Annotated in this window: 41 protein-coding genes, 1 tRNA gene and 2 other RNA genes; 16 read left to right on the top strand and 28 right to left on the bottom strand. The window is 68.2% G+C overall.

From position 1 onward, the window contains the following. Nucleotides 1-941 (bottom strand): TRAP transporter substrate-binding protein (locus PLC66_RS15355; protein WP_324541932.1); only part of this gene is annotated, 941 nt, incomplete at its 3' end. 183 nt (nt 942-1,124) lie between these two features. Here PLC66_RS15355 and PLC66_RS15350 point away from each other — a divergent pair. The 4 genes from PLC66_RS15350 to PLC66_RS15335 all read left to right on the top strand — a co-directional run bounded on the left by PLC66_RS15350 (nt 1,125) and on the right by PLC66_RS15335 (nt 4,367). Then, nucleotides 1,125-1,634: a winged helix DNA-binding protein gene (locus PLC66_RS15350; protein ID WP_324541930.1), complete on the top strand. Its 510-nt coding sequence runs from the start codon at nt 1,125-1,127 to the stop codon at nt 1,632-1,634. A gap of 22 nt (nt 1,635-1,656) precedes the next feature. Then, complete coding sequence (gene pxpB, locus PLC66_RS15345; protein WP_324541929.1) at nt 1,657-2,418, top strand: 5-oxoprolinase subunit PxpB; 762 nt, start codon at nt 1,657-1,659, stop codon at nt 2,416-2,418. Then, nucleotides 2,415-3,470 carry a 5-oxoprolinase subunit C family protein gene (locus tag PLC66_RS15340; RefSeq protein ID WP_324541927.1) on the top strand — a complete coding sequence of 352 codons (1,056 nt, stop codon included), beginning with the start codon at nt 2,415-2,417 and terminating at the stop codon, nt 3,468-3,470. The genes pxpB and PLC66_RS15340 overlap by 4 nt, the downstream gene beginning before the upstream one ends. Before the next feature lie 120 nt (nt 3,471-3,590). Beyond that, a complete protein-coding gene (locus tag PLC66_RS15335; protein ID WP_324541925.1) occupies nt 3,591-4,367 on the top strand; it encodes a LamB/YcsF family protein in 777 nt (258 codons plus the stop codon). A 51-nt stretch (nt 4,368-4,418) separates the two neighbouring features. Here the strand turns inward: PLC66_RS15335 and PLC66_RS15330 are convergent, their stop codons facing one another. Genes PLC66_RS15330 through PLC66_RS15310 form a run of 5 tightly spaced genes read right to left on the bottom strand, consistent with a single transcriptional unit; the run spans nt 4,419 to nt 11,051 of the window. After that, nucleotides 4,419-5,309, bottom strand: coding sequence for an ADP-polyphosphate phosphotransferase (locus PLC66_RS15330; RefSeq protein ID WP_324541923.1), 891 nt, complete (start codon nt 5,307-5,309; stop codon nt 4,419-4,421). 52 nt (nt 5,310-5,361) lie between these two features. Next, the gene (gene mgtE / locus PLC66_RS15325) at nt 5,362-7,029 is read right to left on the bottom strand and encodes a magnesium transporter (RefSeq protein ID WP_324541921.1); all 1,668 of its coding nucleotides are present in this window, start codon (nt 7,027-7,029) and stop codon (nt 5,362-5,364) included. Then, nucleotides 7,026-7,835 (bottom strand): mechanosensitive ion channel family protein, encoded by an 810-nt coding sequence (locus PLC66_RS15320; protein WP_324541920.1) that lies wholly within the window; start codon nt 7,833-7,835, stop codon nt 7,026-7,028. The genes mgtE and PLC66_RS15320 overlap by 4 nt, the downstream gene beginning before the upstream one ends. 2 nt (nt 7,836-7,837) lie before the next feature. Next, nucleotides 7,838-9,100, bottom strand: a complete 1,263-nt coding sequence (locus PLC66_RS15315) for a hypothetical protein (protein ID WP_324541919.1) — start codon at nt 9,098-9,100, stop codon at nt 7,838-7,840. Between the two features lie 16 nt (nt 9,101-9,116). Further along, entirely contained in the window at nt 9,117-11,051 is a 1,935-nt protein-coding gene (locus PLC66_RS15310) for an SLC13 family permease (protein ID WP_324541918.1), read from the bottom strand. Between the two features lie 164 nt (nt 11,052-11,215). Between PLC66_RS15310 and PLC66_RS15305 the strand changes: the two genes are divergently transcribed. After that, nucleotides 11,216-12,529, top strand: a complete 1,314-nt coding sequence (locus PLC66_RS15305) for an MFS transporter (protein WP_324541916.1) — start codon at nt 11,216-11,218, stop codon at nt 12,527-12,529. Nucleotides 12,530-12,556: 27 nt separating this feature from the next. Here the strand turns inward: PLC66_RS15305 and PLC66_RS15300 are convergent, their stop codons facing one another. The 5 genes from PLC66_RS15300 to PLC66_RS15280 form a co-directional block, all read right to left on the bottom strand. Continuing rightward, entirely contained in the window at nt 12,557-15,265 is a 2,709-nt protein-coding gene (locus PLC66_RS15300; RefSeq protein ID WP_503012220.1) for a cation-transporting P-type ATPase, read from the bottom strand. Between the two features lie 75 nt (nt 15,266-15,340). After that, nucleotides 15,341-16,801: a GntP family permease gene (locus tag PLC66_RS15295; protein ID WP_324541912.1), complete on the bottom strand. Its 1,461-nt coding sequence runs from the start codon at nt 16,799-16,801 to the stop codon at nt 15,341-15,343. Continuing rightward, on the bottom strand, nt 16,798-17,883 hold the full coding sequence (locus PLC66_RS15290) for a patatin-like phospholipase family protein (RefSeq protein ID WP_324541911.1): 1,086 nt from the start codon (nt 17,881-17,883) through the stop codon (nt 16,798-16,800). The genes PLC66_RS15295 and PLC66_RS15290 overlap by 4 nt, the downstream gene beginning before the upstream one ends. A gap of 183 nt (nt 17,884-18,066) precedes the next feature. Further along, complete coding sequence (locus PLC66_RS15285) at nt 18,067-19,482, bottom strand: TonB-dependent receptor (protein WP_324541910.1); 1,416 nt, start codon at nt 19,480-19,482, stop codon at nt 18,067-18,069. A 29-nt stretch (nt 19,483-19,511) separates the two neighbouring features. Beyond that, a complete protein-coding gene (locus PLC66_RS15280) occupies nt 19,512-20,333 on the bottom strand; it encodes a nitroreductase family protein (protein ID WP_324541907.1) in 822 nt (273 codons plus the stop codon). A gap of 299 nt (nt 20,334-20,632) precedes the next feature. On the opposite strand from PLC66_RS15280, the gene PLC66_RS15275 reads away from it, so the two are divergent. Further along, on the top strand, nt 20,633-22,324 hold the full coding sequence (locus PLC66_RS15275) for an AMP-binding protein (protein WP_324541905.1): 1,692 nt from the start codon (nt 20,633-20,635) through the stop codon (nt 22,322-22,324). A gap of 64 nt (nt 22,325-22,388) precedes the next feature. Then, nucleotides 22,389-22,487, top strand: an RNA gene (gene ffs, locus PLC66_RS15270) — signal recognition particle sRNA small type. A gap of 85 nt (nt 22,488-22,572) precedes the next feature. Here ffs and PLC66_RS15265 read toward each other — a convergent pair. Further along, complete coding sequence (locus tag PLC66_RS15265; protein WP_324541903.1) at nt 22,573-23,475, bottom strand: ZIP family metal transporter; 903 nt, start codon at nt 23,473-23,475, stop codon at nt 22,573-22,575. Between the two features lie 204 nt (nt 23,476-23,679). Here PLC66_RS15265 and argB point away from each other — a divergent pair, with 204 nt between their 5' ends. Beyond that, a complete protein-coding gene (gene argB / locus PLC66_RS15260) occupies nt 23,680-24,582 on the top strand; it encodes an acetylglutamate kinase (protein ID WP_324541901.1) in 903 nt (300 codons plus the stop codon). Between the two features lie 65 nt (nt 24,583-24,647). Here the strand turns inward: argB and PLC66_RS15255 are convergent, their stop codons facing one another. Beyond that, nucleotides 24,648-25,085 (bottom strand): Hsp20/alpha crystallin family protein, encoded by a 438-nt coding sequence (locus PLC66_RS15255; RefSeq protein WP_324541899.1) that lies wholly within the window; start codon nt 25,083-25,085, stop codon nt 24,648-24,650. Between the two features lie 123 nt (nt 25,086-25,208). On the opposite strand from PLC66_RS15255, the gene PLC66_RS15250 reads away from it, so the two are divergent. Further along, nucleotides 25,209-25,439 (top strand): cysteine-rich CWC family protein, encoded by a 231-nt coding sequence (locus tag PLC66_RS15250; RefSeq protein WP_324541897.1) that lies wholly within the window; start codon nt 25,209-25,211, stop codon nt 25,437-25,439. Here PLC66_RS15250 and PLC66_RS15245 read toward each other — a convergent pair. From PLC66_RS15245 to PLC66_RS15195, 11 genes are all read right to left on the bottom strand, one after another. Then, nucleotides 25,393-25,764, bottom strand: a complete 372-nt coding sequence (locus PLC66_RS15245) for a barstar family protein (protein ID WP_324541895.1) — start codon at nt 25,762-25,764, stop codon at nt 25,393-25,395. The genes PLC66_RS15250 and PLC66_RS15245 overlap by 47 nt on opposite strands. Before the next feature lie 7 nt (nt 25,765-25,771). Further along, nucleotides 25,772-26,143 (bottom strand): guanyl-specific ribonuclease, encoded by a 372-nt coding sequence (locus PLC66_RS15240; protein WP_324541934.1) that lies wholly within the window; start codon nt 26,141-26,143, stop codon nt 25,772-25,774. Nucleotides 26,144-26,151: 8 nt separating this feature from the next. Further along, nucleotides 26,152-27,798, bottom strand: a complete 1,647-nt coding sequence (locus PLC66_RS15235) for a response regulator (RefSeq protein ID WP_324541893.1) — start codon at nt 27,796-27,798, stop codon at nt 26,152-26,154. Between the two features lie 161 nt (nt 27,799-27,959). Continuing rightward, on the bottom strand, nt 27,960-29,759 hold the full coding sequence (gene aspS, locus PLC66_RS15230) for an aspartate--tRNA ligase (RefSeq protein WP_324541891.1): 1,800 nt from the start codon (nt 29,757-29,759) through the stop codon (nt 27,960-27,962). A gap of 84 nt (nt 29,760-29,843) precedes the next feature. Continuing rightward, nucleotides 29,844-30,470, bottom strand: a complete 627-nt coding sequence (locus PLC66_RS15225) for a DUF502 domain-containing protein (protein WP_324541889.1) — start codon at nt 30,468-30,470, stop codon at nt 29,844-29,846. Nucleotides 30,471-30,510: 40 nt separating this feature from the next. Next, entirely contained in the window at nt 30,511-30,777 is a 267-nt protein-coding gene (locus PLC66_RS15220) for an FmdB family zinc ribbon protein (RefSeq protein ID WP_324541887.1), read from the bottom strand. A gap of 142 nt (nt 30,778-30,919) precedes the next feature. Next, nucleotides 30,920-31,771, bottom strand: a complete 852-nt coding sequence (locus PLC66_RS15215; RefSeq protein ID WP_324541885.1) for a prepilin peptidase — start codon at nt 31,769-31,771, stop codon at nt 30,920-30,922. Between the two features lie 3 nt (nt 31,772-31,774). Beyond that, complete coding sequence (locus tag PLC66_RS15210; protein ID WP_324541883.1) at nt 31,775-33,004, bottom strand: type II secretion system F family protein; 1,230 nt, start codon at nt 33,002-33,004, stop codon at nt 31,775-31,777. 20 nt (nt 33,005-33,024) lie between these two features. Continuing rightward, the gene (gene pilB, locus PLC66_RS15205; protein ID WP_324541881.1) at nt 33,025-34,740 is read right to left on the bottom strand and encodes a type IV-A pilus assembly ATPase PilB; all 1,716 of its coding nucleotides are present in this window, start codon (nt 34,738-34,740) and stop codon (nt 33,025-33,027) included. Nucleotides 34,741-34,828: 88 nt separating this feature from the next. Then, the gene (locus tag PLC66_RS15200; protein WP_324541879.1) at nt 34,829-36,109 is read right to left on the bottom strand and encodes an HlyC/CorC family transporter; all 1,281 of its coding nucleotides are present in this window, start codon (nt 36,107-36,109) and stop codon (nt 34,829-34,831) included. 73 nt (nt 36,110-36,182) lie between these two features. Beyond that, entirely contained in the window at nt 36,183-37,016 is an 834-nt protein-coding gene (locus PLC66_RS15195) for a cytochrome C assembly family protein (protein WP_324541877.1), read from the bottom strand. A gap of 48 nt (nt 37,017-37,064) precedes the next feature. Between PLC66_RS15195 and ffh the strand changes: the two genes are divergently transcribed. From ffh to gloA, 5 genes are read left to right on the top strand one after another with little or no spacing between them, the layout of a single operon-like run. Next, on the top strand, nt 37,065-38,435 hold the full coding sequence (gene ffh, locus PLC66_RS15190) for a signal recognition particle protein (RefSeq protein WP_324541875.1): 1,371 nt from the start codon (nt 37,065-37,067) through the stop codon (nt 38,433-38,435). Between the two features lie 16 nt (nt 38,436-38,451). Continuing rightward, complete coding sequence (locus PLC66_RS15185) at nt 38,452-39,228, top strand: EI24 domain-containing protein (RefSeq protein ID WP_324541873.1); 777 nt, start codon at nt 38,452-38,454, stop codon at nt 39,226-39,228. Next, on the top strand, nt 39,225-39,974 hold the full coding sequence (locus tag PLC66_RS15180; RefSeq protein ID WP_324541871.1) for a competence/damage-inducible protein A: 750 nt from the start codon (nt 39,225-39,227) through the stop codon (nt 39,972-39,974). The genes PLC66_RS15185 and PLC66_RS15180 overlap by 4 nt, the downstream gene beginning before the upstream one ends. Further along, on the top strand, nt 39,974-40,756 hold the full coding sequence (locus PLC66_RS15175) for a M48 family metallopeptidase (protein WP_324541869.1): 783 nt from the start codon (nt 39,974-39,976) through the stop codon (nt 40,754-40,756). Before PLC66_RS15180 ends, PLC66_RS15175 begins: the two co-directional genes overlap by 1 nt. Before the next feature lie 31 nt (nt 40,757-40,787). Then, nucleotides 40,788-41,174: a lactoylglutathione lyase gene (gene gloA / locus PLC66_RS15170; protein ID WP_324541867.1), complete on the top strand. Its 387-nt coding sequence runs from the start codon at nt 40,788-40,790 to the stop codon at nt 41,172-41,174. A 31-nt stretch (nt 41,175-41,205) separates the two neighbouring features. On the opposite strand, the gene PLC66_RS15165 is transcribed toward gloA, so the two are convergent. Then, nucleotides 41,206-42,285: an HD domain-containing phosphohydrolase gene (locus PLC66_RS15165; protein ID WP_324541865.1), complete on the bottom strand. Its 1,080-nt coding sequence runs from the start codon at nt 42,283-42,285 to the stop codon at nt 41,206-41,208. Between the two features lie 89 nt (nt 42,286-42,374). Next, complete coding sequence (locus PLC66_RS15160; RefSeq protein WP_324541863.1) at nt 42,375-43,619, bottom strand: nitronate monooxygenase; 1,245 nt, start codon at nt 43,617-43,619, stop codon at nt 42,375-42,377. A 134-nt stretch (nt 43,620-43,753) separates the two neighbouring features. Here PLC66_RS15160 and PLC66_RS15155 point away from each other — a divergent pair, with 134 nt between their 5' ends. Together PLC66_RS15155 and ssrA are read left to right on the top strand one after the other, a co-directional pair. Further along, nucleotides 43,754-44,332: a peroxidase-related enzyme gene (locus PLC66_RS15155; protein ID WP_324541862.1), complete on the top strand. Its 579-nt coding sequence runs from the start codon at nt 43,754-43,756 to the stop codon at nt 44,330-44,332. Between the two features lie 47 nt (nt 44,333-44,379). Then, nucleotides 44,380-44,707, top strand: a transfer-messenger RNA (tmRNA) gene (gene ssrA / locus PLC66_RS15150). 163 nt (nt 44,708-44,870) lie between these two features. Here the strand turns inward: ssrA and PLC66_RS15145 are convergent. After that, nucleotides 44,871-44,949: transfer RNA gene (locus PLC66_RS15145), tRNA-Ile, on the bottom strand. A gap of 17 nt (nt 44,950-44,966) precedes the next feature. Next, nucleotides 44,967-45,334, bottom strand: a 368-nt coding sequence (locus PLC66_RS15140; RefSeq protein WP_324541861.1) for a sigma-70 family RNA polymerase sigma factor, incomplete at its 5' end; no start/stop codon positions are given.

The raw sequence follows: 45,334 nt of genomic DNA, 5'->3' as shown, positions 1-45,334 counted from the left end.
GCCTTCTCGACCCACTCGGCGGTCATCTTCTCGCCGACCTTGAGCAGCTCGGCCTGCAGCGCCTCGGGCGCCGGCTGGACCTTCATCTTGTTGGCCTTGAGCTGGTCGATGTACCAGGCGGTCTTCTCTTCCGAGACTTTCCAGCCACGCTCCTCGGCGGCCGCGGCAGCCTTCAGAAGCGCGTCGCGCGACGGCTGGTCGAGCGCGTCAAAGGCCTTCTTCGACACGAACACGATGTTCTTCGGCAGCCAGGCCTGGAGGTCGTAGTAGTGGCTGAGCTGCTCCCAGCTCTTGGTGTCGTAGCCCGTGGCCGAGGAGGTCAGGTTGGCCGACACCACGCCGGTCGACAGCGCCTGGGTAAGGTCGGCGGCCTGCACGGTCACCGGCTGGCCGCCCATCAGCTCGATCATGCGCGCCACTGTCGGGCTGTAGGAGCGGATCTTCATGCCCTTGAGGTCGCCGATGGTGTTGAGCTCGGTCTTGGAATACAGGCCCTGCGGCGGCCACGCCACCGAATACAGAATCTTCAGGCCGTTCTTCGCCAGACGCGCTTCCACCGCCGCCTTGGAGGCCTGCCACAGCTTCTTCGAGTCCTCGTAGCCGGTCGCCAGGAAGGGCACCGTGTCGAGCGCGTAGAGCGCGTCCTCGTTGGCGAGGCCGGAGATGATCAGTTCGCCGATCTGCGCCTGGCCGCCCTGCACCGCACGCTTGATCTCGTTGGCCTTGAACAGCGAGCCGTTGGGATGGACGGTGATCTTGAGCTTGCCGCCGGTGGCCTCGTCGACCTCCTTGACGAACTGCTGGATGTTCTCGGTGTGGAAGTTGCTGGCCGGGTAGGGCGTAGGCATGTCCCAGGCGGTCTGGGCATGCGCTGCGGCGGCAATGCCGAAGCCGAGCAGGGAACCGGTGATCGCCTTGAGGAGGGAATGCGGGAAGGTCATGGCGTGTGCTCCTGGATGAAGGAGGGCAAGAGGCCCGGGACGCGGATGGGAGGGCGGCGACCGGTCTGCGATAAGTCACCGTTATTGCACGATAGAGATTTCCTAGGTATCTTGTCAACAAAACGTAGACGTTTTTTCATTAAAACATCTTCAAAACACTTTTAACCGTCCAAGGAGATCGTCGTGAGCGAAGCCAACCGCATCGTGTCCTCACAGCATCTGGTGTCGCCCAAATCGCCGGAGCTGTCGGAGATGGAGTTCGGCCTGATCATCGCCTGGCACGCCTTCGCGCGCTGGATGATGCGCTGCATGACCGCCGCCGGCGTCAAGGACATGACGCCGATCGACGTGCTGGTGCTGCACCATGTCGCCCATCGCGACCTCGAGAAGCGCCTGGCCGACATCTGCTTCGTGCTCAATGTCGAGGACACCCACGTCGTTTCCTACTCGCTGCGCAAGCTCGCCGGCCTCGGCCTGGTGCACAGCACCAAGCGCGGCAAGGAGGCTTTCTTCGCGGTCACCGACACGGGTCGCGAGGCCTGCATGGCCTACCGCGACGTGCGCGAGTCCTGCCTGATGCCCGGCTTCACCGGCAGCGCCGAGGACAACGCCCGCATCGGCGAGCTCGCCCAGCTGCTGCGCACCCTGTCCGGTCGTTACGACCAGGCCGCGCGCGCCGCCTCCACCTCGTAGTTGCAGATAAGGGAGCCCTCCCGTGAGCTATCGCATCCTCGACGCCGGCGACGCCGCGCTGACCATCGAGTTCGGCAGCGTCATCGACCCCGCCCTGCTCGCCGCGGTCAATGCGCTCGACGCCGCCATCCTGCGCCTGCAGCCGGCCGGCGGACTGCCGGGCGTGATCGAAACCATGCCCACCTTCCGTTCGCTGACGGTGTTCTTCGACCCGCTCGTCACCGACCGCGACGCCGTACTCGCCGCCCTGCAGCCGCTGATCGCCGCCGCCGAGCACGGCACGCCGGTCGACGGCCGCCACTGGCGCCTGCCGGTGTGCTACGAGGGCGAGGCCGCGCCCGACCTCGCCGAGGTGGCCGCCACGCTCGGCATCGGCACGGACGAGGTCGTCGCCCTGCACAGCGGCACCGAATACCTGGTGTACATGCTCGGCTTCCTGCCCGGTTTCCCCTTCATGGGCGACCTGCCCGAGCGCCTGCGCCTGCCCCGGCGCGCCCAGCCGCGGGTGCGCGTGCCGGCCGGCAGCGTGGCGATCGCCACCGGCCTGACCGCCATCTACCCGTGGGAAAGCCCGGGCGGCTGGCACCTGCTCGGACGCTGTCCGGTGCCGCTGTTCGACGCCCGGCGCGGCGCGCCGTCGCTGCTCGCCGCCGGCGACAAGGTGCGCTTCGTGCCGGTGAGCACCGAGGAGTGCCGCGCCATCGAAGCCGGCCTCGCGCGCGGCCACATCGACCCGATGCAATGGCTGGAACATGCCCCGACTCCCGCGGAGAACGCAGCATGAGCACGCAGACCGAACTCGAGATCGTTTCGCCGGGTGCCTTCGCCTCGATCCAGGACGGTGGCCGCCGAGGCCACCGCCGCATCGGCGTGCCGTGGGCGGGGGGGCTCGACCAACGCCTGATGCGCATCGCCAACGCCCTGGTCGGCCGCGCGGAAGATGCACCGGTGATCGAGTGCTTTGACGGTGGGCTGCATGTCGCGGCGCAGGGCGGCGCGGTCAGGCTCGCCGTGGCCGGGGACGCGGTGGTCGAGGTGGATGGCGCCGCCGGCCGTCGCCAGCTCGCCCCCTGGCGCTCGGTGACGATCGCCGCGGGCGAGGCGTTGCGCATTCGCAAGATGGGGGAGGGCCGCATCGCCATGGTCGCAGTGGCCGGACTGGACGTACCGAGGGTGATGGGCAGCGCCGCGACCTATGTGCGCGCCGGCCTCGGCGGCGCCGATGGCAGCGGCCGCGCGCTCGCCGCCGGCATGCGCCTGGCGCTGACCGAGGCCGACGGCTGCGGCAGCGAGCGCGTGCTGCCCCAGCCGCCCGCCGCCGACGCCAGCCCGATCCGCCTCGTGCTTGGCCCCCAGGCCGATCACTTCAGCGCTGCGGCCCTGGACGCCCTGGTGAGCGGCGATTACAGCGTCACCACCGAGGCCGACCGCATGGGCATGCGCCTCGAGGGCGCGAAGCTCGAACACAGCGGCGCCGCCGACATCGTGTCCGATGCCACCGTGCCCGGCTCCATCCAGGTCCCCGGCGCCGGCCAGCCGATCGTGCTGCTCGCCGACGCCCAGACCGCCGGCGGCTATCCCAAGATCGCCACCGTGATCACCACCGACCTCGGCCGCCTGGCCGCGCTACGCCCCGGGCAGACGCTGCGCTTTGCCACCGTGACCGCCGCCGAGGGCGCGCAGATCGCGCGCGCCGCCGAGGCCGAGACGCGCGCGCTGATCGCCGCGATCCGCCCGCTGCCGGCCGACGGCATCGACCTGGTGGCGCTGTACACCGGCAACCTGGTCGACGGCGTCGTGCATGCGCTCGGCGCCGAATACCGCCCGCTATATTGAAGAGCCTGCCCCCGCAAGCCCATCGGGCGCAACGCCCTCCGCCGAGCCCCACCCCGGAATGCCCCCGATCCCACAACACCCGCGCCGGCATGCCCGCGCGCCCGACCTGAGGCCCCCTCCATGAACAAGACCATCAACCTCAACGCCGACCTCGGCGAATCCTTCGGCGCCTGGAAGATGGGCGAGGACGAGGCCCTGCTGCAGGTGGTGCGCTCGGCCAACATCGCCTGCGGCTTCCACGCCGGCGACCCGGTGGTGATGCGCCACACGGTGCGCACCGCGCTCGCCGCCGGGGTGAGCCTCGGCGCCCATCCCGCCTACCCCGACCTGCAGGGCTTCGGCCGCCGGCCGATGAAGATGGCACCCGCCGAGCTCGAGGCCCTGGTCATCTACCAGGTCGGCGCGCTCGCCGGCATGGCCGCAGCCGAAGGCGGCCGCGTCAGCCACGTCAAGCCGCATGGCGCGCTCAACAACCAGGCCTGCGAGGACGCCGCGCTGGCCGACGCGGTGGCGCGCGCGGTGAAGGCGATCGACCCGGGCCTGATCCTGCTGGCGCCGGTGCTCTCCGAGCTCCACACGGCCGGCAAGCGCGCCGGGCTGAAGGTGGCCGGCGAGATCTTCGCCGACCGCGCCTATACGGACACAGGCACGCTGGTGCCGCGCGGCCAGCCCGGCGCGGTGATCCACGACCACGACGAACTGGTCGCCCACGTGCTGCGCATGCTCGACGCCGGTGGCGTGGTCAGCCAGGGCGGCAAGTGCCTGCCGGCGGCGATGGACAGCATCTGCGTGCATGGCGACACGCTCGGTGCGGTCGACAGCGCGCGCCGCCTGCGCGCGGCGCTCGAAGCGCGCGGCTGGCGGGTCGTGGCGCTGCCGGAGATGGCCGGCGCCTGAGGGGGGCGCCGGAGGGGCGCGGGCCGAAGGCGGCGACCCGAAGGCGGTGAATCAGACCTCGCCCGCAGCGAGCTGGCGACGGATTTCGAGCAGGTGCGCGCGCCGCGCCGCGCTGGTGGGCGGATAGCGCAGGTCGAGCGCGGCCAGCGTATCGACCAGGATCTGCGACACGATCAGGCGCGCGTTCTTCTTGTCGTCGGCCGGCACCACGTACCACGGGCAGTCGGGCGTGCTGGTGGCGGCGAGGCAGTCGGCATAGGCCGCCATGTACTTGTCCCAGTGCTGGCGCTGCTCGATGTCGCCCTCGTCGAACTTCCAGTTCTTGTCCTCCTCGTCGATGCGCGCGATCAGGCGGTCGCGCTGCTCGTCCTTCGACAGGTGCAGGAAGATCTTGACGATGCGGGTGCCGTTGCGGTGCAGGTGGGCCTCGGCGTCGGCGATCGAGCGCAGGCGGTCGCCCCAGAAGTCCGGTGCGGCCAGCGTCTCGTCGGGCAGCTTCTGGCTGCGCAGGATCTCGGGTAGCACGCGCACGATCAGCACCTCCTCGTAGTAGGAGCGGTTGAAGATGCCGATGCGGCCGCGCTCGGGCAGTGCGAGGTGGGTGCGCCACAGGAAGTCGTGGTCGAGCTCGGTGGCGCTCGGGTGCTTGAAGCTGAACACCTGGCAGCCCTGCGGGTTGACCCCCGACATGACGTGGCGGATGGCGCCGTCCTTGCCCGCCGCGTCCATGGCCTGGAAGATCACCAGCAGCGAGTAGCGGTCGTGGGCGTAGAGCATCTCCTGCAGTTCGGACAGGCGCGCGGTGCCGGCATCCAGGCGCTCCCTGTAATCGCTCTTCGAGTCGTAGAGGGTGTCGACATTGGTCTGCCATTCGGCAAGGTCGATCTTCTTGCCGGCCTTGACGCGGAATTCGGCGATGTCGATCGGTTTGGGCTTGCTCATGGTGTACTCCGTCGGAAAGGTTCGGGGGAAGGCAGGGCGAGCGCGGCGGCCGCTAGAGCAGGAGCACGGTGGCCAGCCCGAGGAAGGCGAAGAAGCCGACCACGTCAGTGACGGTGGTCAGGACCACGCTGCCGGCAAGCGCCGGGTCGATGCCCATGCGCTCGAGGATGAGCGGAATCGCCAGACCGGCGAGCGCCGCGCACAGCAGGTTGAGCAGGATGGCGGCGCCGATTACGCCGCCGATGCCCCAGTCGCCGAACCACACCACCGCAAGCGCCGCGACCACCACGGCCCATAACAGGCCGTTGAGGATGGAGATGCCCACCTCACGGTTGAGCAGGATGCGCACGTTGCCCTTTTGCACCTGGCCGAGCGCGAGGCCGCGAATCACCAGCGTCAGCGTCTGGCTGCCGGCGATGCCGCCCATGCTGGCGACGATCGGCATCAGCACCGCCAGCGCGACCAGGCGCTCGAGCGTGCCCTGGAACTGGCCGATCACCCAGGCGGCGAGAAAGGCGGTGAGCAGGTTGATGCCCAGCCATACCGCGCGCCGGCGTGAGCTCACCAGCACCGGTGCGAACATGTCGGCCTCGTCGTCCAGGCCGGCCATCTGCATCACCGTGCGGTCGGAGTCCTCGCGGATCAGGTCGACCACGTCATCGACCGTGATGCGGCCGATCAGCCGGCCTTCGGCATCGACCACCGGGGCCGACATCAGGTCGAGGTCCTGGAACAGGCGTGCCACCTCGCGGCTGTCCGTGCTCACCGGGATGCCGGCGATGTCGGTGTGCATGAGGTCGGCGACCCGCGTGTCGAGGCTGGCGGTGACCAGCGCGGACAGCCGCAGCGCGCCCTGGTAGTGGCCCTTGCGGTCGACCACCATCAGCATGTCGGTCTGGGGCGGCAGGGTCTCGAGCAGGCGCAGGTAGCGCAGCACGATGCCGGCCTTGACGTCGGCGCGCACCTCGATGGCGTCGGCGTTCATCAGGCCGCCGGCCGACTCCTCGGGGTAGGACAGCATCGACTCGAGCTGCTCGCGACGTGAGCCGGTGGTGGCGAGCACCAGCCGGCTGCCGAGCTCGGCGGGCAGTGTCTGGATGAGGTCGACGAGGTCGTCGAGTTCGAGATGGTGGACGGCGGCAAGCAGGTCGTCGAGGTCCAGTTCCTGCGCCAGCGCGGCGCTGATCTCGTCGTGCAGGAAGCTGAGCACGCGGCCGGCGCGCTCGGTTTCTACCATGCTCCAGGCCTGGCTGCGCTGGGCGGGGGGCAGGGCCTCGAGCAGGCCGGCGACCTTGGCCGGGTGCATGCGGTGCAGCAGCTTGCCGACGCGCTTGAGCTTGCCGGCCTCGAGCGCCTCCATCAGCGCCTGCAGCTCGCTCCGGGTATTGGTCGGGGCCGCTGCCGGGTGGCTGCTGGCGTCCTCATCGATCGCGTGCTCGGTGTCTTCCCGCGATTCGTGCATCAGGGAGGGGCGTAGCTCGGCGCTCAGGTGGCCGAGCACGCGCTGCTCGAGCGGGTCGCCGACCTGCTGCCACAGCGCGAGACGCTGCGCTGGCGACAGGCGCTCGAGCAGCGCGGCGATCTTGGCCGGGTGCATGCGCTGCACGAGCTTGCGCACGCGCTTGTTGCGCCCTTCGGCGAGGGCCTTGACGATCTGTTCGCTGAGCGAGCGCGGACGGCTGTCCGTGCCCGCGTCGGGGCGTTTCGCTTCGTCGTTCATGCGCGCAAGGATACCTGTGGCAACAGCGGCCGGGCGCCGATGCGCGAAAGCGCCTCGCGTCCGCGCACGGTGAGGTCGGAGACAAAGCGGAACTGCTGGCGCGGATCGACCGGGTAGGCGCGGACCATGTACTTCGTGCCCCAGGTCTCCTCCTGGAGGACGACGGTGACCGGAGCGTCAAAGTACAGGTAAGGGCTCGTCATCGCCACGTCCTCCAGCACGGCGCGCGCCCGGCGGGCGTCGTGCTCGGGGTGCACATGGAAGACCGCTGCGCATTGCAGCACCGGGCTGCCATTGTTGGCGTTGCGCACCGCCGATGACCACAGCTTGAGGTGGGGGACGGTGATGGTGTCGTCGTCCGCGGTGACCAGCGCCACGGTGCGCATGCCCACATGCACGACCTCGCCGTAATGACCGTCGAGCTCGATCCAGTCGCCGGGCCGGTAGGGCTGCTCGAAGGCCGAGACCACGCCGGCGATCAGGCTGCTGACGTAGTCCTTTAGCGCGAAGCCGATCGCCAGTCCGGCGGCACCGAGCAGCGCCACCATGTTCTGCACCGAGGGTTCGACGAGGATCGGCAGCATCAGCGCCAGGGCAACGCCGATCAGCAGCAGGCGCAGTAGCGGCACCGACGCCAGCAGGTAATGGCGCGGGCGGCCGTGCAGGCGGTTGGCGATCCAGGGCAGGGCGCGCTGCACGATGCGGATGAGCACGAGGGTCGCGATGAGGATCAGCGCGAGCTCGATGCTGTCGCCGCGATCGAGCTTGTTGAACAGGCGGGCGAGGTTGGCGCTGTGTTCGGGCATGGTCAGAAGCTGTCCGTGAGGTAGCTGCGGCTGCGCAGGAACTCGCGCACCGTGTGGTAGGCGAGCGGGGCCACCTGCCAGCGTGTGCCTTCGCGCACCAGCAGGTCGAGCGCCTGCAGTCGCAGCAGGTGCGAGTGCAGGCGTCCCTCGGGAATGGGCAGCACGGCGCCGAGCACCGCGCTCTCCAGCCCGCGGTGAAGCAGCAGGGCGTGGAGCAGGAAGGCCACGTCCTCGCCCGATTCGGCCGGCAGCGTGGGGGTCTCGATGCCGGGCGCGACCCAGACGACTTCGTCGGCGGCGGCGAGACGCTCGCCGTCCGCCCGCTGCGGGCTGTCGTGCTGGGCCTCGCCTGCTTGCGCCTGTTGCTCGCGTTCGGGCGCGGCGCGCAGGCGCTGGCGCCAGTAGTACCAGGCCAGGCCCGGGTTGCCGCGGCAGTGTGCGGCCAGTTGGCGCAGCTCCGGGCAGGCGGTTTCAGCGCCGTGACGGTCGTCGCCGCTGTCGCCGGCGTCCTCGGGCATCAGGGGTTCGCCGCTGCGCGCGCTCAGGAAGCGGACCTGCCCGCGATCGGGGTGCATCAGATAGCGGGTGAGGGCGAGGCCGTCGAATGCTTGCAGGGTCAGTGTGGCGGTGCCGGGCAAGGGCGAGATGCGCTCGATGAAGGCCAGCGCCCAGCTGTCGCAGCCGATCATCCCGGGGCCCAGCGCGCCCGACAGGGCGCGTGCCAGGAAGCCGCGCACCAGGTCGAGCCCGTTGGCGTGGCGCAGGAAGCAGCGCTCGAGTTCGGGCAGGACCCAGGGACGGCCGGTGCCGGGCGCAAGCTCGTCGAGCCAGCGCCGATCGGCGCACAGGATCTGCTCGGTGTCGGGCGGCGCGAGCACGACGGCGTCACGCGCATGCGCCCAGTGCGTCAGGATCGCGGGATGGTCGCAATACGGTTGCCCGATGAAGAGGCGCACCGGGGGGTGCGCGTCCGCATCCAGCGATTCCTGCGCGTCGAGCGCGCGTGCCGCGGGCGCCCAGTCGATCGAGGGCGCGAGGTTGGCGAGGCGGACCTGTGGTAGCGCACGCAGATCCGCCTCGGCCTGCGCAGGGTCGGCGTCATCCGTGCCCAGCAGCAGACGCCCGAGCGAGCGCCAGCGCCGTTGCAGCGTGGCCGGTTGCGAATCGGCGGGGACTTCATAGTCCCGCGCTGCAACGATCTGCCAGAGGGGCGGCGCTGGGGGCGGCTTCGGGGGCGGCGTGTCGTGCGCGGCGGGCGTGTTCATGGCGAAGGGCGGTGGCTCAGAGCGGCCATACGAGGACGAGGAGCGGGATGGAGAGCGCCACCACCTGCAACTCGAGCGGCAGACCCAGCCGCCAGTAGTCGCCGAAGCGAAAACCGCCTGGGCCGAGGATGAGGGTGTTGTTCTGGTGGCCGATCGGGGTCAGGAAGGCGCACGAGGCGCCGATCGCGACGGCCATCAGGAAGGCGTCGGCATTGGCGCCGAGCGCCGCCGCGGTGCCGATCGCGATCGGGCACATCACCGCGGCGGTGGCGGCGTTGTTCATGACGTCGGACAGGAACATGGTGACGATCAGCACCAGCGCAAGCGCGATGATCGCATCGCCGCGGGCCACGCCGTCGAGCAGGCCGCGCGCGATCAGGTCGGCCGCGCCGGTGGATTCCATCGCCCCCGCGACCGGGATCAGCGCCGCCAGCAGCACGATCACCGGCCAGTCGATGCTCTCGTACACCGCGCGCAGCGGCACGGTGCGCAGCGCCATCGAGGCGAGCACGCCGAGCGCGAAGGAGATCGCCGCCGGCAGCAGGCCGAGCGCCGCGCCGCCGACGGCGAAGGCCATGATCGCGCCCGCCGCCCAGGCCTTGCGCCGGTCGGGAATGCGCAGCTCGCGCTCGGCCAGCGGCACGCAGCCCGAGTCGGAGGCGAACTCGGCGAGCGCCTCGAGCGGCCCCTGCATCAGCAGCAGGTCGCCAGCCTGGATCTTCAGCGTCCGCAGGCGCGCCTTCGAGCGCGTGCCGTCACGCGATACCGCAAGCAGGTTCAGACCGTAGCGCGTGCGCAGCAGCAGATCCTTGGCGGAGCGGCCGATCAGGCTGGCCTCGGGGCGCACGACCAGCTCCATCAGCCCGATCTCGTTGTCGGCGGAAGTCCGGGCGGCGTCCTCCTTGTCCGCCTCGGCGTCTCCGGTCGCGTCCTTCTTCATTGGCGACGTCTCCGCGGCGGACGCATGGCCCGCGGCCGGAGCCGTGTTCCCTGTCGCCTTGTCGTTCTTGTCGGCCGTGTCCCCGTTGGAACCTTTCTCGCTGGCCTTCTCCTCGCTCGACGGACCCGCCTCCTCGAGCTTGAGGCCGAGGGTGGCCAGCACTTCGGGCAGGGCCTCGATATCGGCCTCGATGACCAGGATGTCGCCGGCCAGCACCTTGCGCCCCGATTGCGGTGCGCTCATGCGGACCTCGTTGCGCACCAGGCCGATGATCTGCGCGCCGGCCTCGTCGAGGCGGGTCTCGATCTCGCGCAGGTGCATGCCCACCGCCTTGCTCTCGGCCGGGACGCGGACCTCGGTCAGGTAGGCGCCGGTCTCGAAGCCTTCGGTGCCCGCCTTCTCGCGCGCCGGCACCAGGCGCCAGCCGAGCAGGGCGATGAACAGGGTGCCGAAGACGGCGACGCTCAGGCCGACCGGCGTGAAGTCGAACATGGCGAAACCGGCCGTGCCCTGCTGGGCGCGAAAGCCGGACACGATCAGGTTGGGCGGGGTGCCGATCATCGTCGTCATGCCGCCGAGGATGGTGCCGAAGGCCAGCGGCATCAGCACCCGGCCCGGCGGCAGCTCGAGGCGCGAGGCCAGCTGCATCGCCACCGGCATCAAGAGCGCCATCGCGCCGACGTTGTTCATGAAGCCGGACAGCAGGGCGCCGAGGCCGACCAGCGCGGCCAGGCTCAACGCGATGCCGGCCTTCGCCGGCAACAGCCGGGCCGCCAGCGCATCGACCGCGCCCGAGCTCTGCAGGCCGCGGCTGAGGACCAGGACGCAGGCCACGGTGACCACCGCCGGGTGGCCGAAGCCGGCAAAGGCCGCGGCAGGCTCCACCAGGCCGACCAGCACGCAGACCAGCAGCGCGGCCGCGGCGACCATGTCATGGCGCCAGCGCCCTGAAAGGAACAGGCCGACGGTGGCGAGCAGGATGGTCAGGATCAGGATCTGGTCGTGGGTCATCGGGGCCTCGGCGGTGGCGCAGCGGACAGCCGTGGAGGAGGGGGCGATGAGGGGCGGCGGCGGGTGGGCGAACCCCAGTTTATGCCGAATGCGGCGTTCTGTAAGCTCGCGTGCTCGCACCTCGGATCGGCCGAAGCGCCCCACCGCCCCGATACGGAGAAGCCATGCCGCGCCACCCCGACTGGATGGAGAGTCTCTACGAACGCCTCGCCGAGGACGACGAGGGGCGGGTGTGCAAGGCGATCAGCGAGGAAGCCTGCCGCGAGTCGCCGGGCAACTTCTTCCGCACCCTGGTCGCCAACACCCTGTCCAATCTCGCCGACCGCATCGCCAGTGCCAAGACCACGCTGCCCTGGCTGCTGCTGCAGCTTGGCGCGCCGGCCTGGATGCTGAGCCTGCTGGTACCGATCCGCGAGTCCGGCTCGATGCTGCCGCAGATGCTGATCGGGGCGGTGGTGCGGCGCCAGCCGGTGCGCAAGTGGGTGTGGGTGTGGGGCGGCGTGGTGCAGGGGCTGTGCCTGCTCGGCATGGGGTGGACCGCCCTGGCGCTCGAGGGCGCGGCCGCGGGCTGGGTGGTGATCGGGCTGCTGGTGCTGTTCAGCCTGGCCCGCGGCGCCTGCTCGGTGGCCTACAAGGACGTGCAGGGCAAGACCATCCCGAAGACGCGGCGCGGCCGGCTGGCGGGCTGGATCAGCGCAATCGCCGGGCTGGCTGCGCTGGGCGTGGGCCTGGCCTTGGGGGCGAGCCGGGGCAACGAGTCGGTGGGCTTGTTCGCCGCCCTGCTGTGCGCGGGCGCACTGCTGTGGTTCGCGGCGTCGTGGGCCTTCTCGCGCATCGTGGAGGAAGCGGGTGCGACTGCGGGCGGCGCCAATGGCGTGGTCGAGGCCTTCGCCCGCCTGGCCCTGCTGCGCGAGGATCGCCCGTTTCGGACCTTCGTGATCGCGCGGGCGCTGGCGATGGGCTCGGGCCTGGCCGCGCCCTTCTACGTGGCGCTGGCGCGCGAGGAACTGGGCGCTGCGTTCGCGCTGCTGGGCCTCTTCATCGCGGTCGAAGGCCTGGCAGGCCTGCTGAGCTCACCGGTCTGGGGGCGCTGGGCCGATCGCTCCAGCCGCCAGGTGTTCGCCGTCGCCTGCGGGCTGGCGGGCGCGCTGTCGATCGCGGTGGCGCTGTGGTCCTGGCTGCCGATGCCGGCTGCGGCGGCGGCCTGGTTCTACCCGCTGGCCTTCTTCGGCCTCGGCGTCGCCCATGCCGGCGTGCGCCTGGGGCGCAAGACCTACCTGGTCGACATGGCTGCCGGCAACACGCGCACCGATTATGTTGCCGTCAGCAACTCGGTGATCGGTGCGCTGCTGCTCGCATCCGGCCTGGTCGGCGCGCTGGCGGCGACGGTCTCGGTGCAGGCCACCGTCCTGCTGCTCGGCCTCGCCGGCCTCGCCGGCGCCTGGCTGAGCCTGCGCTGGAAGGCGGTGTCCGGCTGAGGGGCGGCCCGCGGCTGATGTCGTGGCTCAGGCCCGGGCAGCGCGCCGCCGCCCCCAGGCCTTTTCGGCCTCGATCAGCAGGAACACCGCGACGCCGATGGCGAGCGGCACCAGCCAGTGGCGCAGCGCGAGCGGCGCGGTGCCAAACCAGGTGTTCATGAAGGGCAGATAGACGAAGCCCAGTTGCAGCACGACCAGCACGCCGACCGCGACGAGCGCGGCGCGGTTGGTGAACATCAGCTTCATGCGCAGGCTGGAGTCGACCAGGAAGCGGGCGTTGAAGAGGTAGAAGGCCTGCGCGATCACCAGGGTGTTGACCGCCATCGTGCGTGCCACGCCCAGTTCCATGTCGAGCGCCAGCTCGACCTCGAACATGGCGATGGTGGCGCCGCCGATCAGCACCGACACGATCGCCACCCGCCACAGCATCGACCGGCCCATGATCGGCGCGCCCGGCTTGCGCGGCGGGCGCTGCATGACGCCCGGCTCGGCCGGTTCGAAGGCCAGCGCCAGCGCCAGCGTGATCGCCACCACCATGTTCACCCACAGGATCTGCACCGGCGTCAGCGGCAGGGTGAGGCCGAACACCACCGCGGTGAGCATCACCAGGCCCTGGGCGCCGTTGGTGGGCAGGATGAAGAGGATGGCCTTCTTGAGGTTGTCGTAGATGGTGCGGCCTTCCTCGACTGCGCGCTCGATCGACGAGAAGTTGTCGTCGGCGAGCACGATCTCGGCCGCCTCCTTGGTCGCCTCGGTGCCCTTGATGCCCATCGCCACGCCGACGTCGGCGCGCTTGAGCGCGGGCGCGTCGTTGACGCCGTCGCCGGTCATCGCCACCACCTCGCCACGCGCCTGCAAGGCCTTGACCAGGCGCAGCTTATGCTCGGGGCTGGTGCGGGCGAAGATGTCGCAGTCGTGGGCGATCTGCTGCAGCGCGTCGTCCGAGGCGGCCTCGATCTCGGCGCCCGAGATCACCTTGAGCGTGTCGGCCGTGCCCAGGCCCATCTCGATGCCGATCGCGCGCGCCGTGCCGGCGTGGTCGCCGGTGATCATCTTCACCCGGATGCCGGCCTCGTGGCAGGACTTGATGGCGGCGATCGCCTCGGGCCGGGGCGGGTCGATGATGCCGATGAGGCCGAGGAAGACCATGTCCTCGTCGAGGTCCTCAAGGGCGAGCTCGCTCTTGCTGTCGGCGACCTCGCGCGCGGCCGCCGCCAGCACGCGCAGGCCCTCGGCGCTGAGGGCATCGATCTGTCCCTCCCAGAAGGCACGGTCGAGCGGCTCGAGCTCGCCGCTGGCGCCGAGTTCCTGGTGGCAGCGGTCGAGCAGGCGGTCGGGCGCGCCCTTGAGCAGGATGCGGCGGGTCCCGCCGGGCGCGGTGTTGAGCGTGGCCATGAACTTGTTGGCCGACTCGAAGGGGATGCTGGCATGGCGCTCGTGGGCGTCGGCGTCGAAGCCGGCCTTGTGCGCGAGCGTGCGCAAGGCGCCCTCGGTGGGCTCGCCGGTGACCTTCCACTGGCCGTCTTCCTCTGCCACATGGGTGTCGTTGGCGACCGCCACCACCTCGATCACCGCCTGCAGGTGGCCGTGCTGGTCCAGGCTGGCAGCCTGGCCCTCGAGCGTGATCTCGCCCTCGGGCCGGTAGCCGGTGCCGCTGACGTCAAAGAAGCCGCCGCGGGTGACGACGTGGCGCGCGGTCATCTCGTTCTTGGTCAGGGTGCCGGTCTTGTCCGAGCAGATCACGGTGACCGAGCCCAGGGTCTCGACCGCGGTGAGCTTGCGCGTGATGGCGTTGCGCTGCGCCATGCGCTGCACGCCGAGCGCCAGCGTGATGGTGAGGATGGCGGGCAGGCCCTCGGGGATGGCGGCGACGGCGAAGCCGATCGCGGCGAGGAAGACCTCGCCGAGCGGGAAGTCGTGCAGGCTGACGCCGATCACCAGCATAAGCAGCGCCAGCGCGACGATGATCACCGACAGGATCTTGCTGAACTGCGCCATCTGCCGCGTGAGCGGGGTTTGCAGGGTCTGCACCTCGGCAATCATGCGATTGATGCGGCCGAGTTCGGTGTGCGGGCCGGTGGCGGTGACCACGCCGATGCCGCGGCCGGCGGCAACCATGGTGCCCGAGTAGGCCATGCCGAAACGGTCACCGACGCCGGCGTCGGCGGCGGCCGGCTCGGCGTTCTTGTCGGCCGGCACCGACTCGCCGGTGAGCGCGGATTCCTCGATGCGCAGGTTGGTGGCCTCGAGCAGGCGCAGGTCGGCGGGCACGCGGTCGCCCGAGCGCAGGCGCACGATGTCGCCCGGCACCAGGCCGTCGGCCTCGACCTCGGACCAATGGTCGTCGCGCCGCGCATGGGCGTGCACCGAGAGCATCTTGCGGATGCCTTCGAGCGCTTCCTCGGCCTTGCCTTCCTGGATGAAGCCGATGATGGCGTTGATGACGACCACGCCGAGGATGACCCCGGTGTCGATCCAGTGACCGAGCACGGCGGTGATGCCGGCGGCAGCGATCAGGATGTAGATCAGGATGTCGTGGAAGTGCTTGAAGAAGCGCTTCAACAGGCCGTCCTTGGGCGGTTGCGGCAGGCGGTTGGGGCCGACCTCGGCGAGACGGCGCGCGGCCTCGGCCGAGGACAGGCCGTCGCGCGCGGCGGACAGGCGTTCGAGGACCTCGTCGGCGGCGAGGGCATGGGGTTGCTCGATCTGCAGCGAGCCGGGTTGGGCGGATTTCATGAGCATGCTCGAGGATTGCGTGACGCCCCGCGCCGCGTTGCCTGGCGTGGCCGCCCTGCGGCGGCGCGGGGTGAATCAGAAGGAACCGAGGACCGACCCCAGTATAACGAGCAGGGTGAGGGCGAGAATCGGGAACAGCACCGCGACCATGAAGATGTCCTTGTAGGCCTCGCGGTGGGTGAGGCCGCAGATGGCGAGCAGGGTCACCACCGCGCCGTTGTGCGGCAGGCTGTCGAGGCCGCCGGTGGCGACCGTGGTGACGCGGTGCAGCAGCTCGGGCGCGATGCCGGTGGCCTGGGCGAGCGCGAGGTAGTCCGCGCCCAGGGTCTGCAGCGCGATGCTCATGCCGCCCGAGGCCGAGCCGGTGACGCCGGCCAGCACGTTCACCGACAACGCCAGCGACACCAGCGGGTTGCCGGCGCCGAGCTGGTCGACGAAGGCCTTGATCAGCTCGAAGGCGGGCAGCGCGGCGATGACGGCGCCGAAGCCGACCAGGCTGGCGGTGTTGAAGATCGGCAGCACCGAGGCGTTGGCGCCGTCGTCCAGGCTGCGGCGCAGGTTGGCCAGGCGCTGCCAGCACAGCGCCACCAGCAGCAGGCAGGCCAGGGTGAGCGAGCCGATGATCGCCCAGATGCCGCGTACGGCGTCGATCGAGGTGGCGCCGTAGATCGCCTGGGCGAGGTAGGCGGTGTCGAGCGCCGGGATCAGCAGGCTGCTGAAGACGTAGTTGAGCACGATCACCAGCACCACCGGCGCGATTGCCACCGTGAAGGGCGGCAGCGCGCGCGCGGCCTCGTCGGGCGGGATCATCAGCACGTCGAAGCCCTCGCCGGCGCTGCGCTCGCGCTGGTCCTTGTCGAAGCGGGCCGGCGGGCTGCTGGCGTCGTCATGCGGGCCATAGCCTTCGCCGGCGGCTGCCGCGCGCGCCGCCTGGCGCGCGAGCCACCACTGGCCGAGGCCGAACATCACCAGCGCGGCGATGACGCCGAGCACCGGGGCGGCGAAGGGCGTGGTGCCGAAGTAGGGCATCGGGATCGCGTTCTGGATCGCCGGGGTGCCGGGCAGCGCGGTCATGGTGAAGGTGAAGGCGCCGAGCGCGATCGTCGCCGGCAGCAGGCGCTTGGGGATGCCGGCCTGGCGGAACAGGGCGGCGCCGATCGGATAGACGGCAAAGGCCACCACGAACAGCGACACGCCGCCATAGGTGAGCACCGCGCAGGCCAGCACCACGGCGAGGATGGCGCGCTCGGCGCCGAGCCGGGCGACGATGCCCTGCGCGATCGCCTCGGCGGCGCCGCTGTCGTCCATCAGCTTGCCGAACAGGGCGCCGAGCAGGAAGAGCGGGAAGTACTGCACGATGAAGCTGCCGGCCGAGCTCATGAAGAGCTGGGTGTAGGTCGCCATCAGCGGCGTGCCGGCGGCAAATGCGGCGGCCAGCAGCGCCATCACCGGCCCGAGCAGCAGCACGCTGACGCCGCGCCAGGCGAGCCAGATCAGCAGGGCGAGGGCGAGGAGGACACCGAGCAGTCCGGTCATGCGCGCGCCTCCCCTGCGTCGTCCTCCTTGATCGTGCGGGCGGAGCGGATGCTGTCCTCGATCAGCCAGTCGAGATCGAAGCTGGAGCGCTCGCCCAGGTCGCCCCAGTGCTTGCGCAGCCAGCGCTCGGCGCGCTGGCGGCCGAGGTCGCGCAGGTGGCACAGGTAGGCCCACTCGGCGTTCAGCTTGCTCGAGGCCTTGAGCTCGAGCAGGTCCTCGTCGGCGTGGATGCGGTGCAGGCGCATGTCGCGGTAGCGCTCGCGCTCGAGGCCCTCGGCCTCGATCAGGTCGCGCAGCAGCATGATCGCGCGCAGCTCCTTGAGTAGGCTGGCGTTGAAAGTGATCTCGTTGAGGCGGTTGATGATGTCGCGCGCGCTGCGCGGCACCTCGGGGCGCTCGAAGGGATTGATCTGCACCAGCACCAGGTCGCGCGCGTCGCACTCGTCCACCAGCGGGAAGAGCGCCGGGTTGCCCATGAAGCCGCCGTCCCAGTAGGCCTCGCCGTCGATCTCGACGGCCTGAAACATGAAGGGCAGGGCGGCCGAGGCCATCACCGCATCGACGCTCAGCTCGGGTTGGCGGAAGACCTTGGGGCGGCCGCTGCGCACATTGGTGGCGGTGACGAAGACCTTGATCGCGGTGCAGCGATTGACGCGGTCGAAGTCGATGATGTCGGCGACCAGGTCGCGCAGCGGGTTGAGATTGAGCGGGTTCAGCTCGTAGGGCGAGAACACCCGGCTGAGATGATCGAAGAAGCGGTAGCTGGGCGAGTTCTCGAGACCCCAGTCGCCGTTCACACGCGACCACAGGTCGCGCTGGATGGGGCTACCCAGGGCGGCCTGGCTGACGGTCTTCCAGAAGCGCTCGAGCGCGGCGCGGGCGCCGTCGGGGCCGCCGGCTTCCAGACCGTCGGCGAGCACGACCGCGTTCATCGCGCCGGCGCTGGTGCCGCTGACGCCCTCGATGTGCAGTTGCGGCTCCTCGAGCAGGCGATCGAGCACGCCCCAGGTCAGCGCGCCATGGGCGCCGCCGCCCTGCAGCGCGAGCTCGATGGTCTTGCGGGTGGTGCTGTTGTTGGCCATGTGTTTATTCTCCCTGCGTATGCGTTGCGCCATTGTTGCGGTGCCGCAAGAGAGAGTCGGTCCAGGGAGCGAAGTTCCGCGCGTGGACGTCCCCGAAAGGCGAAGGGCCCCGTGTCGCGGGGCCCTTCCGGGGCGGAGGATGAAGCGCGGCGGGGCGCGCGGCCGCCTGTGCGGCGCGGCGGCCTACTCGGTGTCGAAGCCGAGCAGGCGGGCATCGACGATGCGCTTGGCCACGCCCTCGGGCACGTCCGCCTCCCACTCGCCGCGACCGCGGCGCAGGCCGCCGAGCACCTCGGCGACGTCGATGTGCAGGTGGCTGTCGTCGTGCGGCTGCACCGCCACCAGCTTGTCGTTCTCCTTCAGGTAGGCGAGCAGGTGGTGCAGGTTGGCCGGCACCTGCACGTTGTCGAGCGTGACCGTGGCGGCGGCGTCGGTGCCGCGCGGACGCGAGGGGTACACATAGACGTGGGTGTTGTCCGGGAACAGCTTGCCGAAGGCTTCCAGGATGCCGCCCTCCAGGCCCTCGTAGTACTTCTCGTCGAACAGGAACTGGAAGTCGCGCACCGACAGCACGATGCCGATCGGCTTCTGCGTGTAGCGGCGCAGGTAGGCGCGCAGGCGGAAGAAGCGCACGTAGTCCGAGATCATCACCGTGTAGCCCTGCGAGGCGAGCAGGTCGATGCGGGCGAGGAAGTCGGCGTCGTCCACGTTGTCGCCGCTGATCAGCGAGTTCATCGTGACCTCGGCGAGCGACACGATCTCGTTCTCGTCCACCGCGGCGAGCTGGCTGAACTGCTTGAGGCCGGCGGCCATCATGTCGACGTTGACCAGGGTCACCGGCTTGAAGCTGCCGCGCATCACCATCACCGGCTTGCGGTAGAACAGCTCGCCCGGCACCACCACCTCGCCCTGCGGGTTGAACACCACCGCGCGGGTGAGCCAGCTGCGGATCAGGTGCAGGTTCATCAGCCGGTTCTCGACCTCCTCGAAGTAGGGGCCGGAGAAGTGGATCAGGTCGACCTCGATGCGCTCGGAACCGAGGCCGTCGGCCAGGCCCTCGACCACCCACTCGGGGTTCTGGTGGTGGAAGAAGGCGCCGTGGATGAGGTTGACGCCGAGGATGCCGAGAGCCTCGGACTGCAGCGCGTTGTCGTTGTCGAGCATGCGCACATGCATGATCACGTCGCTCGGCTCGGCGCCCGGGTGCAGTTGCAATCGGATGCCGACCCAGCCGTGGCATTCGTTCTTCTGCTTGAAGCTGCGCGCGGTGACGGTGGCGGCGTAGGCGAAGAAGGTGGTGTTCTTCGCCCGCAGGTGGGCCAGCCGCGCGACGACCTGGGTGAACTCCTTGTCCAGCATCTGCAGCAGGCGGGCGCGGCTGACGTAGCGGTCGACATGGCCGTAGATGTCGTCGCTCACCGCCATGTCGTAGGCCGACATGGTCTTGGCGATGGTGCCGGCGGCCGCCCCCACCTGGAAGAAGCGGCGCGCCACTTCCTGGCCGGCGCCGATCTCGACGATCGAGCCGTACTTGTACTTGTCGAGGTTGACGGCGAGGGCCTTCTGGTCGGTGGTCAGCGTGCTGTCGCGTTTGCGCATGGGGTACTCCGGCGGATGCGGGCAGGGGTTTACTTGAGTCTGAAGCCGAGCGTGTGCAGGGCTTCGACCAGACGGTCGCGGCCGGACAGGCTCTCGGGACCGGCGATGCGCTTGGCCGAGTGCACCGCCCAGGTGCCGTGCACATTCATCTTCTGTTCGTCGTAGAAGCGCACCATCGCCCGGTTGTAGGCCTCGATGCCGGCGTCCTGCACCTCCTGGCGGTAGCGCTCGTGGTGCAGCACCACGGACTGGGGCGGTCGCGGCTTGACCGCCGCCGGCTTGGCCGGGTCGGGCGTACCGACGCACATGCCGAACACCGCGAACACCTCGGGCGGCAGCGCGAGCAGGCGGGCGACTTCCTCGGGGCGGTTGCGCATGCCGCCGATGTATACCGTGCCGAGGCCGAGCGATTCCGCCGCCGCCGCGGCGTTCTGCGCGGCGAGCGCGGCGTCGATGACGGCGGTGAGGAACATCTCGGTGTAGTCGAGGCCCGCCGAGGGGCGCTCGAGCTGGCTGGCGACGCGGCGCAGGCGCGCGAGGTCGGCCAGCCAGACCAGTTGCAGCGGCGCCTCGCGGACATGGGCCTGGCCGCCTGCGCATTCCGCCAGGCGTGCGCGGGTGTCCGCTTCGCGCACTGCGACCACGCTCCAGACATTGAGGTTCGACGAGCTCGCGGCCGACTGCGCGGCGGCGATGATGGCGGCGAGCTGGGCCTCGCTGACGGGGTCGGGCAGATAGGCGCGAACCGAGCGATGGCTGAGCAGTTGTTCGATGAAGGGGTTGAGCGCGTCGGCGACCGGCAGGGCGGCGCTGCCATAGCGCGCCTGCAGGCCTTGCAGGGAATCGGACATGGAAGCTCCGGAGCTCTGGGGGACTGGCGGAGTATACCGATTGTCGCGCAGCCGCCGTGCGTTGTCGGGCCGCGGCGGGGGCGGGCTGCGTCGCCTTTGCCACCGGATTTGATCTGGGTTCTTGTATTACGTTAACGTCAACGTAAAATATCGCCCCGGAAAGGGCTGCAGGCAGGTGACGGTCGATCGCGGAACCACGCGCCGCCAAGGGGTCACAAACCCAAGCGCCGAAACCCGGGGCGCCCCCGCGCGACCCTACGAGCAAACGAATTTCAACGACGTCCTGGAGAGGAGAGCATATGAGCGCTGTTACCGAATTCTTGGCTGCACGCGACTTCCTGCTGCAGCATCGCAGCGACTACGCCACCGCCTACGCCGGCTTCCAGTGGCCCAAGCTCAAGGAGTTCAACTGGGCGCTGGACTACTTCGATGCCATGGCCCGCGGCAACGACAACCCGGCGCTGTGGATCATCGAGGAAGACGGTCGCGAGTCGAAGCTGAGCTTTGCCGAGATGTCGGCACGCTCGAACCGCGTCGCCAACTGGCTGCGCAAGCAGGGCGTCAAGCGCGGCGAGCGCATCCTGATCATGCTCGGCAACGAAGTGCCGCTGTGGGAGACCATGCTCGCCGCGATCAAGCTCGGCGCGGTGGTGATCCCGGCGACCACGCTGCTGACCCCGGACGACCTGGTGGACCGCGTCGAGCGCGGCCAGGTCAGGCACGTGGTGATCGGCACCGCCCACACCGACAAGTTCGAGAACCTGCCCGGCAGCTTCGGCCGCATCGCCGTGGGCGGCGCGCCCGCTGGCTGGAAGGCCTTCGAGGAGGCCGCGGCCGAGTCCGACGTCTTCACCCCGGACGGCGTGACCCGCGTCGATGACCCGCTGCTGCTGTACTTCACCTCGGGCACCACCTCCAAGCCCAAGCTGGTGCTGCACACCCACCAGTCCTACCCGGTCGGCCACCTGTCGACGATGTACTGGATCGGCCTCAAGCCCAACGACCGCCACATGAACATCTCCTCGCCGGGCTGGGCCAAGCACGCCTGGAGCTGCTTCTTCGCGCCCTGGAACGCCGGTGCCTGCGTGTTCCTGTACAACTACAACCGCTTCAACGCCAAGGCCCTGCTCGACGTTCTGGTGAAGTACGAGGTCACCACCATGTGCGCGCCGCCGACCGTGTGGCGCATGCTGATCCAGCAGGACCTGGCTGCGGTCAAGACCAAGCTGCGCGAGCTGATCGGCGCCGGCGAGCCGCTCAATCCCGAAGTGATCGACCAGGTGAAGAAGGCCTGGGGCATCACCATCCGCGACGGCTTCGGCCAGACCGAGACCACCGCGCAGATCGGCAACACCCCTGACCAGCCCCTGAAGCCCGGCTCCATGGGCCGTCCGCTGCCCGGCTACAGGATCGCCCTGCTCGACGCCGACAGCAAGCCGTCGGTCGAGGGCGAGGTCGCGCTGGTGATGGGCGAGCACCGCCCGGTCGGCCTGATGGTCGGCTACGCCGGCGATGCGGCCAAGACCGCCGAGGTGATGCGTGACGGCCACTACCGTACCGGCGACGTCGCCAGCATCGACGAGGACGGCTACATCACCTACGTCGGTCGCGCCGACGACGTGTTCAAGGCCTCCGACTACCGCATCAGCCCCTTCGAGCTGGAGAGCGTGCTGATCGAGCACCCGGCGGTGGCCGAAGCCGCGGTGGTGCCGAGTCCGGACCCGGTTCGCCTGGCGGTGCCCAAGGCCTTCGTGATCCTGGTCGCCGGCCAGGAGCCGAGCAGGGAGCTCGCCAAGGACATCTTCGCCTTCACCCGCGAACGCCTGGCGCCGTACAAGCGCATCCGTCGCCTGTCCTTCGCCGACTTGCCCAAGACCATCTCGGGCAAGATCCGCCGCGTCGAGCTGCGCAAGGCCGAAGAGGCGCGCGGCGAGGCGACGCGCGGCGAGCTGGAGTTCTTCGAGGAAGACTTCCCCGAGCTCAAGGGCTGATCCGCCCGCGGTGCAGCAATCCGGCTGCCCCGCGCGGCCGGCATGCTGCTACAATGCCGGCCGTGGCGGGTCTCCCCGCATTGCAGCGCGGTGAACCTGGTCAGGGCCGGAAGGCAGCAGCCACAGCCGTTTCCTGCAAGTGCCGGGGGTCAGGCTCGCCACCCTGAATATCCAAAGCGAAGGGCGCCCCTTGTGGGCGCCCTTCGCTTTTCCGCTTCAAGCGCATGTGGGGGGTATTGCTGCGCGCCTCAGCCCAGCAGCGTGTCCATCAGCATCATCAGCACGAAGCCGAGGATGAGACCGCCGGTGGCCAGGGTTTCGTGGCCGCGGCGATGCGACTCGGGGATGATCTCGTGGCTGACCACGAACAGCATCGCTCCCGCTGCGCCCGCCAGGCCCCAGGGCAGGATCATCGCCGACACCGACACCATCATCGACCCGGCAATGGCGGCGATCGGCTCGATCAGGCCCGACACCGCGGCGACGCCGAAGGCCAGCCAGCGGCTGTAGCCGGCGCTGACCAGCGCGATGGCCACGATCAGGCCTTCCGGGATGTTCTGCAGCGAGATGCCGGCGGCGACCGCGTCGCCCGAACCCGCGCCGCTGCCGTTGAGGCCGGCGGCGACGCCGATGGCGAGGCCTTCCGGGATGTTGTGCACTGCGATCGCGAACACGAACAGCCACACCGCGGCGCCGCTGCGCCGGCCCTCGGGGGCGTGCGTGTGGGGCAGGGCGCGGTCCATCGCCAGCAGGCCGCCGGCGCCCAGCAGCAGCCCGAGCGCAACCAGCGTCGCCGCGCTGGCGTCCGAGCCGGTCTGCGCTTGTGCCGCCTCGAACGCAGGCAGCAGCAGCGAGAACATGCTCGCCGCCAGCATCACGCCGGCGCCGAAGCCGAGCAGCATGCCCTGCACGTTGGCGCCGATGCGCCGCACCATCAACAGCGGCACGGCACCGAGCGCAGTGGCGGCGGCGGCCATCGCGCCGCCGGAGACGGCGCCCGATAGCGAAAGATCGAAGCCTTCGATGCTACCCATGAACTGGGCGAAGAGCAGGGCGAGACCGGTGAGGGCGATGAGCCAGCCGCTGAGCGCACGCAGGGCGCCGGCCGGACTGGCGGGCTGGAAATGCAGGCGGGCAACTTTATCGACCATGGTTCGACTCCTCGCTGGGGCAGGGAGCGCCCCTTACAGGCCCAGTATGGCGTCGAGTCTCCAATAGCGCCAATTGAACGCCATGAAGAAGTTGATAGATAAATAGAATCCTTGGCCGGCGCTGAACGGGACAATTGCTGCACTGCGCTTTCGGTTCCCCCGGCAGGCCACTAGAATCCACCTGTTCGTTCAAGGAGCCTTTCGATGACCCCGTCCGCCACCCCGCAAGATGTCACCCCCGCCCGCAAGGCCGAGATCCTGGCCGAGGCCCTGCCTTACATCAAGCGCTTCTTCGACAAGACCATCGTCATCAAGTACGGCGGCAACGCGATGACCGACCCGCATCTCAAGGACTGCTTCGCGCGCGATGTGGTGCTGTTGAAGCTGGTGGGCCTGAACCCGGTGGTGGTGCACGGCGGCGGTCCGCAGATCGAGAACCTGCTCGCCCGTGTCGGCAAGAAGGGCGAGTTCATCCAGGGCATGCGCGTGACCGATGCCGAAACCATGGAAGTGGTGGAGATGGTGCTCGGCGGCCAGGTGAACAAGGAGATCGTCAACCTGATCAACAAGCACGGCGGCAAGGCGGTGGGCCTGACCGGCAAGGACGCCGGCTTCATTCGCGCCAAGAAGCTGCTGATGCAGAAGATGGATGCGCCCGCGGGGGACCTGATCGACGTCGGTCAGGTGGGCGAGATCACGGGCATCGATCCGAGCCTGATTTCCTTCCTCGACCAGGGCGACTTCATTCCGGTGATCGCGCCGATCGGGGTGGGGGTCGAGGGCGAGACCTACAACATCAACGCCGATGTCGTCGCCGGCAAGCTGGCCGAGATCCTGAAGGCCGAGAAGCTGGTGCTGCTCACCAACACGCCGGGCGTACTCGACAAGGCGGGCAACCTGCTCACCGGCCTGACGCCGCGCCAGATCGACGACCTGGTGGCCGACGGCACCCTGTCGGGCGGCATGCTGCCCAAGATCGGTTCGGCGCTGGATGCGGCACGCAACGGGGTGAAGTCGGTGCACATCATCGACGGTCGCGTCGAACACTGCCTGCTGCTCGAGATCCTGACCGACCACGGTGTCGGCACGATGATCAAGAGCAAGTAAGCGGCGCCCTGGTACGGGAAAAGTAAGGCGGCTCGCGCCGCCTTACTCGTCATGCGTGATGCGCCTCAGTCGATGGTCAGGCGCTTGGCCTGGGCTTCGGCCTTCTTCGGCAGGCTCAGCTCGAGCACGCCCTCGTTGAACTTCGCCGAGGCCTTGGCCTCGTCGATCTCCTGGCCGAGCTGGAAGCTGCGCGAGACCTTGCCGAAGTAACGCTCGGTGCGCAGTACTTTCTCGCCTTCCTTGACTTCCTTCTCCTGCTTGCGCTCGGCGCTGATCGACACCACCGGGCCGTCGATGTGGACGTGGATGTCCTCCTTCTTCATGCCGGGCAGTTCGGCATGGACTTCATAGCCTGCCGCATTCTCCTTGACGTCGACGCGCATCTGCGGCGCGTCGGCGCTCACATTGGGCAGGCTGCCGCCGCCGAAATCGACCGGACGAACGAAGAAACCACGGAAGAAGTCTTCCAGCGGGTCGGCACGGCGGGTGAGGTTGTTGCTCATGGCGCGATCTCCTTTGCTCGATAATTGCCGGCCTTGCCGGCCTCAACACGAATATAGGTGTGGGATCGCGTATTTCAAGCCCGATCACGGGCGTGCGGCCTCATGCCGAATGGAGACAAGACGATGACCGAAACTCGGGCGACCGCCACCAACCAGTGTCCGCGCTGCGGAGCGGCTTTCACCTGCGGCATGCAGGCGGGCGAGTCGGCCTGCTGGTGTGCGGCTTTTCCGTCCGCTTTTGCCGTGCCCGCGGCGGAGGCGGTCGATCCCGCCGCGGCCTGCTACTGCCCGCGCTGCCTTGCCGAGCTCATCGAGCAGAAGCAGGCGCAGCGGGAGGGGGCGGCGTCTCGCTGAGCGCGAGATCGAAGGCGACGCCTTCGTCAGCCCAGAACTCGGCGGCCTCCTGCAGGATCTCGAGCGCGGTGGCGAGCGTATCCGGGTCGGCGGCGCGCAGGTCCTGCGGCCGGCTCAGCGTGATGCGGTAGCGGCGCGCCGGCAGCCAGGACAGATCGGTCAGGCAGTCGGACAGCGCATCCCAGTTGTGGCCGAACCAGGACGGAAAACGCAGCGCGTGGGCGAAGCGCTCGAGCAGCTCGGCCTTGTCGCTGCAGCCGCCGAGGTCGATGACCAGGTCGAGAGTATCGCCTGCCGGCGAATCGGGCGTGGAGGGTGGGCTCATCGGCAATTCATGGCAGCGGCTCGATCTGGCGGAAGCTGCGGTAGTGGTCGGCGGTGTAGTAGAAGACTTCGGGCGGATCGCCGCCGCTGACGATGCGCCGTGCACCGCGATCGCGCGCGCCGGGGGTGGGGACGGTGTATTCGCGGTAATAGCCGCGCGGCTTGAGGGGCAGCAGGCGTTCGCGATTGTGGAAGGTGGTGCCGTCCTTGCGATAGGGGAAGGGCCCGCCGCGCTGGATCAGGGCCAGGGTCTCGATCGCTTCGGGCGGCAGCCCGGCGTGCGAGGGCAGGCCCGCATCCGAGCTGGCGGGCGTACAGGCGGCGACCAGCCCGAGCAGGGCAAGGGCCAGCAGCAGCCGTGTGGCGAGGGTGTGCAGCATGGTCGCGCTCATGCCGGGCGCGGCTTCTGCATCACGCGTTCGGGGCGGATGCCGTAGCGCTTGATCAGTTCGTGCATGAATTCGGTGATGGCCACCAGGCGCGGATTGGCTGGCGACAGGCGGTGGGCGCGCTGGATCAGGTCGCGCGCCTGGGCGGCGAAGGCGTCGTTCCAGCCGCGATGCTCGATGTGGCGCAGCAGGGCCAGCGCGGCGTTGAACAGCACGTGCGGGTTGCCGGGCATCTTGCGCGCGGCGTTCATCATCTCGGCCACCGCGCCGTCGAAATCGCCCGCGTGGGCCTTTTGAGCGCCGGTGGTGACGAGCGACTTCACCTCGGCCTGGACCTGGGCTTCGATCTCGCGCGACAGGTGGTCGAGGCCGCGTGCCTTGAGCGCGGCGCGGGTGGTTTCCAGCGTGCGGTCGTCGGCCGCCGTGCGCATGAGGTCGGCGAGCAGGGCGTTGCCCTGTTCGTCGAGGTGCTGGTCGAGGCAGGTCTTGATCAAATCCTGGCGCAGCCCGACCGACAGGGTGCGGATGCGGTTGGGATTGCGCAAAGCGCCGAGGATGGCCTGGCGAGCACCCGCCTGGTCGTGCTGGTGGGCCTGCAGCAGGGCGCCGCCGACGGCGGCGCAGACCTCGCCCTTGGGCTGCCGGCCCATGCTGCGCTCGAGATCGGCGAGGGTGCTGCGTGCATCCTCGACCTTGTGCAGTGCGAGCTGGGCCTGGAGCAGGCGGATGTGGTCCTCGGGGTCGCGAAACTCGGAGTACTTGCCGCGCTGGACGACCTCGGCAAGGCTGCGCTCGGCGGTCGCCGGGCTGCCGGTGGCGAGCGCCAGCGCCCCGAGGTGGCGCAGGCGGCGGATGCGGTAGGGCGAGCGCTCGGTCGCCCGCTGCAGCGTGGCGCAGGCTTCTTCCGCGCGCCCGGTTTCCTCGCGCAGGCGGGCGAGCAGCTCGTAGGCCTCGATGAAGCGCTCGTGGCGCGCGACCAGCTCCTCGAGCACGTGCTCGGCCTCGACGAAGGCCTTCTTCAGCATCAGCATGCGCGCCAGCCCGAGCGCGGCCCAGGGGATGGGGCGAGAGGACAGGATGTCGCGGTAGAGCGCCTCCGCTTCGCCGACCTGGCCGATGCTGGCGTGCAGCTCGGCCTGCAGGCGCATGAAGTCGATCAGGTAGAGCGGATGCTCGTCGCGCGCGAGGCGGCAGTAGTCGATCGCGCCCACCGGGTCGCCGATCCGCATCAGCTGCCAGGCGGGCAGGAAGGCGTCGCGCTTCTCGAAGGCACGCAGCAGGCGCACGCGCAGGGTTTCGGCGTTGAGCGGCTTGAGGATGTAGTCGTTGGGGGCGAGCTCGCAGGCGCTGGTGACGCGCTCGTAGTTGCGCTCGCCGGTGATCATGACGAACAAGGTGTCGAGGGGGATGACCTCATGCTGGCGCAGGTCCTCGAGCAGGTGCTGGCCGTCCTGGCCGTCACCGAGGTTGTATTCGCACAGGATCAGGTCGAAGCGCTGCTCGCGCAGCCGGCGCATCGCCATCGTCGCCGACACCGCGAACTGCGGCGTGTCCACACCGATCGACGCGAGCATGGTGCGCAACTGCGCGCGCATGGTCGCCTGGCTCTCGATGACGAGGACGTCGATGTCATGGGACAGCAGCATCGGGTGGGCAGCCGCAAGAAGGGAGGGAATGCCGGACAGACCCCAGGGCCTGCAAGAGCTAGAGATTACGGCAGGAGCCCGAAAGGCTGAAGCCCCCCGGGCGAAGAAATGCGGGATCTCCTCGCCCGGGGGGCTTCAGCAGGGCAGTTTGTGAAGCGCGATCAGCCGCGGCCGACCTCGACCTCGGTCTGCACCTTCTGGCGCAGGCGGATGTGCAACTCGCGCAGCTGCTTGTCGTCGACCTCGCTCGGGGCGTCGGTCAGCAGGCACTGTGCACGCTGGGTCTTGGGGAAGGCGATCACGTCGCGGATCGATTCGGCGCCGGTCATCATGGTGACGATGCGGTCGAGGCCGAAGGCGAGGCCGCCGTGCGGCGGGGCGCCGTACTTGAGCGCGTCGAGCAGGAAGCCGAACTTGGCCTGCTGCTCTTCGGGACCGATGGCGAGCGCCTGGAACACGCGCGCCTGCACGTCGGCGCGGTGGATACGGACCGAGCCGCCGCCGATCTCCCAGCCGTTCAACGCGAGGTCGTAGGCCTTGGCCAGGCACTCGCCGGGGTTGGATTCGAGCAGCTCGATGTGCGCGTCCTTGGGGCTGGTGAAGGGGTGGTGGCAGGCGGTCCAGCGCTTGTCGTCCTCGTCGTACTCGAACATCGGGAAGTCGACCACCCACAGCGGGCACCAGGCCTCGCCGGTGACGTAGCCCTTCTCATGGCCGAGCTTGATGCGCAGCGCGCCCATGGCGTCGTTGACCACCTTGGTCTTGTCGGCACCGAAGAAGATCAGGTCGCCCGACTGCGCACCGGTGCGCTCGAGGATGGTACGGAGCGCGGTCTCGTGCAGGTTCTTGACGATCGGCGACTGCAGGCCCTGCTCGTTGGGCTGGCCGACGTCGTTGACCTTGATGTAGGCGAGGCCGCGGGCACCGTAGATGCCGACGAACTTGGTGTATTCGTCGATCTCGCCGCGGGTGAGGGCGTTGCCGCCCGGCACGCGCATGGCGGCGACGCGGCCGCCCGAGGTGGCGGGGCCGCTGAAGACCTTGAAGGCGACGTCCTGCACCGCGTCGGTGACGTCGGTCAGTTCGAGCGTGACGCGCAGGTCGGGCTTGTCCGAGCCGTAGCGGCGCATCGCCTCGGCGTAGGTCATGCGCGGGAAGGGCGCGGGCAGCTCGACGTCCATCGCTTCCTTGAACACGAAGCGGATCATCTCCTCGACCAGCGCGGTGATCTCGTTTTCATCCATGAAGGACGTCTCGAGATCAACCTGGGTGAACTCGGGCTGGCGGTCGGCGCGCAGGTCCTCGTCGCGGAAGCACTTGACGATCTGGTAGTAGCGGTCGTAGCCGGCCACCATCAGCAACTGCTTGAACAGCTGCGGCGACTGCGGCAGGGCGAAGAACTGGCCCGGGTGCACGCGCGAGGGCACCAGGTAGTCGCGCGCGCCTTCAGGCGTGCTCTTGGTGAGCATCGGCGTCTCGACGTCGATGAAGCCGGCGCCGTCGAGGAAGCGGCGGAAGGCCATCGTGGTCTTGTAGCGCAACATCAGGTTCTTCTGCATCTGCGGGCGACGCAGGTCGATGACGCGGTTGGTCAGGCGCACCGTCTCGGACAGGTTCTCGTCGTCGAGTTGGAAGGGCGGCGTGGCGGCGGCGTTGAGCACCTCGATGTCGTGGCACAGGATCTCGATCTCGCCCGAAGTGAGGTTGGCGTTCTCGGTGCCAGCCGGGCGGCGGCGCACCTTGCCGCTCATCTTCAGCACGAACTCGCTGCGCACCGACTCGGCGGTCCTGAACGTGTCGGCGCGGTCGGGATCGCACACCACCTGCACCAGACCCTCGCGGTCGCGCAGGTCGATGAAGATGACGCCGCCGTGGTCGCGGCGGCGGTGCACCCAGCCGCAGATGGTGACGATCTGGTCGAGGTCGGCAGCGGTGACTTTGCCGCAGTAGTGAGTTCGCATGTGTGGATTCCGGCAGTTCGCGGGCCTCGTGCGCCCGCTTGATTCAGGATTGGATCGTTGCGCGTGGTCTGGTCGCGGACGTCGTCATTCGTTGAGCAGGGCGGCCCGGCTCGGCGGCCTGCGCAACGGGGGCGCGACGACCCCCATGGAGATGATGTACTTCAGGGCTTCATCCACGCTCATGTCGAGCTCGACCACGTCGGCGCGCGGCATCATCAGGAAGAAGCCCGAGGTCGGGTTGGGCGTGGTCGGCACATACACACTGACGTAGTCGCCAGGCAGGTGGTTGGCCGCGTCGCCTCCGGGCTGGCCGGTGAGAAAGGCGATCGTCCACGAGCCCTGGCGCGGGTACTGCACCAGCAGCGCCTTGCGGAAGGCCTGCCCGCTGCTCGAGAACAGGGTGTCCGACACCTGCTTGACGCTGTAGTAGATCGACTTCACCACCGGGATGCGGGCGAGCAGTGCTTCCCACAGTTGAACGAGCTTCTGGCCGAGTACGTTGGCCGCCACCAGTCCGGTGAAGAACACGATCAGCAGGCTCGCGACGACGCCGACGCCGGGGATGTCGATGCCGATGTAATCGCGCGGCTGAAAGCCGTTGGGTAGCCACAGCAGGATCGCGTCGAGCGAGTTCACGATCCAGGCCAGCACCATGAAGGTGATGGCCAGCGGGATCCAGATCAGCAGCCCGGTGATGAAGTATTTTTTCACGTGATGGTCTTGAGGATCCCGCTGCGCTTGAGCGGATGACTCAGTGACAGGCGCAGCCGCCGCCGGCGCAGGCCGGCGCGGACGCCGTCTCGCTCGACGACGAGGCCGCCGGTGCGCTGCCGCCGCCGCCCTTGAAGTCGGTTGCATACCAGCCCGAGCCCTTGAGCTGGAAGCCGGCGGCGGACAGCAGCTTGGCGTAGCCGGTGCTGCCGCAGGAGGGGCAGCTGGAGAGCGGCTGGTCGCTCATCTTCTGCAGGTGCTCCTTCTGGAAACCACAGCTGGGACAACGGTATTCGTAAATGGGCATGGCACGCTCCCGAAAACAAGTGCGCAAGTCTAACGCAATGCAGCATAAGGAAAAAGCGCGCCCCGAAACATCGGGCGCGCCTGCCAAATGGGGACGGATCGGCGTGGTTTCAAGCCTGCGTCGGGCAGGCATGGTGGCGGGCTCAGAGCAGGCCGAGGTAGTGCGTGGTGAGTGACTCGCCCCAGAACAGGGCAATGACGCCGGCGGCGGCCAGGTAGGGGCCGAAGGGGATGGGCACGTTGCGCCCATGGCGCGCGAAGACGATCAGCGCGATGCCCACCACGGCGCCCACGAGCGAGGACAGCAGGATGGTCAGCGGCAGCACCTGCCAGCCCAGCCAGGCGCCGATGGCGCCGAGCAGCTTGAAGTCGCCATAGCCCATGCCCTCTTTTCCGGTGGCGAGCTTGAACAGCCAGAACACCGCCCACAGCGCCAGGTAGCCGGCCATCGCGCCGATCACGGCGCTCGGCAGCTCGGTGTAGGTGCCCCCCAGGTTGAAGGCGAGGCCGAGCCACAGCAGGGGCAGGGTGATGTCGTCGGGCAGCAGCTGGGTGTCCAGGTCGATGAAGGTGAGCGCCACCATCGCCCAGATGAAGAGCAAGGCGCCCAGCGCAGCCAGGCCGAAGCCGAAGTGCCAGGCGGCATAGCCCGACAGCACGGCGGTGCAGGCCTCGACGATCGGATAGCGCTTGCTGATGCCGGCGCCGCAGTGGCGGCAGCGGCCACGCAGCAACACGTAGCTCACCACCGGGATGTTCTCGAGTGCGCCAATCTGGTGGCCGCAATGCGGGCAGCGCGAACGTGGCGTGGCGAGATTGAAGCGCTCGCCAGCGGGCGCGTCCTCGCCGCGCAGCTCGGCTGCCTGGGCGTGCCAGTCGCGCTCCATCATCTTGGGCAGGCGATGGATCACGACATTGAGGAAACTGCCGACGAACAGGCCGAGCAGGGCAGCGAGCGCGGCGAAGGCGAGCGGGTCCTGCAGCAGGTCCAGCATCGATCAGACAACCGAGCCGAGTTTGAAGATCGGCAGGTACATCGCCACCACCAGGCCACCGATGACCGTGCCGAGGAAGACCATGATGATCGGCTCGAGCAGTTGCGACAGGCCGGCGACCGCATCGTCGACCTCCTGCTCGAAGAAGTCCGCGACCTTGCTCAGCATCGAGTCGAGCTGGCCGGACTCTTCGCCGATCGACACCATCTGCACCACCATGGTGGGGAAAACGTCGGCGTTCTGCATCGCGACGGTGAGGCTGGTGCCGGTGCTGACCTCGCTCTGGATCTGCTGTGTGGCGACCAGATACACATGGTTGCCGGCAGCGCCGCCCACCGAGTCCAGCGCCTCGACCAGCGGCACCCCGGCGGCGAACATCGTCGACAGCGTACGCGTCCAGCGCGCCACCGTGGCCTTGCGGATGATGGGGCCGATCACCGGGAAGCGCAGGATGCCGCGGTCGAGTGCGATCTGCATCGCCGTCGAGCGCTTGTAGCTCCAGGCGATCGCCACGATCGCCGCGATCAGCGCGCCGAAGATGATGTACCAGTAGGCGACGAAGGCGTCGGAGATCGCGATCACGAGCAGAGTGGGCGCCGGCAGGTCGGCGCCGAAGCTGGCGAACACGCTCTTGAACTCGGGGATCACGAACAGCATCATCACCGAGATCACCAGGCCAGCGACCACGACGACGGCTGCCGGGTAGAACAGCGCCGACTTGATCTTGCTCTTGATGGCAAGGATCTTTTCCTTGTAGGTGGCGATGCGGTCGAGCAGGCTGTCGAGGATGCCGGCCTGCTCGCCGGCGGCGACCAGGTTGCAGAACAGCTTGTCGAAGTGCTGCGGATGCTTGGCGAAGGCGTCGGACAGGTTCGAGCCGGTCTCGACGTCATTGCGGATGTCATTGAGCAGGCGCGACAGCGCGGGATTGCCCGAGCCCTTGATGCCGATGTCGAAGGCCTGCAGCAGCGGCACGCCGGATTTCATCATGGTGGCGAGCTGGCGGGTAAACAGCGCGATGTCCTTGTCGCTGATGCGACCGCTGCGCGACATCTTCTGCTTCTTGATCTTGCTGACCTGGATGCCCTGGCGGCGCAGCATGGCCTGCACCATGGTGTCTCCGGTGGCGCGAATCTCGCCACGGATGACCTTGCCGGTCTTGTCCTTGCCTTCCCAGTTGTACAGGTCTTCCTTCGGGCCCGTGGCTCGCACCGCCCGGCTTGCTGTCGCCATGAGATCACACGTCCTATGTCTTATTCGTTGGTCGTCGCCAGCACTTCTTCCAGCGAGGTCATGCCCTGCTTGACCTTCAGCAGGCCGGACTTGCGCAGGTCGTTAACGCCCTCGCGTTCAGCCTGGGCGGCGATGTCCATCGAGTTGCCGCCCGTCATGATGATGTGGGCGATTTCCTCGCTGATCGGCATGACCTGATAGATGCCGACCCGACCCTTGTAGCCGCTGCCCTTGCACCGATCGCAACCGACCGGTCCCATCGGCTGCCAGCTTCCGTCCAGCTCGTCGGCGCTGAAACCGGCCTCGAGCAGCGCTTCGAGCGGGAGGTCGACAGGCCGTTTGCATGAGCATAACCGGCGCGCGAGACGCTGAGCCGTGATGAGGATCACCGACGATGCGATATTGAACGGCGCCACGCCCATATTCTTTAGCCGTTCGAGCGTGGTCGGCGCGTCATTGGTGTGCAGGGTCGACATCACGAGGTGACCGGTCTGGGCCGCCTTGATCGAGATCTCGGCGGTCTCGAGGTCGCGGATCTCGCCCACCATGATGATGTCCGGATCCTGGCGCAGGAAGGCGCGCAGCGCGGTGGAGAAGGTCAGGCCGGCCTTCTCGTTGACGTTGACCTGGTTGATGCCGGGCAGGTTGATTTCGGCCGGGTCCTCGGCGGTGGAGATGTTGACGCCGGGTTTGTTGAGCAGGTTGAGGCAGGTGTAGAGCGACACCGTCTTGCCCGAGCCGGTCGGTCCGGTGACCAGGATCATGCCGTAGGGGCGCTCGACCGCCTCGAGCAGGGCCTTCTTCTGCTCAGGCTCGTAGCCGAGCGCATCGACGCCGAGCATCGCCGAGCTCGGATCGAGGATACGCATCACGATCTTCTCGCCGTGCAGCGTGGGCAGGGTGGACACGCGGAAGTCGATCGCCTTGTTCTTGGACAGCACGATCTTCATGCGCCCGTCCTGGGGGATGCGCTTTTCCGAGATGTCGAGGCGGGAAATGACCTTGATGCGCGCGGCGATCTTTTCCTTCAGCACCAGCGGCGGCTGGGCGATGTCGCGCAGCACGCCGTCGGTGCGCACGCGGATGCGGTAGAACTTCTCGTAAGGCTCGAAATGCACATCCGAGGCGCCCTCGTTGATCGCATCGATGAGCACCTTCTGGATGAACTTGACGACCGGCGCGTCATCGACCTCGCTCGCCTCGTCTTCGTCGCGCTGCTGGGCAGGCACGTCCTGCTGCAGCATGTCCATGTCGAAGGCCTCGCCGGTGAGCTCCTTGAGGGTGTCGGCGGCCGACTCGGACAAGGCGTCAACGGTGCGCTTGAGCTTGTCCGCCTCGACGATGACGAGGTCGAGCTGCATCCCGGTCTGGAAGCGGATCTCGTCGAGGGCGCGAAGGTTCGATGGATCGGCGGTGGCGAGCGTGATGCGGTTCTGGCGCTTGGCCAACGGCACGACCTGGTGCTTCTGCATCAGCTTGCGATCGACCGCCTCGCGGGCGAAGGTGTCGCGGTCCACCGCGGCGATGTCGAGCAGCGGGTAGCCGAAGGTCTCGGCGGCGAAACGCGCCATTGCGGCGCAGCTCATTCGTCCGCGGTTGGCGACCTCGAGCATGAAGGCATTCGTGCCGTCGCCGGCCTGGGCGGAGCAGGCGAGGGCATCCGCTTCCTGCAGATGCCCATGCTGGATCAGCGCCCTGGCGAAGCCGCTCAGGGCCGGTTTGGAGGTTGCCGCCATGCCTTGCTCGTATCCGGAGTGCGGCCGATGTTGCACGCCGCATCCGGCCTTGTAAAGGGTTGCAGGGGCGCGCGCGTGACGCTTTGCCTCATTGCCCGGCGCTGCGTACGAGCGGGCGGAACAGACGTGCGGTGCGCACCATGCGGTCCTGGGTCTGCACGACTTCGATCGGCGTATCGGCAATCTTCATCGATACCCCGGTCTCGGGGATGTCCTGCAGGTATTCGAGGATCAGGCCGTTGAGGGTCTTCGGGCCGTCGGTCGGCAGCGACAGGTCGAGCCGGCGGTTGAGCTCGCGCAGGTTGGCCGAGCCATCGACCAGGACGCTGCCTTCCTCGCTCCAGTGCATGCGGTCGCCGGCGTCGGGGATGCTGGTGGTGAACTTGCCGATCAGCTCCTCGATGATGTCCTCGAGCGTGATCAGGCCCAGGATTTCGCCGTACTCGTCCACCACGAAGGCCAGACGTTGCTGGTTCTCCTGGAAGAACTGGATCTGCGAGTAGAGCGGGGTGTCCGCCGGCACGAAGTACGGGCGTATGAGCAGGTCGCGGATGCGCTCCACCGCAAAGGGCTCGTCGAGGGTGTCGCTCAGCAGGCGGCGCTGGTGCAGGACGCCGATCACGTGTTCGCTGTCGCCGTCGTACACCGCGAGCCGGGTGTGGAAGCTGGTGGCGATCTGGCGCCGAAGCTCGTCGATCGGGTCGGACAGGTCGATGGCCTCGATCGCGCCGCGCGGCGTCATCACGTCCTCGACCGTGATTTTCTCCAGATCGAACAGGTTCACCAGGATGCTGCGGTGCTTGTGCGGGATGTATTGCCCGGAGTCGATCACCATCGCCCGCAGTTCCTCGACCGACAGCGCGCCATTGTCGTCATCCTTGGGTTGCAGGCGAATCAGCCATAGCAGGCCGCGCGAGAACAGGTTGACGAACCAGACCGCGAAGTAGAACGCCCGCAGTAGCCCCGCTAACGGATAGGCGACGATCGGCGCCAGGCGGTCGGCATGTGCTGCGCCGACGACCTTCGGCGTGATCTCGGCGAACACCAGGATGGCGAAGGTGACGAGCAGGGTGGCCACGCCGAGTGCCCAGCGCTCGTCACCGAAGAGTTCCATGGTGATCACGCTCACCAGTGTTGCGGCGGCGGTGTTGACGAGGTTGTTGAAGAGCAGGATCACGCCCAGCAGACGGTCAGTCTTGCCCAGCAGTTCGAGGGCGAGCGTGGCCCCCTTGTGGCCCTGGCCGGCGAGCGAACGCAGCCGGTAGCGGTTCGACGCCATCATCACCGTTTCGGACATCGAGAAGCAGCCCGACAGTACGAGCAGCACGACGAGGGCGACGGCTTGGAGCGTCAGGGTGAGGTCCGACACGAAGGGAGCGGGAAGTCGAGGGCCTTGGAGTATTGGTGCCGGCTAGGACGCTGTCAACACGGCCGGGCCGCGCTCAGCCGGTGCGCTCGAGCACGATCTCGATGACGAAGCGGCTGCCCACGTAGGCCAGCATCAGCGCGACGAAACCCGCCAGCGTCCAGCGCAGGGCAAGGCGGCCGCGCCAGCCCCACAGCCGACGCCCGACCAGCAGGCCGCCGAACAGCAGCCATGAGATGAAGGCAAAGATGGTCTTGTGATCGACCCGCAGGGCCTGGCCGAACAAGGTCTCGGAGAACAGCACCCCGCTCGCCAGGGTGAGCGTGAGCAGTACGAAGGCGATGCTGATCAGGCGGAACAGCAGCGCCTCCATCGTCAGCAGCGGCGGCAGGCCGGACAGCAGGCGGCTGAAGCGCGCATTGTGCAGTTGGCGGGCGGCCACGGCCATCAGCATGGCGTGCAGGGCCGCCAGCGTAAACAGGCTGTAGGCCAGCATGGCGACGACGAAGTGGGCGCGGAAGGCGGGCGAGCCGGCGTTGGCGAGCACGTGCTCGCCGGGGAAGACCAGCGGCACGAGGCTCGCGACGATGCCCGCCGGCATCACCACCGCATGGAGGCCGTCGAGCCGGGTATAGAGCGTCTCGACCCAGTAGAAGCAGATCGCCAGCCAGACCATCAAGGACAGCGCGACGCCGAAGCCGAAGCGCATCTCGGTGCCCGGAAAGATCGCCACGTGAAGGGCAAGGCCGTGGGCCAGCAGCGCAATCAGCAAGGCCACGCGTTCGCGTGCCGTCATGCATTCGCGACGGATTGCCAGCCCCGCATCGCCGCGCATGCAACTGCGCCAGAACAGCAGGCCGACCCCGGCATAGAGCGAGGCGGGAAGCAGATGAAGTAGAATTGTGCGCATACGTAGCTGCAGTTTACTCCAAGTCACGCGCCCAAGGCCCTCGCGAACATGCTCGACAATCTGACTCAACGTCTTTCCAAAGTCGTCAAGACCCTTCGCGGTCAGGCGCGTCTGACGGACGAAAACATCCAGGAGGCGATGCGCGAGGTGCGCATGGCGCTGCTCGAGGCCGACGTCGCCCTGCCGGTGGTCAAGGACTTCGTTGCCCGCGTCAAGGAAAAGGCGGTCGGCCAGGAGGTCATCGCCTCGCTCACGCCAGGCCAGGCTCTGGTCGGCGTGGTGCATGACGAACTCAAGGCGCTGATGGGCGGCGCCCACGAGGGCCTGGACCTGTCCACGCAGCCACCGGCGGTGGTGCTGATGGCCGGCCTGCAGGGCGCGGGCAAGACCACCACCACCGGCAAGCTCGCCAAGCTGTTGCACGAGCAGCAGAAGAAGAAGGTGCTGGTGGTGTCGGCCGACGTCTATCGCCCGGCGGCGATCGAGCAGTTGAAGACGGTGGCCGCGCAGGCCGGCGTCGGCTTCTTCCCCTCGTCGGCGGAGCAGAAGCCGGTCGCGATCGCGCTCGCTGCGCTCGACTACGCGCGCAAGCACCACATCGACGTGCTGCTGGTCGACACGGCCGGCCGTCTCGCGGTGGACGAGGCCATGATGGCCGAGATCAAGGAACTGCACGCCGCGGTCAAGCCGATCGAGACCCTGTTCGTGGTCGATGCCATGCTGGGTCAGGACGCGGTCAATACCGCGCGCGCCTTCAACGAGGCGCTGCCGCTCACCGGCGTGGTGCTGACCAAGCTCGACGGCGATTCGCGCGGCGGCGCGGCGCTGTCGGTGCGCCATGTCACCGGCAAGCCGCTCAAGTTCGCCGGTATCGGCGAGAAGCTCTCCGGGCTGGAGCCCTTCCACCCTGACCGCATGGCCAGCCGCATCCTCGGCATGGGCGACATCCTTGGCCTGGTCGAGGAGGCGCGCCGCGGCGTGGACGAGGAGAAGGCCAAGGCCTTCGCGCAGAAGCTCAAGACCGGCAAGGGTTTCGATCTCAACGACTTCAAGGAGCAGATTGCCCAGATGCGCAAGATGGGCGGCCTGGCCTCGATGATGGACAAGCTGCCGGCCCAGTTCGCGCAGGCGGCCGGCAAGCTGCAGGGGGGCACCGAGGAAAAGGCGATCGGTCGCATCGAGGGCATCATCAATTCCATGACCCCGCTCGAGCGCGCCAAGCCCGAACTCCTCAAGGCCAGCCGCAAGCGCCGCATCGCGGCCGGGGCCGGGGTGACGGTGCAGGAGGTCAATCGTCTGCTCAACCAGTTCGAGCAGACGCAGAAGGTCATGAAGCAGTTCTCCAAGGGCGGCATGAGCAAGATGATGCGCGCGATGAAGGGCATGATGCCCGGTGGCCTGCCGGGCATGCCGCGCTGAACCCGGGAGGCGCCCAATGAAGGACATCCTCGTCGCCGTCGGGCGCGCCAGCCGCAGCCTGTTGCGCCGCGACATCTTCTGGCACCTGCTGTGGCCTGGCCTGGCGGCCATGGTGGTGTGGACCGTGATCGCGGTGATGGCGTGGACGCCGGTCACCGAGGGCTTGTTCGCCTGGGTCGCGGGCTGGTCTTTCGTCGGCACCTGGCTGTCGGCCTCCGAGGCGGCCGCGGCGGTGATGCTGGTGCTGATCAAGATCGCCGTCGCGCTGCTGGTGGTGCCGCTGATCTACGTCACGGCGGCGCTGCTGGTCGCGACCATTGCCCTGCCCCTGATGCTGGAGCGCATCGGCCGCACCGATTACGCCGACATCGAGCAGCGCCGCGGCGGCTCCAACGTGGGCAGTGCATGGAACTCCATCGTCGCCGGCGGGCTCTTCCTGCTCGCGCTGCTGGTGTCGCTGCCCTTCTGGCTGATCCCCGGCGTCGGCCTGCTGGCGTCGGTGGTGCTCACCGGCTGGCTCAACCAGCGTGCCTTCGGCTATGACGCATTGATGCTGCACGCCGACCGCGACGAGCTGGCACGTCTGCGCAACGACTGGCGGCCACAGATGTTGCTGCTGGGCGGAGGCTGCTCGCTGCTCGCCTACGTGCCTTTCGTCAACCTGCTGGCGCCCGCCTTCGCCGGCCTCGCCTTCGTCCATTACATGCTCGAGACCCTGCGCCGGCACCGGCTGCAGCACGGCGTGACCGTGCTCGATGCCGACGGCGCATCGTCCCCGCGGAAGCTGCCATGAACTTCGGTGCCCTCATCATCGGCGACGAGATCCTGTCGGGTCGTCGCAGCGACAAGCATCTGGCCAGGCTCATCGAGCTGCTTGGCGCGCGCGGACTCAAGCTGTCGTGGGCGCGCTATGTCGGCGACGATTTCCAGTGCCTCACCGACACCTTGCGCCAGACCTTCGCCACTGGCGACGTGGTATTCAGCTTCGGCGGCATCGGCGCCACGCCGGACGATCGCACGCGCCAGGCCGCCGCTGCCGCGCTCGGCCTCGAGCTGGCCCTGCATCCGCAGGCCGAGGCCGAGATCCGCGCCCGCTTCGGCGCCGAGATCACGCCCGAGCGCCTGCAGATGGGGGTGTACCCGGTGGGCAGCGACATCGTGCCGAACAGCTTCAACCGCATCCCCGGCTTCTCGATCCGCCAGCACTACTTCACCCCCGGCTTTCCCATCATGGCTTGGCCGATGGTGGAATGGGTGCTCGATACCCACTTCGCCCACCTGCACCATGCCGAGGACTATGTGGAGCAGGCCGTCACCATCTGGGACGTCTACGAGGGGCAGCTCATCGCGCTGATGCGCCAGGTCACGGACGAGTTTCCCGATACCACCTTGTTCAGCCTGCCGACGATCGCGAGCGAGGGCCAGCGCCGGTCGCTCGAGCTGGGCATGAAGGGCAAGGCCGCGCGTGTCGCCGAGGCCATGGCCTGCATCAGGGCCGACCTCGCTGCGCGTGGGCTGGAGTGGGAAGACAAGGCCTGATGCCCCGCGTGCAGGCCTTGCGCGGCAAGGCGCAGGAGCAGGCCCACACCGTCGTCATCGACGGCACGGCGGTCGAACTCGTGCTGCGGCGCTCGGCGCGGCGCTCGTTCGCGCTGCAGGTGGATCACCGCGGCGCGCGGGTGGCGGTGCCGCTGCGCACCCCGCTCGGCGAGGTCGAGCGGTTTGTGCACAGCCACGGTCGCTGGCTGCTCGATCGCCTGCAGGCCCGCGCCGCGGCGCCCGCGGTGCCGGTGCTGAAGGCGGCGGAGGGTGCGGCCGTGCCCTTGTTAGGTCGGCCGCTCACCCTGCGCCTGCATCCCGGGCGCAGCACGCGCTGGCGCACAGGCGCCGACGGCGGCGAGGAACTCCAGTTGCCGACCGCCGTCGATCCGCTGCGCGCCCTGTTGCGCGCCTTGCAGGCACGGGCGCTGGCCTGGTTCCAGGGCCGGGTCGAGGAGTATTGCCATCGGCTCGGCCTTGAGCCGCCGCCGCTGCGCCTGTCGAGCGCACGCACGCGCTGGGGCAGTTGCAGCAGCCGATCGGGCATCCGCCTGCATTGGCGACTGATCCACCTGCCGCCTGCGCTGATCGACTACGTGGTGGCGCACGAGGTGGCGCATCTGCTGGAAATGAATCACTCGCCGCGCTTCTGGGCGGTGGTGGAGCGCCTGTACCCGGACTGGCGTGCCGCACGCGGCGCGCTGCGCAAGGCGGCCGCGACCCTGCCCGTCATTGCGTCGGCACCGTCGGCCGATAGCGGCCGCTTCGGCGCAGAAGACTGAACCACGCAACAACGAACGAGGATCCACACCCATGAGAATGCTCCACACCATGCTGCGCGTCGGCGATCTCGACCGCTCCCTGGCCTTCTACACCGAGGTGCTCGGCATGCGCCTGCTGCGCAAGCACGACTACCCGGACGGCAAGTTCACGCTCGCCTTCGTCGGCTATCAGGACGAGAGCGAGGGCGCAGTGCTCGAGCTCACCCACAACTGGGGGGTGGACAGCTATGAGCTGGGCACGGCCTACGGCCACATCGCGCTCGAGGTCGAGGATGCGGCGAAGGCCTGCGAGGACATCCGCGCGCGTGGCGGCAAGGTGGTGCGCGAAGCGGGGCCGATGAAGCACGGCAAGACCGTGATCGCCTTCATCGAAGACCCGGACGGCTACAAGGTCGAACTGATCGAACGCCGCCGCTGATGCGACGACGGCGAGGCTCGCCGCACGGGCCTCAGCTGCCGTGCAGCGTTTCGTAGGCGTCGCGAAAGCGCGTGCGCACGCCCAGTACCTCATCCCACGCCAGCAGGAAGGCGTCCACGCAGTCGGGGTCGAAGTGGCTGCCGCGGCCTTCCCGCAGCAGGGCGATGGCCCGTGCGAGCGGCCAGGCCGGTTTGTAGGGGCGTGCCGAGGTGAGGGCGTCGAAGACATCGGCCACCGCCACGATTCGGCCCTCGATCGGAATGGCCTGGCCGGCCAGGCCATGCGGATAGCCGTTGCCGTCGAACTTCTCGTGGTGGGTGAGGGCGATCGTCGCGCCCAGGCGCAGGATGCTCGAGGACGAGTCCTTGAGGATGTCGTAGCCAATCTGGGGATGGCGCTTCATCACCTCGAACTCGTCCGTGCTCAGCCGGCCCGGCTTGAGCAGGATCGTGTCCGGGATGCCAAGCTTGCCCACATCGTGCATCGGCGCGGCCATCAGCAGGGCATCGGCGAAGTCCTCGTCGTGGCCAAGGCGGCGGGCGATCAATGCCGAGTAATGCGACATGCGCTGGATGTGGGCGCCGGTCTCCGGGTCGCGGAACTCGGCGGCACGTGACAGGCGGGTGATGGTCTCGCGCTCGCGATCGACGATCTCGGCGGTGGCCTTGCGCACTTCCACCGCGAGCGTCTCGGCGCGCTGCCGGGTCGCCAGGTGCGCCTCGCGCAGCTTGAGCATGTTGCGCACACGGGACTCGAACTCGTGCGCATCGATCGGCTTGGTCAGAAAGTCGTTGGCGCCGCATTCGAGCGCCTCATAGCGCACGCTGCGCTCGTGACTGGCCGTCACCATCAGGATCGGCAGGTCGTCGCGGTGCCGGCTTGCACGCATTCGGCGGATGAATTCCAGCCCGTCCATCCCCGGCATCATGTAGTCGACGATGATGAGGTCGGGCTCGTGCTCGAGACACCATGCCAGCGCTTCGACCGGACCTTCGAAGCCTTGTGCGCGTGCCATCGGAAGGCGGTCGACGAGCTTGCCCATCAACACCAGGTTGAGGGGAGTGTCATCGACGACGACCACGTTCATCGGCGAACAAGGGGGCCTTTCCATGGCGGAAGTATCGCCGCTCCCCGGCCGCAGGCTCAGGAATTAGTTGGCATGGAGAGGAAAACGGGCACGGCTCACCGTGCTCCCTGATGTCATTCGGGCAGTGCCACCTGGTTGTCGGTACTGAACTGGTAGTCGTGGAACACATGCTCGGCGCTGAGGATCCGGTAGTCGCCGTTCTCTTCGCGCCGCGAGGTGTCCTTCAGGCGGTAGGTGTAGTGGCCGCAGGTCCAGCAGTCGAAGTTGCGCATGTGGGTGCACAGGCAGGTCTTGTCGAACACCTTGATCTTCTTGGCGTCCGGATGCGCCGCGACCTCGCGGTTATAGGCCTCGATGTACTGGCAGTTGCCGGTCGAGTCGAGCAGGTAGCCGTAGGCCTCGCAGTTCGGGCGGATGCCGCTGCCGATCGCCGGGCTGCTCTTGAGCATGCGCATCGGATAGCCGGTGGGCGAGATCTGGTTGACCTCGATCTCGTCTTCCTTGGCCTTGAAGTAGTCCTGCTTGACCTCGTCGGGCAGGCCGCATTCCCTGGTCACGGTGAAGCGGGTGGCGACCTGCACCGCGCCCGCCCCGGCCTCGAGGAAGTTCACCGCGTCGGTGCCGGTGAAGATGCCGCCGGCAGGGATCAGCGGGATGTCGAGCTGCTGCGCGCGCATCCAGTCGCGGATCTCGGCGACGATGGTGGCGAGATCGTACTGCGCCCAGTCCATGCCGAAGCCGAGGTGGCCGCCGGCAAGCGGACCCTCGACCACGACGTAGTCGGGCATGCGGCCGGTGCGCGCGCTCTTCTTCAGGAAGAGCTGCAGCGCGCGCAGCGAGCTGACGATGATGCCAAGCTGGACGTCGCGAAAGCGCGGGTGGTCCTCGATCAGCGCGAACGAACCCAGATGCAGGCCGGCTGCCAGCGTGATGCCGTCGATGCCATGGTCCATCGCCGTCCGCAGCCGCACCCGAAGGGTGTCCTTCGGCGCGTTCATGGTCAGCTTCTCCATGCAGTTGATGAAGACCATGCCAGGACCGCGCTTGCGCTCCATCGTCCGGCCGACGTGGGTCGCGGTCGCCTCGGCAATCAGGCCGAGGTCGAACTGCACGACGGACTTGTCGGCATTGGCGACGTTGAACTTGTACTGCTGCAGCTTGTTCTTGACGTACTTGGTGTTGTAACGCCGGTCGGATACGGTCGGCAGCATCGCGTCCGAGATGTGACCCACGCCGCCCAGGCGAGCCGCTTCGAGGGCAAGATCAGCGGTGGAGATATCCACGCCCATGCCGCCGACCATGATCGGTACCAGTTCATGAGAGCCCAGTCGCAGGCGAAAGTCATCTACGCGCTTCATCGAATCGTGTCCGTTTTTCGGAAGGCAGACATTATCACCCGTCCGGGGCTTTCGGCCCAGTGCCGCATTCAATGGCTTCGCTGTCGGTTACCATCGGCTGCCTGAACAATAGCATCTGCGATGGAGACACCTGCATGACCGACAAGATCAGCCGCTTCCCTGTCCCCGAACTCGACGCCCTGCCCGAGGATGTGCGCGAGCGCATCCTGGCCGTGCAGGAGAGGGCGGGCTTCGTCCCCAACGTGTTCCTGATGCTGGCGCACCGCCCGGCCGAGTTCCGCGCCTTCTTCGATTACCACGATGCGCTGATGGAAAAGGACGTCGGCCTCAGCAAGGCCGAGCGCGAGATGATCGTCGTCGCCACGTCCGCCGCCGGGCAGTGCCTGTACTGCGTGATCGCGCATGGCGCAGTCCTGCGCATCAGGGCGAAGAACCCGCGTATCGCCGACCAGCTTGCCACCAACCATCGCAAGGCCGAGATCACCCCGCGCCAGCGCGCGATGCTGGATTTTGCGCTGAAGCTGTCGACCCGCGGCAGCGAGGTCGAGGATGCCGACATCGAGGCCTTGCGCGTGCATGGTTTCGATGACGACGCGATCTGGGACATCGGCGCGATCGTGGGCTTCTTCGCGATGAGCAACCGCCTGGTGCATCTAGCCGGCACGCCGCCCAACGAGCCCTTCTACCTGATGGGGCGCGTGCCCAAGGGTTGATGTGTGTCCCGAGCGGCGCATTTGCTTACAAAGCGGGGCCACGCCGGTGCCTGATAGGCATTGAATGCCTGAGCCGAGCTGCGTATGATCGCGGGCATGGTTGTAATCCCGGCAATCTGGAGGCGTTCTGGACAGGGGTTCGATTCCCCTCACCTCCACCCAAGGGCATTCGGGAGTGCGTTTGGGTGGGGGTGTACTGGTTTCGACAGGGCGGGCAAAGGTGAGCAGGCAACCCGAGAGGCGACGGACGTAATCCGCGCAAATCCATAAACGCCAACGATGAGCGTTTCGCACTGGCCGCTTAAGGCCTATGCCGAGGCTGCTTGAGCCTTGTTACCAAAGAAAAGCCGGTGGGGACTTCGGTCCCCATCGTCACGTCTACGGCGCGCTTTCTTGCGCTGGCTCGGGCCGATAGACGCCCTGGACATGAGGCGCTGTCTTGTCGAACAGACGCGAGGCCATCCACCATTTCGCCCTGCCGGGTGTGCTGAAAGCAAAACGCCAGCCCCGAAGGACTGGCGTAAGTGCTTGATGCAGTTGGTGGGCCCCCTGGGAGTCGAACCCAGCACCAACGGATTATGAGTCCGCTGCTCTAACCAAGCATGAGCTAGAGGCCCGGTGTGCTTCGGGGCCGTTACGCGTCGCTGTCGAGGAAGCTGCGCAGCTTCTCGGAGCGGCTCGGGTGGCGCAGCTTGCGCAGGGCCTTGGCTTCGATCTGGCGGATGCGCTCACGGGTGACGTCGAACTGCTTGCCGACCTCTTCCAGCGTGTGGTCGGTGTTCATCTCGATGCCAAAGCGCATGCGCAGCACCTTCGCTTCGCGCTGGGTCAGCGAGTCGAGCACTTCGCCGGTGGCGTCGCGCAGGCCGGAGTACATCGCCGCTTCGGCCGGGGCCAGGGTGGCGGTGTCCTCGATGAAGTCGCCCAGATGGGAGTCGTCGTCGTCGCCGATCGGCGTCTCCATGGAGATCGGCTCCTTGGAGATCTTCATGATCTTGCGGA

This window comes from Thauera sp. (assembly GCF_035444905.1).
Classification (GTDB): domain Bacteria; phylum Pseudomonadota; class Gammaproteobacteria; order Burkholderiales; family Rhodocyclaceae; genus Thauera.
Note: the sequence above shows the minus strand (reverse complement) of the source record. Positions and strands in the feature narration are given on the sequence as shown.

What these genes read in the sequence shown, in the direction of transcription:
- PLC66_RS15340 (WP_324541927.1), top strand. Translation starts at nt 2,415, where the DNA reads ATGAGCACGCAGACCGAACTCGAGATCGTTTCGCCGGGTGCCTTCGCC.
- PLC66_RS15335 (WP_324541925.1), top strand. Translation starts at nt 3,591, where the DNA reads ATGAACAAGACCATCAACCTCAACGCCGACCTCGGCGAATCCTTCGGC.
- PLC66_RS15330 (WP_324541923.1), bottom strand. Translation starts at nt 5,309, where the DNA reads ATGAGCAAGCCCAAACCGATCGACATCGCCGAATTCCGCGTCAAGGCC.
- mgtE (WP_324541921.1), bottom strand. Translation starts at nt 7,029, where the DNA reads ATGAACGACGAAGCGAAACGCCCCGACGCGGGCACGGACAGCCGTCCG.
- PLC66_RS15320 (WP_324541920.1), bottom strand. Translation starts at nt 7,835, where the DNA reads ATGCCCGAACACAGCGCCAACCTCGCCCGCCTGTTCAACAAGCTCGAT.
- PLC66_RS15315 (WP_324541919.1), bottom strand. Translation starts at nt 9,100, where the DNA reads ATGAACACGCCCGCCGCGCACGACACGCCGCCCCCGAAGCCGCCCCCA.
- PLC66_RS15310 (WP_324541918.1), bottom strand. Translation starts at nt 11,051, where the DNA reads ATGACCCACGACCAGATCCTGATCCTGACCATCCTGCTCGCCACCGTC.
- PLC66_RS15305 (WP_324541916.1), top strand. Translation starts at nt 11,216, where the DNA reads ATGCCGCGCCACCCCGACTGGATGGAGAGTCTCTACGAACGCCTCGCC.
- PLC66_RS15300 (WP_503012220.1), bottom strand. Translation starts at nt 15,265, where the DNA reads ATGAAATCCGCCCAACCCGGCTCGCTGCAGATCGAGCAACCCCATGCC.
- PLC66_RS15295 (WP_324541912.1), bottom strand. Translation starts at nt 16,801, where the DNA reads ATGACCGGACTGCTCGGTGTCCTCCTCGCCCTCGCCCTGCTGATCTGG.
- PLC66_RS15290 (WP_324541911.1), bottom strand. Translation starts at nt 17,883, where the DNA reads ATGGCCAACAACAGCACCACCCGCAAGACCATCGAGCTCGCGCTGCAG.
- PLC66_RS15285 (WP_324541910.1), bottom strand. Translation starts at nt 19,482, where the DNA reads ATGCGCAAACGCGACAGCACGCTGACCACCGACCAGAAGGCCCTCGCC.
- PLC66_RS15280 (WP_324541907.1), bottom strand. Translation starts at nt 20,333, where the DNA reads ATGTCCGATTCCCTGCAAGGCCTGCAGGCGCGCTATGGCAGCGCCGCC.
- PLC66_RS15275 (WP_324541905.1), top strand. Translation starts at nt 20,633, where the DNA reads ATGAGCGCTGTTACCGAATTCTTGGCTGCACGCGACTTCCTGCTGCAG.
- PLC66_RS15265 (WP_324541903.1), bottom strand. Translation starts at nt 23,475, where the DNA reads ATGGTCGATAAAGTTGCCCGCCTGCATTTCCAGCCCGCCAGTCCGGCC.
- argB (WP_324541901.1), top strand. Translation starts at nt 23,680, where the DNA reads ATGACCCCGTCCGCCACCCCGCAAGATGTCACCCCCGCCCGCAAGGCC.
- PLC66_RS15255 (WP_324541899.1), bottom strand. Translation starts at nt 25,085, where the DNA reads ATGAGCAACAACCTCACCCGCCGTGCCGACCCGCTGGAAGACTTCTTC.
- PLC66_RS15250 (WP_324541897.1), top strand. Translation starts at nt 25,209, where the DNA reads ATGACCGAAACTCGGGCGACCGCCACCAACCAGTGTCCGCGCTGCGGA.
- PLC66_RS15245 (WP_324541895.1), bottom strand. Translation starts at nt 25,764, where the DNA reads ATGAGCCCACCCTCCACGCCCGATTCGCCGGCAGGCGATACTCTCGAC.
- PLC66_RS15240 (WP_324541934.1), bottom strand. Translation starts at nt 26,143, where the DNA reads ATGCTGCACACCCTCGCCACACGGCTGCTGCTGGCCCTTGCCCTGCTC.
- PLC66_RS15235 (WP_324541893.1), bottom strand. Translation starts at nt 27,798, where the DNA reads ATGCTGCTGTCCCATGACATCGACGTCCTCGTCATCGAGAGCCAGGCG.
- aspS (WP_324541891.1), bottom strand. Translation starts at nt 29,759, where the DNA reads ATGCGAACTCACTACTGCGGCAAAGTCACCGCTGCCGACCTCGACCAG.
- PLC66_RS15220 (WP_324541887.1), bottom strand. Translation starts at nt 30,777, where the DNA reads ATGCCCATTTACGAATACCGTTGTCCCAGCTGTGGTTTCCAGAAGGAG.
- PLC66_RS15215 (WP_324541885.1), bottom strand. Translation starts at nt 31,771, where the DNA reads ATGCTGGACCTGCTGCAGGACCCGCTCGCCTTCGCCGCGCTCGCTGCC.
- PLC66_RS15210 (WP_324541883.1), bottom strand. Translation starts at nt 33,004, where the DNA reads ATGGCGACAGCAAGCCGGGCGGTGCGAGCCACGGGCCCGAAGGAAGAC.
- pilB (WP_324541881.1), bottom strand. Translation starts at nt 34,740, where the DNA reads ATGGCGGCAACCTCCAAACCGGCCCTGAGCGGCTTCGCCAGGGCGCTG.
- PLC66_RS15195 (WP_324541877.1), bottom strand. Translation starts at nt 37,016, where the DNA reads ATGCGCACAATTCTACTTCATCTGCTTCCCGCCTCGCTCTATGCCGGG.
- ffh (WP_324541875.1), top strand. Translation starts at nt 37,065, where the DNA reads ATGCTCGACAATCTGACTCAACGTCTTTCCAAAGTCGTCAAGACCCTT.
- PLC66_RS15185 (WP_324541873.1), top strand. Translation starts at nt 38,452, where the DNA reads ATGAAGGACATCCTCGTCGCCGTCGGGCGCGCCAGCCGCAGCCTGTTG.
- PLC66_RS15180 (WP_324541871.1), top strand. Translation starts at nt 39,225, where the DNA reads ATGAACTTCGGTGCCCTCATCATCGGCGACGAGATCCTGTCGGGTCGT.
- PLC66_RS15175 (WP_324541869.1), top strand. Translation starts at nt 39,974, where the DNA reads ATGCCCCGCGTGCAGGCCTTGCGCGGCAAGGCGCAGGAGCAGGCCCAC.
- gloA (WP_324541867.1), top strand. Translation starts at nt 40,788, where the DNA reads ATGAGAATGCTCCACACCATGCTGCGCGTCGGCGATCTCGACCGCTCC.
- PLC66_RS15165 (WP_324541865.1), bottom strand. Translation starts at nt 42,285, where the DNA reads ATGGAAAGGCCCCCTTGTTCGCCGATGAACGTGGTCGTCGTCGATGAC.
- PLC66_RS15160 (WP_324541863.1), bottom strand. Translation starts at nt 43,619, where the DNA reads ATGAAGCGCGTAGATGACTTTCGCCTGCGACTGGGCTCTCATGAACTG.
- PLC66_RS15155 (WP_324541862.1), top strand. Translation starts at nt 43,754, where the DNA reads ATGACCGACAAGATCAGCCGCTTCCCTGTCCCCGAACTCGACGCCCTG.